The 56,936-nt window shown below is 68.5% G+C and carries 51 protein-coding genes and 2 tRNA genes (2 of these 53 running past the window's edge); 37 read left to right on the plus strand and 16 right to left on the minus strand.

Annotated elements, in window-relative coordinates; all coding sequences use genetic code 11:
- The 6 genes from otsB to CQ045_RS02180 all read left to right on the plus strand — a co-directional run.
- Nucleotides 1-532, plus strand: partial view of a trehalose-phosphatase gene (otsB, locus tag CQ045_RS02155; RefSeq protein WP_105721036.1) — the 3' portion only. The gene continues 266 nt to the left of window position 1, outside the view; only the last 532 of its 798 coding nucleotides appear in the window; its start codon lies off the left edge, out of view; its stop codon occupies nt 530-532.
- 9 nt (nt 533-541) lie between these two features.
- The gene (gene ilvD / locus CQ045_RS02160) at nt 542-2,260 is read left to right on the plus strand and encodes a dihydroxy-acid dehydratase (RefSeq protein ID WP_105721037.1); all 1,719 of its coding nucleotides are present in this window, start codon (nt 542-544) and stop codon (nt 2,258-2,260) included.
- Between the two features lie 51 nt (nt 2,261-2,311).
- A complete protein-coding gene (locus tag CQ045_RS02165) occupies nt 2,312-4,114 on the plus strand; it encodes an acetolactate synthase large subunit (protein ID WP_105721038.1) in 1,803 nt (600 codons plus the stop codon).
- Between the two features lie 3 nt (nt 4,115-4,117).
- A complete protein-coding gene (gene ilvN / locus CQ045_RS02170) occupies nt 4,118-4,627 on the plus strand; it encodes an acetolactate synthase small subunit (protein WP_017830816.1) in 510 nt (169 codons plus the stop codon).
- A 43-nt stretch (nt 4,628-4,670) separates the two neighbouring features.
- Complete coding sequence (ilvC, locus tag CQ045_RS02175) at nt 4,671-5,741, plus strand: ketol-acid reductoisomerase (protein WP_105721347.1); 1,071 nt, start codon at nt 4,671-4,673, stop codon at nt 5,739-5,741.
- Nucleotides 5,742-5,881: 140 nt separating this feature from the next.
- Complete coding sequence (locus CQ045_RS02180; RefSeq protein WP_374955011.1) at nt 5,882-7,111, plus strand: alpha-L-fucosidase; 1,230 nt, start codon at nt 5,882-5,884, stop codon at nt 7,109-7,111.
- Between the two features lie 19 nt (nt 7,112-7,130).
- On the opposite strand, the gene CQ045_RS02185 is transcribed toward CQ045_RS02180, so the two are convergent.
- Nucleotides 7,131-8,282, minus strand: coding sequence for an ROK family transcriptional regulator (locus CQ045_RS02185; protein ID WP_105721040.1), 1,152 nt, complete (start codon nt 8,280-8,282; stop codon nt 7,131-7,133).
- A gap of 201 nt (nt 8,283-8,483) precedes the next feature.
- Between CQ045_RS02185 and CQ045_RS02190 the strand changes: the two genes are divergently transcribed.
- From CQ045_RS02190 to CQ045_RS02215, 6 genes are all read left to right on the plus strand, one after another.
- Nucleotides 8,484-9,743, plus strand: coding sequence for an ABC transporter substrate-binding protein (locus CQ045_RS02190; RefSeq protein WP_258130925.1), 1,260 nt, complete (start codon nt 8,484-8,486; stop codon nt 9,741-9,743).
- Nucleotides 9,744-9,786: 43 nt separating this feature from the next.
- Nucleotides 9,787-10,692: a carbohydrate ABC transporter permease gene (locus tag CQ045_RS02195; protein WP_105721042.1), complete on the plus strand. Its 906-nt coding sequence runs from the start codon at nt 9,787-9,789 to the stop codon at nt 10,690-10,692.
- Nucleotides 10,682-11,596 carry a carbohydrate ABC transporter permease gene (locus CQ045_RS02200; RefSeq protein ID WP_105721043.1) on the plus strand — a complete coding sequence of 305 codons (915 nt, stop codon included), beginning with the start codon at nt 10,682-10,684 and terminating at the stop codon, nt 11,594-11,596. The genes CQ045_RS02195 and CQ045_RS02200 overlap by 11 nt, the downstream gene beginning before the upstream one ends.
- 29 nt (nt 11,597-11,625) lie before the next feature.
- Nucleotides 11,626-12,573, plus strand: coding sequence for an ROK family protein (locus CQ045_RS02205; RefSeq protein ID WP_258130926.1), 948 nt, complete (start codon nt 11,626-11,628; stop codon nt 12,571-12,573).
- A gap of 64 nt (nt 12,574-12,637) precedes the next feature.
- Nucleotides 12,638-14,182 (plus strand): M81 family metallopeptidase, encoded by a 1,545-nt coding sequence (locus CQ045_RS02210; RefSeq protein WP_308737002.1) that lies wholly within the window; start codon nt 12,638-12,640, stop codon nt 14,180-14,182.
- Nucleotides 14,179-15,519, plus strand: a complete 1,341-nt coding sequence (locus CQ045_RS02215) for an alpha-L-fucosidase (protein ID WP_105721046.1) — start codon at nt 14,179-14,181, stop codon at nt 15,517-15,519. The genes CQ045_RS02210 and CQ045_RS02215 overlap by 4 nt, the downstream gene beginning before the upstream one ends.
- Nucleotides 15,520-15,585: 66 nt before the next feature.
- Here the strand turns inward: CQ045_RS02215 and CQ045_RS02220 are convergent, their stop codons facing one another.
- Nucleotides 15,586-18,420: an FAD-binding and (Fe-S)-binding domain-containing protein gene (locus CQ045_RS02220; protein WP_105721047.1), complete on the minus strand. Its 2,835-nt coding sequence runs from the start codon at nt 18,418-18,420 to the stop codon at nt 15,586-15,588.
- A gap of 73 nt (nt 18,421-18,493) precedes the next feature.
- Between CQ045_RS02220 and CQ045_RS02225 the strand changes: the two genes are divergently transcribed.
- Nucleotides 18,494-19,156: a GntR family transcriptional regulator gene (locus tag CQ045_RS02225; RefSeq protein WP_105721048.1), complete on the plus strand. Its 663-nt coding sequence runs from the start codon at nt 18,494-18,496 to the stop codon at nt 19,154-19,156.
- A gap of 14 nt (nt 19,157-19,170) precedes the next feature.
- Here the strand turns inward: CQ045_RS02225 and CQ045_RS02230 are convergent, their stop codons facing one another.
- Entirely contained in the window at nt 19,171-20,112 is a 942-nt protein-coding gene (locus CQ045_RS02230; protein WP_105721049.1) for a hypothetical protein, read from the minus strand.
- A gap of 84 nt (nt 20,113-20,196) precedes the next feature.
- On the opposite strand from CQ045_RS02230, the gene CQ045_RS02235 reads away from it, so the two are divergent.
- The 3 genes from CQ045_RS02235 to serA all read left to right on the plus strand — a co-directional run bounded on the left by CQ045_RS02235 (nt 20,197) and on the right by serA (nt 22,727).
- Nucleotides 20,197-20,661 carry a hypothetical protein gene (locus tag CQ045_RS02235; RefSeq protein WP_181156410.1) on the plus strand — a complete coding sequence of 155 codons (465 nt, stop codon included), beginning with the start codon at nt 20,197-20,199 and terminating at the stop codon, nt 20,659-20,661.
- Nucleotides 20,658-20,993: a hypothetical protein gene (locus CQ045_RS02240; protein ID WP_105721051.1), complete on the plus strand. Its 336-nt coding sequence runs from the start codon at nt 20,658-20,660 to the stop codon at nt 20,991-20,993. Before CQ045_RS02235 ends, CQ045_RS02240 begins: the two co-directional genes overlap by 4 nt.
- Nucleotides 20,994-21,122: 129 nt before the next feature.
- Entirely contained in the window at nt 21,123-22,727 is a 1,605-nt protein-coding gene (serA, locus tag CQ045_RS02245; protein WP_105721052.1) for a phosphoglycerate dehydrogenase, read from the plus strand.
- A gap of 76 nt (nt 22,728-22,803) precedes the next feature.
- On the opposite strand, the gene CQ045_RS02250 is transcribed toward serA, so the two are convergent.
- A complete protein-coding gene (locus CQ045_RS02250) occupies nt 22,804-23,346 on the minus strand; it encodes a TetR/AcrR family transcriptional regulator (RefSeq protein WP_105721053.1) in 543 nt (180 codons plus the stop codon).
- Nucleotides 23,347-23,443: 97 nt separating this feature from the next.
- Between CQ045_RS02250 and CQ045_RS02255 the strand changes: the two genes are divergently transcribed.
- The 8 genes from CQ045_RS02255 (at nt 23,444) to CQ045_RS02290 (ending at nt 31,815) form a co-directional block, all read left to right on the plus strand.
- A complete protein-coding gene (locus CQ045_RS02255) occupies nt 23,444-24,979 on the plus strand; it encodes an MFS transporter (protein ID WP_105721054.1) in 1,536 nt (511 codons plus the stop codon).
- Nucleotides 24,980-25,060: 81 nt separating this feature from the next.
- On the plus strand, nt 25,061-26,104 hold the full coding sequence (locus CQ045_RS02260) for a 3-isopropylmalate dehydrogenase (protein ID WP_105721055.1): 1,044 nt from the start codon (nt 25,061-25,063) through the stop codon (nt 26,102-26,104).
- Nucleotides 26,105-26,164: 60 nt separating this feature from the next.
- Nucleotides 26,165-27,265 carry a branched-chain amino acid aminotransferase gene (locus tag CQ045_RS02265; RefSeq protein WP_105721348.1) on the plus strand — a complete coding sequence of 367 codons (1,101 nt, stop codon included), beginning with the start codon at nt 26,165-26,167 and terminating at the stop codon, nt 27,263-27,265.
- Nucleotides 27,266-27,294: 29 nt separating this feature from the next.
- A complete protein-coding gene (locus tag CQ045_RS02270) occupies nt 27,295-28,071 on the plus strand; it encodes a fumarylacetoacetate hydrolase family protein (protein WP_105721056.1) in 777 nt (258 codons plus the stop codon).
- Complete coding sequence (locus CQ045_RS02275; RefSeq protein WP_105721057.1) at nt 28,068-29,324, plus strand: MFS transporter; 1,257 nt, start codon at nt 28,068-28,070, stop codon at nt 29,322-29,324. The genes CQ045_RS02270 and CQ045_RS02275 overlap by 4 nt, the downstream gene beginning before the upstream one ends.
- Nucleotides 29,321-30,085, plus strand: coding sequence for a class I SAM-dependent methyltransferase (locus CQ045_RS02280; RefSeq protein WP_105721058.1), 765 nt, complete (start codon nt 29,321-29,323; stop codon nt 30,083-30,085). Before CQ045_RS02275 ends, CQ045_RS02280 begins: the two co-directional genes overlap by 4 nt.
- 53 nt (nt 30,086-30,138) lie before the next feature.
- Nucleotides 30,139-31,644, plus strand: coding sequence for a glutamate--tRNA ligase (gltX, locus tag CQ045_RS02285; protein WP_105721059.1), 1,506 nt, complete (start codon nt 30,139-30,141; stop codon nt 31,642-31,644).
- A gap of 99 nt (nt 31,645-31,743) precedes the next feature.
- Nucleotides 31,744-31,815: transfer RNA gene (locus tag CQ045_RS02290), tRNA-Gln, on the plus strand.
- Nucleotides 31,816-31,882: 67 nt separating this feature from the next.
- Here the strand turns inward: CQ045_RS02290 and CQ045_RS02295 are convergent.
- Nucleotides 31,883-32,707, minus strand: a complete 825-nt coding sequence (locus tag CQ045_RS02295) for a hypothetical protein (RefSeq protein WP_146115169.1) — start codon at nt 32,705-32,707, stop codon at nt 31,883-31,885.
- 10 nt (nt 32,708-32,717) lie between these two features.
- On the opposite strand from CQ045_RS02295, the gene CQ045_RS02300 reads away from it, so the two are divergent.
- The 3 genes from CQ045_RS02300 to CQ045_RS02310 all read left to right on the plus strand — a co-directional run bounded on the left by CQ045_RS02300 (nt 32,718) and on the right by CQ045_RS02310 (nt 35,124).
- Complete coding sequence (locus CQ045_RS02300; RefSeq protein WP_258130927.1) at nt 32,718-33,512, plus strand: MFS transporter; 795 nt, start codon at nt 32,718-32,720, stop codon at nt 33,510-33,512.
- Between the two features lie 9 nt (nt 33,513-33,521).
- Nucleotides 33,522-34,022, plus strand: coding sequence for a hypothetical protein (locus CQ045_RS02305; RefSeq protein ID WP_105721061.1), 501 nt, complete (start codon nt 33,522-33,524; stop codon nt 34,020-34,022).
- A gap of 88 nt (nt 34,023-34,110) precedes the next feature.
- Nucleotides 34,111-35,124: a DNA topoisomerase IB gene (locus CQ045_RS02310; RefSeq protein WP_105721062.1), complete on the plus strand. Its 1,014-nt coding sequence runs from the start codon at nt 34,111-34,113 to the stop codon at nt 35,122-35,124.
- Here the strand turns inward: CQ045_RS02310 and CQ045_RS02315 are convergent.
- Nucleotides 35,090-36,097, minus strand: a complete 1,008-nt coding sequence (locus CQ045_RS02315; protein WP_105721063.1) for a hypothetical protein — start codon at nt 36,095-36,097, stop codon at nt 35,090-35,092. The two genes, CQ045_RS02310 and CQ045_RS02315, sit on opposite strands and share 35 nt — an antisense overlap.
- A 2-nt stretch (nt 36,098-36,099) precedes the next feature.
- Entirely contained in the window at nt 36,100-36,597 is a 498-nt protein-coding gene (locus CQ045_RS02320) for a hypothetical protein (RefSeq protein ID WP_105721064.1), read from the minus strand.
- Nucleotides 36,598-36,738: 141 nt separating this feature from the next.
- On the opposite strand from CQ045_RS02320, the gene CQ045_RS02325 reads away from it, so the two are divergent.
- Both CQ045_RS02325 and pepN read left to right on the plus strand, forming a co-directional pair.
- A complete protein-coding gene (locus CQ045_RS02325; protein WP_105721065.1) occupies nt 36,739-39,192 on the plus strand; it encodes a tetratricopeptide repeat protein in 2,454 nt (817 codons plus the stop codon).
- 50 nt (nt 39,193-39,242) lie between these two features.
- Nucleotides 39,243-41,726: an aminopeptidase N gene (gene pepN / locus CQ045_RS02330; protein WP_105721066.1), complete on the plus strand. Its 2,484-nt coding sequence runs from the start codon at nt 39,243-39,245 to the stop codon at nt 41,724-41,726.
- On the opposite strand, the gene CQ045_RS02335 is transcribed toward pepN, so the two are convergent.
- Nucleotides 41,723-42,253, minus strand: coding sequence for a GNAT family N-acetyltransferase (locus CQ045_RS02335; protein ID WP_258130928.1), 531 nt, complete (start codon nt 42,251-42,253; stop codon nt 41,723-41,725). The two genes, pepN and CQ045_RS02335, sit on opposite strands and share 4 nt — an antisense overlap.
- Nucleotides 42,250-42,888 carry an MBL fold metallo-hydrolase gene (locus CQ045_RS02340; RefSeq protein WP_105721067.1) on the minus strand — a complete coding sequence of 213 codons (639 nt, stop codon included), beginning with the start codon at nt 42,886-42,888 and terminating at the stop codon, nt 42,250-42,252. The genes CQ045_RS02335 and CQ045_RS02340 overlap by 4 nt, the downstream gene beginning before the upstream one ends.
- A gap of 151 nt (nt 42,889-43,039) precedes the next feature.
- Between CQ045_RS02340 and CQ045_RS02345 the strand changes: the two genes are divergently transcribed.
- Nucleotides 43,040-43,112: transfer RNA gene (locus tag CQ045_RS02345), tRNA-Glu, on the plus strand.
- 50 nt (nt 43,113-43,162) lie between these two features.
- Here CQ045_RS02345 and CQ045_RS02350 read toward each other — a convergent pair.
- The 4 genes from CQ045_RS02350 to CQ045_RS02365 form a co-directional block, all read right to left on the minus strand.
- Entirely contained in the window at nt 43,163-44,404 is a 1,242-nt protein-coding gene (locus tag CQ045_RS02350) for an MFS transporter (RefSeq protein ID WP_105721068.1), read from the minus strand.
- Nucleotides 44,404-44,952: a helix-turn-helix domain-containing protein gene (locus CQ045_RS02355; RefSeq protein WP_105721069.1), complete on the minus strand. Its 549-nt coding sequence runs from the start codon at nt 44,950-44,952 to the stop codon at nt 44,404-44,406. Before CQ045_RS02355 ends, CQ045_RS02350 begins: the two co-directional genes overlap by 1 nt.
- A gap of 119 nt (nt 44,953-45,071) precedes the next feature.
- Nucleotides 45,072-46,208: a DUF4349 domain-containing protein gene (locus CQ045_RS02360; RefSeq protein WP_105721070.1), complete on the minus strand. Its 1,137-nt coding sequence runs from the start codon at nt 46,206-46,208 to the stop codon at nt 45,072-45,074.
- Nucleotides 46,205-46,762: an RNA polymerase sigma factor gene (locus CQ045_RS02365; protein WP_105721071.1), complete on the minus strand. Its 558-nt coding sequence runs from the start codon at nt 46,760-46,762 to the stop codon at nt 46,205-46,207. Before CQ045_RS02365 ends, CQ045_RS02360 begins: the two co-directional genes overlap by 4 nt.
- Before the next feature lie 286 nt (nt 46,763-47,048).
- On the opposite strand from CQ045_RS02365, the gene CQ045_RS02370 reads away from it, so the two are divergent.
- Nucleotides 47,049-48,053 (plus strand): TerC/Alx family metal homeostasis membrane protein, encoded by a 1,005-nt coding sequence (locus tag CQ045_RS02370; protein ID WP_105721072.1) that lies wholly within the window; start codon nt 47,049-47,051, stop codon nt 48,051-48,053.
- A 21-nt stretch (nt 48,054-48,074) separates the two neighbouring features.
- Here CQ045_RS02370 and CQ045_RS02375 read toward each other — a convergent pair whose 3' ends face one another.
- A complete protein-coding gene (locus tag CQ045_RS02375) occupies nt 48,075-48,671 on the minus strand; it encodes an LON peptidase substrate-binding domain-containing protein (protein WP_105721073.1) in 597 nt (198 codons plus the stop codon).
- Between the two features lie 36 nt (nt 48,672-48,707).
- On the opposite strand from CQ045_RS02375, the gene CQ045_RS02380 reads away from it, so the two are divergent.
- Nucleotides 48,708-49,205: a DUF427 domain-containing protein gene (locus tag CQ045_RS02380; protein ID WP_105721074.1), complete on the plus strand. Its 498-nt coding sequence runs from the start codon at nt 48,708-48,710 to the stop codon at nt 49,203-49,205.
- A gap of 19 nt (nt 49,206-49,224) precedes the next feature.
- On the opposite strand, the gene CQ045_RS02385 is transcribed toward CQ045_RS02380, so the two are convergent.
- Both CQ045_RS02385 and CQ045_RS02390 read right to left on the minus strand, forming a co-directional pair.
- The gene (locus CQ045_RS02385) at nt 49,225-50,538 is read right to left on the minus strand and encodes an LLM class flavin-dependent oxidoreductase (RefSeq protein WP_105721075.1); all 1,314 of its coding nucleotides are present in this window, start codon (nt 50,536-50,538) and stop codon (nt 49,225-49,227) included.
- Entirely contained in the window at nt 50,535-51,830 is a 1,296-nt protein-coding gene (locus CQ045_RS02390) for an O-acetylhomoserine aminocarboxypropyltransferase/cysteine synthase family protein (protein WP_105721076.1), read from the minus strand. The genes CQ045_RS02385 and CQ045_RS02390 overlap by 4 nt, the downstream gene beginning before the upstream one ends.
- Before the next feature lie 191 nt (nt 51,831-52,021).
- On the opposite strand from CQ045_RS02390, the gene leuC reads away from it, so the two are divergent.
- The 5 genes from leuC to CQ045_RS02415 all read left to right on the plus strand — a co-directional run.
- Nucleotides 52,022-53,467 (plus strand): 3-isopropylmalate dehydratase large subunit, encoded by a 1,446-nt coding sequence (leuC, locus tag CQ045_RS02395; protein WP_105721077.1) that lies wholly within the window; start codon nt 52,022-52,024, stop codon nt 53,465-53,467.
- A gap of 3 nt (nt 53,468-53,470) precedes the next feature.
- Entirely contained in the window at nt 53,471-54,067 is a 597-nt protein-coding gene (gene leuD / locus CQ045_RS02400) for a 3-isopropylmalate dehydratase small subunit (protein ID WP_105721078.1), read from the plus strand.
- Nucleotides 54,068-54,133: 66 nt separating this feature from the next.
- Nucleotides 54,134-55,501, plus strand: a complete 1,368-nt coding sequence (gene murA, locus CQ045_RS02405; protein ID WP_105721079.1) for a UDP-N-acetylglucosamine 1-carboxyvinyltransferase — start codon at nt 54,134-54,136, stop codon at nt 55,499-55,501.
- A gap of 5 nt (nt 55,502-55,506) precedes the next feature.
- Nucleotides 55,507-56,262: a 1-acyl-sn-glycerol-3-phosphate acyltransferase gene (locus CQ045_RS02410; RefSeq protein ID WP_105721080.1), complete on the plus strand. Its 756-nt coding sequence runs from the start codon at nt 55,507-55,509 to the stop codon at nt 56,260-56,262.
- A protein-coding gene (locus tag CQ045_RS02415) for an NAD(P)H-dependent glycerol-3-phosphate dehydrogenase (protein ID WP_374955004.1) crosses the window boundary here: on the plus strand, nt 56,228-56,936 show its 5' portion. 449 nt of this gene lie beyond the right edge of the window; the window shows 709 of its 1,158 coding nt (coding positions 1-709); it begins with the start codon at nt 56,228-56,230; its stop codon lies beyond the right edge, outside the window. Before CQ045_RS02410 ends, CQ045_RS02415 begins: the two co-directional genes overlap by 35 nt.

The following is a 56,936-nucleotide window of genomic DNA, read 5'->3' on the forward strand; positions in this document are numbered from 1 at the left end:
GGCCGGGTCGCACGGCGCCCAGTACTGGTTCCCGGGCGAAGGAGACGCCGACGCCCCCGGCGATGTCGCCGAGTCGGGTGCGCGCGAAGAGCTCTGGGCGGCGGCGAAGCCGATCATCGAGCGCTACGAGGGTGCCGAGTTCGAGCCGAAGACGTTCGGCATGGGCGTGCACACCCGACGTGCCGATCGTGAGACCGAGGAACGGGTCTTCGCCGAGATCGACGCTCTCGTCGCCGAACGCTTCCCGCACTGGCGGCGTCGGGCCGGACACCGCGTGCTGGAGTTCTCCTCCCGCACCGAGGGCAAGGATGCGGCCATGGCGGCGCTTCGAGAGCGCTTCGACGCCACCGGCATCCTGTTCGCGGGCGATGACGTCACGGACGAGGACGCCATGCGCGTGCTGCAGTCCGGCGACCTCGGTGTGCGCGTCGGGCCGGGGGAGAGCGCCGCGACTCTGCGTGTGGACACTCCACAACAGATCGCCGCGCTTCTGGAGGCGCTGGCGGACGAACGCACCTCCGCACGGCAATAGACTTCCGTCATGTCCTCGCATGATCCCTCTCACAGCGCGCCCATCGACATCAAGCCCCGCAGCCGCGTCGTCACCGACGGCATCGAGGCGACGACCTCCCGAGGCATGCTCCGTGCCGTCGGCATGGGCGACGCCGACTGGGACAAGCCGCAGATCGGCATCGCCTCCAGCTGGAACGAGATCACTCCCTGCAACCTGAGCCTGGACCGTCTCGCGCAGGGCGCGAAGGAGGGCGTGCACTCGGGCGGCGGCTACCCGCTCCAGTTCGGCACGATCTCCGTCTCGGACGGCATCTCCATGGGCCACGAGGGCATGCACTTCTCGCTGGTGTCGCGCGAGGTCATCGCCGACTCCGTCGAGACCGTCATGATGGCCGAGCGCCTCGACGGCTCCGTGCTCCTCGCCGGCTGCGACAAGTCGATCCCCGGCATGCTCATGGCCAGCGCCCGTCTCGACCTGTCGAGCGTGTTCCTCTACGCCGGCTCGATCGCGCCGGGCTGGGTCAAGCTCTCCGACGGCACCGAGAAGGACGTCACGATCATCGACTCGTTCGAGGCCGTCGGCGCCTGCCGCGCCGGGCTCATGAGCGAAGAGGACCTCAAGCGCATCGAGTGCGCCATCGCGCCGGGTGAAGGCGCGTGCGGCGGCATGTACACCGCCAACACGATGGCCTCGGTCGCCGAGGCGCTCGGGCTCAGCCTCCCCGGCTCGGCCGCCCCGCCCGCGGCTGACCGTCGCCGTGACTACTTCGCCCACCGCTCGGGCGAGGCCGTCGTCAACCTGCTCCGTCAGGGGATCACGACTCGCGACATCCTCACTCCGGAGGCCTTCGAGAACGCGATCGCGCTGGCCATGGCCCTCGGTGGCTCGACCAACGTCGTGCTGCACCTGCTCGCGATCGCCCGCGAGGCCGAGGTCGAGCTGAACCTGCACGACTTCAACCGCATCGGCGACAAGGTGCCCCACGTCGCGGACATGAAGCCGTTCGGAAAGTACGTCATGAACGACGTCGACCGCCACGGCGGCATCCCCGTGATCATGAAGGCGATGCTGGACGAGGGCCTGCTTCACGGCGACGCGCTCACCGTCACGGGCAAGACGCTCGCCGAGAACCTCGCAGACCTCGACCCGCAGCCGATCGACGGCGAGGTCATCCACACCTTCGACAACCCGATCCACGCGACCGGCGGGCTCACGATCCTGCACGGCTCCCTCGCACCCGAGGGCGCCGTCGTCAAGACTGCCGGCTTCGACGCCGCCGTCTTCGAGGGGCCTGCGCGCGTGTTCGAGCGCGAGCGCGCGGCGATGGACGCCGTCGCCGAGGGCACCATCGACCCGGGAACCGTCATCGTCATCCGCTACGAAGGCCCCAAGGGCGGACCGGGTATGCGCGAGATGCTCGCCATCACCGCGGCCATCAAGGGCGCGGGCCTCGGAAAAGATGTACTACTCTTGACTGACGGACGATTCTCAGGCGGCACAACCGGCCTGTGCATCGGCCACATAGCACCCGAAGCGGTGGACGCAGGTCCTATCGCCTTCGTGCGCGATGGTGATCTGATACGGGTCGATATCGCAGCTCGCTCTCTCGATCTACTCGTCGATGAGGCAGAGCTCGCCTCCCGCCGCTCTGGCTGGGAGCCGCTTCCCCCGCGCTACACCCGAGGCGTTCTTGCCAAGTACTCGCGCCTCGTGCGGTCCGCCGCCGAGGGAGCGACGACCGGCTGACCCGGATGCACAGGCATCCGGCGTCCTCCACAGTTCACCAGAAGGAGTGTCATGACTGCTGACACCGTCCCGGCCGTGCCGAGGCCGCCCGCCCGCCCATCCACCGCACCGGAGATCACCGGTGCGGAGGCCGTCGTCCGCTCTCTGGAGCTTCTCGGCGTCACCGATGTCTTCGGGCTTCCGGGCGGAGCGATCCTCCCGGTCTACGACCCGCTGATGGATGCTTCGGAGCTGCGCCACATCCTGGTTCGCCACGAGCAGGGTGCAGGCCACGCGGCGGAGGGGTACGCCTCGGCGTCCGGCAAGGTCGGCGTCTGCATCGCGACCTCCGGTCCCGGTGCGACCAACCTCGTCACCGCGATCGCCGACGCCTACATGGACTCGGTGCCGATGCTGGCCATCACCGGTCAGGTGTTCTCGACGCTGATGGGAACCGATGCGTTCCAGGAAGCCGACATCGTCGGCATCACGATGCCCATCACGAAGCACTCGTTCCTCGTGAAGGACGCTGCAGACATTCCGGGCGCCCTCGCCGCGGCCTACGAGATCGCCGGCACCGGCCGTCCCGGACCCGTGCTCGTCGACATCACGAAGGACGCGCAGCAGGCGATGGCGCCGTTCGTCTGGCCGCCCAAGATCGACCTGCCCGGGTACCGTCCGGTGACGAAGGCGCACGGCAAGCAGATCCAGGCCGCTGCGACGCTCCTCGCCGAGGCCAAGAAGCCCGTGCTGTACGTCGGCGGCGGAGTGATCCGCGGCAAGGCGTCGGCCGAGCTCCTCGAACTCGCCGAGTCGACGGGTGCCCCGGTGGTGACCACTCTGATGGCCCGCGGGGCCTTCCCCGACTCGCACCCGCAGCACCTCGGCATGCCCGGTATGCACGGTACGGTTCCGGCCGTGCTCGCGCTGCAGGAGGCGGACCTCCTCATCTCGCTCGGCGCACGGTTCGACGACCGCGTGACCGGCAAGGCCGCACTGTTCGCCCCCAACGCCAAGGTCGTCCACGTCGACATCGATCCTGCCGAGATCTCCAAGATCCGGACGGCCGATGTCCCGATCGTCGGCGACGTGCGCGATGTCCTCACCGATCTCGACGCGGCCTTCCGCGGGGCCACGGTCGACTCGAAGCCGGACACCGAGGAGTGGTGGTCGTACCTCGACGGTCTGCGCACCGAGTTCCCGCTCGGCTACGCGCCGACGACCGACGGACTTCTCGCGCCGCAGTATGTGATCCAGCGCATCGGCGAGCTCACCGGCCCGGAGGGCATCTTCGCCTCCGGTGTCGGTCAGCACCAGATGTGGGCGGCGCAGTTCATCAAGTACGAGCGTCCGAATGCGTGGCTGAACTCCGGCGGCGCCGGCACGATGGGGTACTCCGTTCCCGCGGCGATGGGCGCGAAGGTCGCCCAGCCCGAGCGCCCGGTCTGGGCGATCGACGGCGACGGCTGCTTCCAGATGACGAATCAGGAGCTCGCCACCTGCACGATCAACAACATCCCGATCAAGGTGGCGATCATCAACAACTCGTCGCTGGGGATGGTGCGCCAGTGGCAGACGCTCTTCTACGACGGACGCCACTCGAACACCGACCTCAACACCGGGCACGGCACGATCCGCATCCCCGACTTCGTCAAGCTCGCAGAAGCCTACGGCTGCCTCGCGATCCGCGTGGAGAAGGAGGAGGAGGTCGACGCCGCCATCAAGCTCGCGCTCGAGACGAACGACCGCCCCGTGGTGATCGACTTCGTCGTGAGTGCCGACTCCATGGTGTGGCCGATGGTCCCGCAGGGAGTCAGCAACAGCTATGTCCAGTACGCCCGCGAGCACGCGCCCGCCTTCGACGAGGAGGACTGATCCATGTCGACTCATGTGCTGAGCCTGCTGGTGGAGAACACCCCCGGTCTCCTCACCCGCGTCGCGGGGCTGTTCGCCCGCCGCGGTTTCAACATCGACTCCCTCGCCGTCGGCGTGACGGAGGTGCCCGGGATCTCCCGCATCACCGTCGTCGTGGACGTCGACGAGCTCCCGCTCGAGCAGGTCACCAAGCAGCTCAACAAGCTGATCAACGTGATCAAGATCGTCGAGCTCGACTTCGCCACGTCGGTGCAGCGCGAGCACATGCTCGTGAAAGTGCGCACCGACAACGCCACGCGCTCGAACGTGATCGAGGTGGTGAACCTCTTCCGCGCATCCGTGGTCGACTACGCCTCCGACGCGCTCGTGATCGAGGTGACCGGCGACAAGGGCAAGGTCGACGCGATGCTTCGTGCGCTCGAGCCCTTCGGCATCAAGGAGATCGCGCAGTCGGGTCTCCTCGCCATCGGGCGCGGCGGCAAGAGCATCACCGAGCGCGTCCTGCGCGGCTGACAACCCGACCACCACACACCGACCAGCTCTGGCGTCTTCCGGCATCCAGAGCGAGAACCACCGTCACGAACAAGGAGAAACACAAGTGAGCACCGAGATCTTCTACGACGCCGACGCGGACCTGTCCCTGATCCAGGGCAAGAAGGTCGCGATCGTCGGATACGGCTCGCAGGGCCACGCCCACGCGCAGAACCTGCGTGATTCGGGTGTCGAGGTCGCGATCGCCCTCAAGGAGGGCTCCAAGTCCGCGGCCAAGGCCGAGGACGCCGGCTTCCCGGTCAAGACCGTCGCCGAGGCCACCGAGTGGGCCGACGTCATCATGATCCTCGCGCCGGACCAGCACCAGCGCATCATCTACAGCGAGTCCATCGCACCGAACCTCACCGCCGGCAAGACCCTCGCGTTCGCGCACGGCTTCAACATCCGCTTCGGCTACATCGATGCCCCCGAGGGCGTCGACGTCATCCTCGTCGCGCCGAAGGCGCCCGGTCACACGGTCCGTCGCGAGTTCGTCGCGGGCCGCGGCATCCCGGACATCATCGCCGTCGAGCGCGACGCCTCGGGCCACGCCTGGGACCTCGCGCTCTCGTACGCGAAGGCCATCGGCGGAACCCGCGCCGGCGTCATCAAGACGACCTTCACCGAAGAGACCGAGACCGACCTGTTCGGCGAGCAGGCCGTGCTCTGCGGCGGCGTGAGCCACCTCGTGCAGGCCGGCTTCGAGACTCTGACCGAGGCGGGGTACCAGCCGCAGATCGCATACTTCGAGGTTCTGCACGAGCTGAAGCTCATCGTCGACCTGATGTGGGAGGGCGGCATCGCCAAGCAGCGGTGGTCGATCTCCGACACCGCCGAGTTCGGTGACTACGTCTCCGGCCCGCGCGTCATCGACGAGCGTGTCAAGGAGAGCATGCAGGGCGTGCTCGCCGACATCCAGTCGGGGGCCTTCGCGAAGCGCTTCATCGACGACCAGGACAACGGGGCCGAGGAGTTCCTGGCGCTGCGCGCCAAGGAGGAGAAGCACCCGATCGAGGTCACCGGCAAGGAGCTGCGTTCGCTCTTCGCCTGGAAGCAGCAGGACGAGGACTACGTCGACGGCAGCGCCGCGCGCTGATTCGACCTCTTCAGAAGAACGGGCGTCCCCTCGGGGGCGCCCGTTCTTCGCTTTACCGCGCCGATTCTCTCGAGACATCGGATGTCTGTGCCAGGATGGGAGGCATGCGACAGGAATGGTTTGATCGGGCCCGGTTCGGCATGTTCGTCCACTTCGGCCTCTACAGCGGGGCCGCACGGCACGAATGGGTGCAGAATTACGAGCGCCTCACCGATGAGGACTACTGGCAGTACTTCGAGCACTTCGATCCCGATCTCTTCGACGCGGCAGCGCTGGCGCGCACGGCGAAGGAGACGGGCATGGGGTACGTGGTGCTCACGACGAAGCACCATGACGGCTTCTGCCTGTGGGACTCGAAGCTCACCGATTTCACCTCCGTCGCGAACATCGGGCGCGACCTCGTACGCGAGTATGTCGACGCGCTGCGGGCGGAGGGGATCAAGGTCGGGTTCTATCACTCGGTGATCGACTGGCATCACCCCGATTTCACGATCGACTGGAATCACCCGCGCCGTGACGACGAGCGCGCGCATGAGCTCAACGTCGGGCGTGACATGGACACGTACCGCGCCTATCTCCACGGCCAGGTGCGGGAGCTCCTCACCGAATACGGCGACATCGACTACCTGTTCTTCGACTTCACCTACCCCGAGGCGAAGGACGGCTGGGCGGGGAAGGGGCCGCAGGATTGGGATGCAGAGGCGCTGCTCGAGCTCTGCCGTGAGCTGCAGCCGAACATGCTGGTGAACGACCGCCTCGGGATCCCCGCCGACTTCGTCACTCCCGAGCAGTATCAGCCGACCGCACCGATCGTGCGCGACGGCGTGCCGCTGACGTGGGAGGCCTGCCAGACACTCAACGGCTCCTGGGGATACCACCGCGACAACATGGACCAGAAGTCCCCGACGATGCTGGTGCAGATGCTGGTCGACTCGGTGTCGATGGGCGGCAACATGCTGTTGAACATCGGCCCGGACGGGCGTGGGGCGATCGCGCCCCGCGACGCGGACACGCTCGCGGAGATCGGGGAGTGGATGCGTCTGCACCGCGGCGCCGTGATCGGGGCCGGCCACGCGCCGTTCGCACCGCCCCGTGAAGGCGTGTACACGCGCCGCGGGAACCGGCTCTACCTGAGTCTGTTCAGCTGGCCGATGGGCTTCGTGCACCTTCCCGAGCTCGCCGGCAAGATCTCGTACGCACGTCTGCTCAACGACGGATCCTGGCTCGAGACGAGCGTGTCCGACCCGGAGCGGGAAGCCGATCTGATGACCCCCGCCGGTGAAGCAGAGGGGACGCTGACCGTCCACCTGCCGGTGCGACGGCCCGATGTGCTGGTCCCCGTGATCGAGCTGACGCTGACCGGGGAGTGAATCGAGCGGTGGCGGCGGTTCAGGCCGTCGCCACCGGGATGTCCATGCCCTCGAGGGCGAGTCGCGCGGCACCGTGGAGGATCGCATCCGCGCCGGTCGTCGCAGCCTCGATCCGGAGACGCTGGGTCGCCAGCGGGTGGCATGCCTCGTACACGCGGCTGCGGACGGCGGCGATGAACGGCTCCGAGGCGCTCATGCTTCCGGTGAGGAAGACGGCGTGCGGGTTGAAGAAGTTCACCACGCCCGAGAGCGCCTGCCCGAGGTGGGTCCCCGCCGTGCGGACCAGTGTCGTCGCGAGCGGATCCGCGTCGCGGGCGAGGCTGAGCACATCGGTCGTGGTGCGCACGGAGTCGTTGCCGCGTGCGAGCATCTGCCGCACGAGGCTCGCGCCGCTCGCCACGGTCTCGAGACAGCCGGTGTTGCCGCACGAGCAGGGGATGTCGCCGCTGCCGTCGATGCGGGTGTGGGTGATGTCGCCGGCCGCAGATGTCGCTCCGCGGTGCACGTGGCCGTCGACGATGATGCCGCTGCCGATCGCCGTCCCGGCCTTGACGGTGATGCTGTGCCCTGTGTGGCCGAACCGCTCGCGGTGCTCGCCGAGGGCGGCGAGGTTCGCGTCGTTGTCCACCGCCACCGGCACGCCGTAGCGGGCCGCGAGATGCTCGCCGACACGGAATCCCGGCCACCCGGGCATCCGCGACGGCTGGTCGACGGAACCCGACGTGATGTCCACAGGGCCCGGCAGGCTGACGCCGATCGCGTGGACTCGGCCATCGGTCGCGAGGCGGTCGAAAACGACGGCGATCCGGTCGAGCGTCGCCACCGGTCCCTCCGTCACATCCACGGCGATCGTCTCGCTGTCCAGGAGTGCGCCGCTCAGGGAATGGGTGCCGATCCTGGCGTGGCCCCCGCCGAGATCGGCGGTGAGGACGAAGCCGTCCGCGGCGATCTGCAGCACACGAGGGCGCCGGCCGCCGCGCGAGGTGCCGTCGCCGGCTTCGCGGAGCACACCGGCATCGAGCAGGGCCTGCACGCGGAGGCCGACGGTCGACGCGGCCACGCCGAGGAGGGCGGCCAGCTCCGAGCGGGAGCGCGCCTCGCCGCGCGCGACGAGGTCGAGGATCCTTCGGGTGTGCGGGTCGTCGACGGTGGTGTCAGCGGCGTTGGTCATGGGTGCACTTTCGTGGTCGGAGCATCGTCAGCGTAGCGGGGGTTCGTCATGTTTCCCGGGAGTTACGAATTATCAAGCTCCGATAAACATCGGATGTTCAGCTTGCGGCCCCTTGCGAAGTATGAAAGCGTAACTTCATACGAAATCCTACTAGGTTAATTCGAACATCGAAATAACCTGTTCCCTTCCAGGAGGCATTCAATGAAGAAGTTGCGTGTAGGGGCTGTGGTCGCCGTCGCCGGCGTCGCAGTCGCGATGACGGGCTGCGCGAGCAGCAGCGGCAACGGCGGTTCCGCCGACGGCGACACCATCGTCGTCGACATGTGGGCGGGCAGCGAGTCCGACGTCGACGCCCTCGAGGCTCAGGTCGCCTTCGCCCAGGAGCAGAACCCCGACATCAAGATCAAGCTGCAGACGTCGCCGTGGAGCGACTTCTTCACCAAGCTCACCACCAATATGGCCAGCGGGAACATGGCCTGCGTCACCGGCATGAGCGGTGCACAGCTGGGCGGCTACACCGGCGGTTTCCGCGAGCTGAGCGCCGACGACCTCAAGACGGCCGGCATCGACTGGGCCGAGTTCAACCCGAGCGCTGACGGCATCCTCAGCTTCGAGGGCAAGGTCTACGGCGTGCCCTTCGACGTCGCCACCATGCTCGTCTACTACAACCAGGACATGCTCACCGCAGCGGGCGCCGCCACCCCCGAGATCGGCTGGACGTTCGACGACTTCGACACCATCGCCGCCGACGCGACGAAGGACGGCAAGTACGGCTTCGGCATGGGCATGGGTGGCTACCAGTGGATGTCGATGCCGATCGCGTACTCCGCGACGCAGCCGGCCTCCGAGGACGGCACCCTGCACATCGACGAGAAGGCCTTCGTCGACGCGTCGACGTGGTACGCCGAGCTCGTCACCGAGAAGAAGGTCGCGGCCCCCGTGGCCTCGGCGTCCGACACCGGATGGGGCGAGAACCAGTACACGGGTGCGAACGCCGCCATGGCGGTCGACGGCACGTGGAACGCCGTCACCTACCTGAACAACGAATCCGGCTTCGCCGCCGGCATGGTTCCGCTGCCCGCCGGAGTCGACGGCAACCCGGGCCCGATCCTCGGCTCCGGCTACGGCATCTCCGCGAACTGCGAGAACCCCGAGGCCGCGCTGAAGGTCATGGGGTCGCTGCTGGGCGAGGACGCACAGGACTACATCGCGTCCTCCGGCCGTTCGTACCCCGCGCGCACGTCGTCGCAGCCGCTGTACTTCGAGTCGATCGACGAGCAGTACCGCGACCAGGTGCAGTCCGTCTTCGAGGCCGCGTTCGGCGACACCGTGCCGCTGTACATGACGAAGAACTGGCAGAAGCTCGACAGCTACATCCAGCCCAACCTCGTCAGCGTCTACAACGGCCAGATGACGATGGAGGAGCTGCTGTCGAACGCGCAGGCGCAGTTCGGCGAGTGATCCGGCTCCGGCCACCACAGCAGTAACAGAGAAAGAAACTGAGATGACGATCACGACGAGACGTCGAGGATCGCTCGCCAAGGTGGAGGCCCGTCAGGCGCTGGGATTCGCAAGCCCAGCCCTGATCGGCCTCGCCGTGTTCACGATCGTGCCCGTCGGGCTCTCGATCGTGATGAGCGTCTTCGACTGGCCGACCTTCGGCGAGCGAAGCTTCAACGGGGTGGACAACTACGTCAAGCTGTTCACCAGCAGTCCGGACTTCTGGCCGGCGCTGCGCAACTCGGCGGTGTACACACTGCTCTACGTCCCGTTGAGCGTCGCTCTCTCGCTCGTGCTCGCCCTCGGTCTCGGTTCACGGATCCGCGGGCGCGGCGCGCTGCGCGTGCTCTTCTTCATCCCCGTCGTGACCCCCATGGTCGCGAACGTGCTGGTGTGGAAGATGATGCTGCAGCCCCAGGGACTGTTCAACGGCCTGTCGCAGACCTGGTTCGGCATCGAGCTGCCCAACTTCCTCGCCGACCCCTCGTGGGCCATGATCATGGTCGTCGTCATGAGCGTCTGGCAAGGACTCGGCTACAACATGCTGATCTTCTCCGCGGCTCTCGAGCAGCTTCCCGAGAGCGTGCTGGAGGCCGCCAGTATCGACGGCGCCAAGGGGCTCCGGCGGGTCTGGAGCATCATCATCCCGATGATCTCGCCGTCGATCTTCTTCGCGACGATCATGACGATGATCACCTCCCTGCAGGTCTTCGTGCAGCCGCAGATGCTCACCGGCGGTGGCCCGGGCAACGCCACGAAGCCCCTCGTCATGTACATCTGGGAGCAGGGTTTCACCTTCGGCGACCTCGGCCTCGCCGCCGCCGCCGCCTGGATCCTCTTCGCGATCATCATCGCGATCACGGGTCTGCAGTTCGCCGCGCAGAAGAAGTGGGTGCACTATGAGCACTGAGACACTCGTCCGACCCGCCGGCCCCAAGGCCCGTTCCGATCGCGAGCGCGAACGCGCGCGCGGTGCGGCCACGACTCCCGGCGCACGCGTTCGGCTGATCCTGGCGCACGTCGCGATCTACGTCGCGGCGCTGATCTTCATCTCGCCACTGATCTACGCCTTCTTCTCGGCCCTCAAGCCGAACTCCGAGATGTTCTCGATGCCGCCGACGCTCGTCGGGTCAGAGCTGCGCTGGAGCAACTTCGTCGACGTATTCGCCTACGGCCCGTTCCTGACGTACATCATGAACTCCTTCATCGTCGCGATCCTCGGCACGCTCGTCGTGCTGATCGTGTCGACCACGGCCGGATACGCGTTCGGCCGGCTGCGCTGGAAGGGCCGCGACGCCGTCTTCGTGCTCTTCCTCGCGACTCTCATGGTGCCGGCCGAGGTGCTCGTCATCCCGATGTTCCAGGTGATGCAGTGGTTCGACTGGGTCGACACCTACCAGGCGCTGGTCCTGCCGTTCGCGTTCGGGGCGTTCGGCACCTTCCTGATGCGGCAGTTCTTCCGCGGCATCCCGTACGAGCTCGAGGAGGCCGCGCGCGTCGACGGCGCAGGCCCGGTGCGCTCGTTCCTCCAGATCATCCTGCCCCTGTCGAAGTCCGCGGTCGCCGTGCTGGCCGTGTTCACCTTCCTGTCGTTCTGGAACAGCTACCTGTGGCCGCTCATCGTGACGGTCGACTACAACGCGCACGGTACGCTCCCCGTCGGGCTCGCGAGCTTCGCGGGACTCACCGGCACGCGCTGGGACCTCCAGATGGCAGCGGCGATCATCTCGATGATCCCGACGACCCTGCTCGTGATCGTGCTGCAGAAGCACCTGGTCAAGGGCATCGCGATGGCAGGACTGGGCGGGCGCTGAGCATGATCGGTCAGGAACACGGGACCACCATGTCCATCGAGCACCACTCGCCACCCGGCGCAGGGCTGATCGGGATCGACATCGGCGGCACCAAGATCGCCGCCCTGCTCGTCAGCGGTGACGGGGCGGTGCTCGCCAGAGGAAGCGTTCCGGCGCCGGCCGCTCTCGGAGGCGCGGCGATGGCCGATGCAGCCGCCGGTCTCGCTCGCACTCTCGCCATCGAGGCCGATGTGCCGCTCGCCGCTGCAGGAGTGGGTGCCGCCGGCGTCATCGATCACGAGACCGGCACCATCCGCGCCGCCTCCGCGACATTCGTCGGATGGGCGGGCTTCCCGCTGGCCGACGAGCTGGAGGCGCGACTCGGAGTCCCCGTTCGCGTGGAGAACGATGTGAACGCCTTCCTCCTGGGCGAGGCCGCGGCCGTGGGGCGGACCGAACGGGATGTGCTCGGCGTCATGCTCGGCACCGGCGTCGGCGGCGCGCTCCTCATCGATGGGGAGCTCCACCACGGACCACACGGCGCTGCAGGGGAGATCGGGCACACGCCGGGCTACAGCCAGCTGGTGTGCACGTGCGGTCAGGTCGGACACCTCGAGACGCTGGCGTCCGGAACCTCGATCGCGCTGCGCTATCAGGAGCGCACGGCCGGCCCCGCACTCGACGCCAGAGACGTCGCGGATCGAGCGCGCGATGGCGACGCGGACGCGATCGCTGTGTTCCATGCCGCCGGTCGCGCGGTCGCACTCGCGTGCGCCAGCGCCGCGACGATCCTCGACCTGCCCTGTGCGATCGTCGGGGGAGGGGTGGCCGCCGCCTGGGACCTCCTCGAGCCCGCGATCGCGCGAACGCTGCGCACGGACTCGCCGGTCTCGGGTATCCCTCTGCGCATCATCCCCGCCGTCCTCGGTTCCGACGCCGTCGCGCTCGGCGCCATCGAGACCGCCCGTCGTGCCCTCGTGCCGGCGGCCCCGCACTGAGATCGACTCGCACCGACAAGGAGCACATCACGTGACCGCACGTCCCGAAGCCCACGAGATCTGGATGGGGCCCCTTCCGCCTGTCGAGACCGGCGGACTGCCGAGGCCACGGATCGGCATCGGCGGGATCTCGATCGAATCGAGCACCTTCTCGCCCCACATCTCGGGAGACGAGGCCTTCACCGTCCGGTCCGGGGAGACCCTGCGGTCGTACTACCCGTTCCTCGACGACGGGCGCGAGCTCGCCTCCGCGGCGGAGTGGGTGCCTCTCACGCACGGCCGCTCTCTGCCCGGCGGGGCCGTGGCGGCGGAGACCTACCGCCGGATGAAGGATGCGATCGTCACCGGCATCCGGGAACAGGGCCCGTTCGACGGCTTCTTCTTCGACATCCACGGCGCGATGAGCGTCGTCGGCATGGACGATGCCGAGGGCGACCTCGCTCTCGCGGTGCGCGCGGCGCTCGGCCCCGACACGCTCGTGTCGACGTCGATGGACCTGCACGGCAACGTCTCGGAGGTCTTGCGTGACGCCGTCGATCTCCTGACCTGCTATCGGATGGCGCCGCACGAGGACTGGATGAACACCAAGGAGCGCGCGGTGTGGAACCTGCTCGCCCGGCTGCGGGGACCTCACGGCGCAGACCCCCTGCGCCGTCGTCCGTACTCGGCGTGGGTGCCGGTCCCGGTGCTGCTCCCCGGAGAGAAGACGAGTACCCGGTTGGAGCCCGCGCGCAGCATCTACGCGCAGCTCCCCGAGATCGAGGCGCTCCCGGGTGTCGTCGACGCGTCGGTGTGGATCGGCTACGCGTGGGCGGATGAGCGGCGCTGCCAGGCGTACGTCGTGGTCACTGGTGACGATGAGGACCTGATCGCCCGCGAGGCCGAGCGGGTCGCCCGGATGTTCTGGGACGCGCGCGAGGACTTCGTCTTCGTGGCCGAGACCGGCACGCTCGACGAGGCGCTGGAGAGGGCGCTCGTGCCTGGCGCGGCGCACCCGTACCTGATCTCCGATTCGGGAGACAACCCGACCGCGGGTGGGGCGGGCGATGTGACCTGGACGCTGGCGCACCTCCTCGAGCGCGCCGAGCTCACCGACGGCAGCCGCACCACTCTGGTCGCCTCGATCTTCGACCGGGACGCCGTCGCTCGGGCGGTCGACGCCGGTGTCGGCGCCACGGTCACGCTCGACGCGGGCGCCCGGATCGATGCCGGACCCCACGGCCCCGTGGCGATCACCGGCAGCGTGTTCTCGATCACGGAGGGCGACCCGGACGCGGGCACTCAGGTCGTGATCGCCGTGGGAGGCCTGCACGCCATCATCACGGAGCGCCGCAAGCCGTTCCACCATCTGTCGGACTTCCGGATGCTGGGCCTCGAGCCCACGACCGCCGACATCGTCGTGGTGAAGATCGGCTACCTCGAGCCCGAGCTGTACGAGCTCGCGCAGGGGTGGACTCTCGCTCTCACGCCCGGTGGCGTGGACCAGGACCTCCTGCGTCTCGGCCACGACCGTCTGCAGCCCGGCGTCTACCCGTTCGACCCGGACGGGACCCCCGACCTGACGGCTGTGGTCGTCCGCCGCGATTCCTCCGAGGAGCAGAACGCATGATGAACTTCGAGAAGCGCACCGGCCCGGACTTCGGGGCCGACGCTCCCGTGTATCCGACGCAGGGTGTGCCCGACTGGTACCGCGACGCCAAGCTCGGCTTCTTCGTCCACTGGGGCCTCTACTCGGTGCCGGCATGGGCCGTGCAGCACGGCGAGGGCGTGAACATCCCGACGGAGGACGCCTATGCCTGGCACCAGTACGCCGAGTGGTACGGCAACACGGTCCGGATCGCGGGCAGCCCGACGTGGGAGCGGCACCAGCAGCTGTTCGGGCCGGGCACGTCCTACGAGGACCTGGCCGACCGGTGGGACGCCTCGGTGTTCGACGCGGATGCCTTCGTCGGTGAGCTCGTCGGCGCAGGCGCGAAGTACATCGTGCCGACGACCAAGCACCACGAGGGCTTCTGCCTGTGGGACACCGCGACGACCGGATTCAACGCGGCCGCACGCGGTCCGCGCCGCGACCTGATCGCCGAGTTCCACGCCGCCACGCGGCGCGCCGGCGCGAAGTTCGGTGTCTACTACTCGGGCGCCCTCGACTGGCATGTGAGCGACTTCCCGGCCATCGAGTCCGACACCGACCTCTTCCGATTCCGTCGCAACGATGCCCACTTCGCGCGCTACTCGGCTGCGCAACTCGACGAGCTCGTGTCGCGGTTCTCCCCGGACCTGCTCTGGAACGACATCGACTGGCCGGACGGCGGCAAGGGGCAGGACGAGTACGCGGTCGCCGCCCTCCTGGGGCGGTACTTCGACGCCGTGCCGGAAGGAGTGGTCAACGACCGCTGGGGTGTGCCGTACCACGGCTTCCTCACGCGCGAGTACACGGACATCCCCGAGATCATCCCCGAGCCGTGGGAGTCGACCCGCGGCCTCGGGTACTCGTTCGGGTTCAACCAGGCCGAGGACGAGCGGCACTCGCTCTCCGGCGCTGAGCTGATCAGGCTGCTCGTCGACGTCGTGGCGAAGAACGGCAACCTGCTGATCAACGTCGGCCCCGCCGCGGACGGCTCGATCCCGGAGCTGCAGCGTCGTGCGATGCGCGAGCTGGGCGTGTGGCTCGAGGCGAACGGCGACGCGATCTACGGCACGCGGCCGTGGATCCGGATGGGGGAGCGTACCGGCGCCCCGCGGCGCTACACGACTACGGGATCGACCGTGCATGTGCACGCGCTCGACCCGAGCACGGGTGAGGTCGAGCTGCCCGACGAGCTCCGGGCATCAGACCTGCGCTGGGCTGACGGCAGCGTCGTCGAGCGGTCTGCCGATGACAGGGCGATCGCGGTGATCCCCGCCGGTCTGCGCAGCGAGCCGGTCGCGGTCCTGTCCGCAGGCTGAGACGGATCGGATCGCGTGGGCGAGGGCCTTCCCGAAGTCGGGAGGGCCCTCGCCGTGTCGTGGTGATCAGGGGCGACTGAGCTCCTCGAGCACTTCGATCACGTGGCGGTACGGCCGGCCGGTGGCGCGCGTCATGCCGATCTCGCAGGTGCGGTTCGCCGAGACGAACGCGTCGAATCCGCCGCGCGCGCTCTCGGCGTCGGCGATCTCGGCGGACTCCTGGGCGGTCGCGCTGGCGGTCAACTCCGGATGCAGCATCCCGCGGTCGCCGGCGAAGGCGCAGCATCCCCAGCCTTCCGGGATGAAGACGTCCTCGGCGACGGCTTCGGCGATCGCCGTCAGCGCTCCGGTCGCTCCGAGAGCGGTCGTGGAGCAGGTCGGATGCACGGCGACCGTGGGGAGCTTCGCCGACACGCTCAACCGCGGCAGCACCTCGCGGGCGACGTAGGTCGTGGCGTCTTCGATCCGCAGCCCTTCGTAGCGGGGATTCTTCGCCACGGACTGCGCGAGCATCACATCGAGCCCCTCGGTGCAGGAGGCGGCGTCGCAGACGACGGGGAGCTCCCCGTGGCGGCTCGCCTCCCAGAGCGAGTCCAGCACCCGGTCCGACATGAGCGCGTAGCCGTCGAGATGTCCCTTCGACTTCCAAGGGGTGCCGCAGCACAGCCCGCCGTTCTCTTCGGGGATCACGACCGGGATGCCCGCACGGTCGAGCAACGCGCGCAACGCATCCCGAGACCCCTGACCCTCGCCTTCTGCCCCGAACATCGTGCCGATGCAGGCTCCGAAGAAGACGGCCTTCGCGTCGCCCGGCGACTCGGGGCGGGGCGGTTTCGAGCCACCGTGGGGGAGACCGCCGTCGTAGAGCGGCACGGTGTCGGCGCCCAGGACGGCACGGCCGAGGTGCGTCACGCCGCGCACGAGCGGCGCAGGGAGGGCGTCGGCGACGGTGAGCGCGACCCCTCCGGCGCGGGTGACGATGCCCCAGTGCTTGGCCGCGGTGCCCCAGACGGCTCCCTCGACCGCATTCGACTGCTCGGCCCGAAGGCGCCGCACGAGATCGCCGGTGTTGATGTCGACCGGACACGCCACGCCGCACATGCCGTCGACCGCGCAGGTCTGCACGCCGTCGTAGTCGTAGTCCTTCTGCAGGTCGTGCAGCAGCTCGGTGTCGCCCTGCTCCTCCGCCCAGGCCATGTCACGGCGGATCACGATGCGCTGGCGAGGGGTGAGCGTGATGCTCTTGCTCGGACAGGTGGGCTCGCAATAGCCGCACTCGACGCAGCGGTCGACCTCCTTCTCCACCGTCGGCACCCGCTTGAGGTCGTGCAGATACGAGTCGGGGTCGTCGGAGAGGACCACCCCGGGATTCAGGATGCCGTCTGGATCGAGGAGGCTCTTGATCTCCCACATCATGTCGGTGAGCTCGTCCCCGTACTGGCGACGCACGAACGGCGCCATGATGCGCCCCGTGCCGTGCTCCGCCTTCAGGGAGCCCTGCTGCGAGAGCACCAGGTCGACGAGGTCATCCGTGAATCGCCGGTAGCGCGCGACGCTGGTGGCGTCGTCGAAACGTTCGTTCAGCAGGAAGTGCACGTTTCCGTCCTTGGCGTGTCCGAAGATGACCGAGCCCTCGTAGCCGTGTTCCGCGAACAGCTCGATGAGTCGTTCGCAGGTGTGGAGCAGGCGCGGAACGGGCACCACGATGTCCTCGAGCAAGGCGGTGGTGCCGGAGGGCCGGGCGCCGGCCACGGCGGTGTAGAGCCCCTTGCGCACGTGCCACAGGGCAGCGCGTTCCGCAGCGTCGGTGGTGAGCCGCGGGGCCACCGCGAGCGGCAGCGCCTCGAAGTGCGCCTGGGCCGCGGAGCTCGCTGCGGCGAGGCTCTCCGCGTCGGCGGCGTGCACCTCCACGAGCAGCGCGGCGTGACCTCGGACGTCGATCTCGGCGATGGCCGCCGGAACGTCGCTCAGCCCCTGCGCGACACGCAGGGAGGCGGCATCCAGCAGCTCGATCGTGGCGAGTCCGAGCCGGGTCAGATCGGGGAGTGCGGTCATCGCGGACGAGAGGGTCTCGAACACGAGGAGCCCGGTGGCGATCGACGGCCGCACCTCGATCGTGCGGAAGCGCGCCTCGGCCACGAACGCGAGGGTGCCCTCCGAGCCGATGATGAGGTGCTCGAGGATGCGCACCGGATCCTCGAAGTCGAGCAGGGCGTTGAGGCCGTACCCCATGGTGTTCTTCATCGAGAACTGCTGACGGAGGAATGAGACGTGCTCCGGCGAGTCCAGCAGCCGCGCGCGCAGGGAGAGCAGGCCGTCGACGATCTCGGGCTCGGCCTCGCGCAGCACCTCGTCGGCGTCGGAGCGGCCGGTGTCGAGGATCGTGCCGCTGGGCAGCACGATCGTCATGGATTCGATGGTCTGATACGAGTTCTCCACGATCCCGCAGGCCATGCCGCTGGAGTTGTTGGCGACGACGCCGCCGATCGTGCAGGCGATCTCGCTGGCCGGATCGGGACCGAGCTTGCGGCGGTATCGGGCGAGTCGGGTGTTGACCTGGCGGACGGTCGCTCCGGGCCCCACTCGGACGGCACCTCCGTCCTCCTCCACGCGGATGTCGCGGAAGTTGCTGCGCGTGTCGACGAGGATGTCGCCGCTCACACCCTGTCCGGACAGGCTCGTGCCTCCGGAGCGGAAGGTGAGCGTGCGACCGGCAGCGCGGACGGCGCCGAACGCGCGTGCGACGCCCTCGGCATCCGCGGGGGAGAGCACGGCGTCCGGGATCAGCAGGTAGTGGGAGGCATCGTGCGCACGGGCGAAGCGGTCGATGGAGCGGGAATGCACCTGCGTCGTCGACCCCAGCAGTGCGGGGTCCAGCGGTTCGGCGAGTGTGGTCGGCACGGTGCTCCTCTGCTCCGTCGAAAGATTGTCAGACAAGTGTACCGACTCGATGGTGCTTCGATAGGCTGATCGCATGACCGTGACCTCGGAGGCCCCGCTCGGGATCGTCGGCGTGGTGGATGCCGTGACCGCCCAGCTGCGTGGACGCATCCTCAGCGGGGAGATCCGATCCGGCGCCCCCCTCACCGAAGCGGCTGTCTCGCAGACCTTCGGCGTGGCACGGCCGAGCGCGAAGGCGGCGATCGAGCAGCTCGTCGCCGCAGGCCTCCTGGTGCGGACCGCTCACCGGAGCGCCCGTGTCGTCGGCATCGATCCCGGCACCGTTCGCGACGTCTACCGAACGCGAGCGCGACTGGAGAGCGCGGCTCTCCGCGACCTCGCGGCCGACAGGACCGTGCCGCAGGCTGCACTCGATGCCAACGCCGAGATCCTCGCGATGCCCCCGGGCCCGGACCCTGCGACGGTCGACCCGGACCTGCGGTTCCACACCGCGCTCATCGACGCGCTCGAGAGCGATCGCACGGGCCGCATGTATCGGAGCCTCCTCGACGAGGTGCGGCTGTGCATGGCCCAGGTGCAGGGGCGGCGGCTGCTCGATGCGGCGGCGATCGCCGCGCAGCACGCGGATATCCTCGACGCGGTCGCGTCAGGCGACGGGCAGCGTGCAGCTGCTCTTCTCGACGCTCACCTCTCGTCGGCCGAGGAGAGGCTCGTGGAGGCGCTCGGCGCGGATTGACGCCGAGCCGTTCGTCACTCGGCCGGTGCTTCCTCGACCTCGATCGGGGCCTCGGCAGGGTCGGCCCACTCCGGTGCCGGAAGCACGGTGTCGACCTGTCCGGCCTGGATGGCCCGAAGAGCGTCGGCGATCTCCTCGTCGTTCTCGGGTACGGGCAGGTCGCAGGCGCGCAGCTCCGACGCGAACTGGAGAGTGAGTCGGTTCTTGCCGGCCTCCACCGCCTCCGCCGTCGTGCCGGTGCGGATCTCGCTCCCGGTCTGGATCGCCGGGACCTCGTCGCACACGTGGTACACCTTGCCGCCGTCGACCCAGACGACCTCGTCCTTGCCGAGGAGCTGGATCACCGCGGACTGATCGGCGGTGTACTGCTCGACGGACGGCGGGTTGAAGTCGACGCCGACGAAGACGGCGAGAGCCGCGAGCAGGACGCCGACGATGCCGGCCGTCGTCTTCTGCCCCTTGTCCATGTCCTTGTTCAGGAAGATAAGGATGACGAGCGGGAGGAATGCGACGATCGCGATGATCGCTCCGAGCTGGTTCTGCACGAAGAACCGCACCTTGTCGGATCTGCGAGCAGGGTCGAGGCGGTTCGCCTTCTTCCAGAGCACCGATCCGGTGATCGAGAGGGCGGCGATCACGACGAGCAGCACGAGAAGGGCGATGAATGCCCACTGCGGGAACTGCGCGGTGACGCCGTGCTCCTCCAGGAGGCCGGTGTCGGGATCGCGCACGAGGGTGCCGTCCTCGCCGACGAACACGCGCTGGCGCAGGAGCCAGAAGATGCCGACGGCCTCGCCGACGATAGCGAGCGCCCAGAGGGTTCCTGCGATCCAGCGGAAGCGCGTGGCCTTGGTCTTGGCCTCAGGCGTCGGCACCCAGCCGACGGGGGGCTCCGCGTTGATGCCGCCCTTCGCGGACGGTTTGACGTCGGCGTTCGTCTTGTCGCTGTCGGCCACGGTGCTCCCTTTCCCCTCCGATGCCCGCCGTTCCGGCTCAAGGCAACCCCGAGCCTAGTGGACGGGGTGTCCTACGCTGGGGGCATGACCTCCGATTCCGACGACTCCCTGAGCTGGGACGGCGACGAGCCCGAGACAGCGAGGGAACGCGCTCTCCCCGAAGGCTGGAATGCCGTGGGCAAGGGCAGCGACGACGTGGGGACGATAGAGGAGGACGGCACCGTCACTCCCGCACACCCGGAGCAGCCGGTGGGCCTGAGCACGCCGATGCTGCTTCTGATCGGCGTGGTCGGCGGCGTCTACCTCCTCTACACGATCGGGTGGATCGTCGGTGGGCTGCGTCTCAAGCCGCTGGCATCGTTCCTCGTGTCCGACGTGATGTTCCTGCCCTGGTTCGTGCTGGCGATCGCGGCACCCGCCCTGTGGTTCCTCGCGAGCTGGGTGCTCACGCGGGGGAGGGCGGCGTGGATCCGCGTCGCCGTCCTGCTCGCCGGCATGGTCCTGCTCGTTCCCTGGCCCTTCGTCACCGTGGGGGTGATCGGATCATGACCGTGTCGCAGAATGCTCAGCCGGTATCTGCCGGCTCTCCGCGCTGGATCGTCGGACTCGTCATCGGACTCGCAGGACTCTTCTACGCCTACGCGGTCTGGAACGCCGTCGCGCATCTGATCACGATGGCGCAGACCGGCCTGACCGGCGGAGGCTGGGCGACGCTGCTGTTCGGCGTGGTCTTCCCCGCCATCGTCTTCGCGTTCGCCTTCGCGATCGGCCGGCGCCGCAGGGTGGGCGAACTCGCCCTCGTCTTCCTCGCCGGCCTCGGCATCGTCGCGGTGTTCTGGATGAGTCTGATCGCACTGAGTCTGACGCTGCCCAGCGCCTGACGCGGTCCCGCTCGGCGTCACACGGCACGGAGCGCTGCGGGCGCTCGGGTAGAGTTGTCGCGATCGCGCCCCCATGGTGTGCGGCGCATCGGCCCCTCCCGCCTGCCGCGCTGCCCCGAAGGATCCACTGTGCCGAAGCCCGTCGTGCTCATCGCCGAAGTACTCTCTCCCGCCACGATCGAGGCCCTGGGCCCCGACTTCGACGTCCGTGACGTCGACGGCACCGATCGCGAGGCGCTCTTCGCGGCTCTTTCGGACGCGGACGCCGTCCTGGTCCGTTCGGCGACCCGCATCGACGAGGAGGCGCTGACCCACGCGCCGAAGCTGAAGGTCGTGGCCCGCGCGGGAGTCGGGCTCGACAACGTCGACATCAAGGCGGCCACGGCTGCCGGTGTCATGGTCGTGAACGCGCCGACCTCGAACATCGTCTCGGCCGCCGAGCTCACGGTCGGGCACATCCTGAGCCTCGCCCGTCGCATCCCGGCCGCGCACGCGTCGCTCTCCGCCGGTGCGTGGAAGCGCAGCTCCTTCACCGGCGCCGAACTCTTCGAGAAGACCGTCGGCATCATCGGCCTCGGGCGCATCGGCGCCCTCGTCGCGGCACGCCTCGCGGCGTTCGACATGCGTGTCGTCGCGTACGACCCCTACGTCACGTCGGCGCGTGCGCAGCAGCTCGGCGTGCAGCTCCTCTCTCTCGACGAACTCGTCGCCGAGTCCGACTTCCTCACGATCCACATGCCGAAGACGCCCGAGACGACGGGCATGATCGGCGCCGAGCAGTTCAAGGCCATGAAGCCGACCGCCTTCGTGGTGAACGTCGCCCGCGGCGGGCTGATCGACGAAGAGGCTTTGCACGCGGCCCTCGTCGCCGGGGAGATCGCAGGTGCCGGCCTCGACGTCTTCACGTCCGAGCCCCCCGCGGAAGGCGGCACCGCGCGGCCGCTCCTCGAGCTCCCGAACGTCGTCGTCACGCCGCACCTCGGCGCGAGCACCGAGGAGGCGCAGGAGAAGGCCGGCGTCTCCGTCGCCCGCTCCGTGCGTTTGGCGCTCGGCGGAGACCTGGTTCCGGATGCCGTGAACGTCGCCGGCGGCGTGATCGACCCGTACGTGCGTCCCGGCATCTCGCTGGTCGAGAAGCTCGGTCAGATCTTCGCCTCGCTGGCCACATCGCCGCTCACGAGCCTCGACGTCGAGGTGCACGGCGAGCTCAACGACTACGACGTGAGCGTGCTCAAGCTCGCCGCGCTCAAGGGCGTCTTCACGAACATCGTCAGCGAGACCGTCTCGTACGTCAACGCGCCGCTCCTCGCCGACCAGCGCGGCATCGCGGTGCGCCTGCTCAAGGACGACGTGAGCGATGAGTACCGCAACGTCATCACGCTCACGGGTGCGCTGTCCGACGGCTCGCAGCTGTCGGTGTCCGGCACCCTGACCGGTCCGAAGCAGGCCGAGAAGCTGATCGGCATCAACGACCACGCGCTCGAGCTGCCGATCGAGAAGCACCACGTCGTGATGCTGTACACCGACCGCCCCGGGATCGTGGCCGTGTACGGCCAGAAGTTCGGCGAGGCCGGCATCAACATCGCAGGCATGCAGATCGCGCGGCAGGCGGCCGGGGCTCAGGCGCTCAGTGTGCTGACGCTGGATTCGCCCGTCTCCGACGAGCTGCTCGACGACGTGCGCGACGCGATCGACGCCGACCTGTTCCGTCAGATCGAGATCACCGAGGTCTGATCGGCAGCGACACGAGAGAGGGCGGGAGCGCGATGCTCCCGCCCTCTTCGTCTTCGTCTTCGTCTGCGTGTGCGACTCAGGCGGTGACCCTCAGGACCAGGGCGATCAGCGCTTCGAGCTCGTCGCTGCGCGGGACCAGTCGTTCCGGACCATGGACATCGAGTGAGTTGTTGAAGTAGAGACCGTCGCTGACGAGCATCACGAGGTCGAGGCTCGCCGTGTCGCGCACGTGGGGTCGGATCGTGTCCGCCCAGCGACGTCGGGTGTCTCGGAGCATGTCGGCCGCGGGGACCGACCCGCCCTGGGCGAGCCGCGTAGCGGCGATCAGCACCCGGTCGAGGGCGTCGTCCTCCATCACCGAGGTTCGCACGTAGTACGCGACCGGTCCCTCTTCCGCCGTCGTCATCCGCTCGAGGTCCAGCGTCGTGAGGTGGTCCAGGCGCTCGACCAGCCCCGCTTCGAGCTCCTCCTTCGATCCGAAGTGGTAGAGCAGGCCACCCTTCGACACCCCTGCGGCTTTGGCGGTCGCATCGAGCGTCGCGGCCCGCTCGCCGTCTTCGATGAGGATCGATTCGAAGGCGTCGAGCACCTTCTCGCGGGCGAGGGGAGGTCGGGGCATCGTGGATCCTCTGCACAGGTACGGGGCGGGACATCTGTTACTATACCATCCGGACGGTTCACTAACCGTGCCATCAGGATTCTGAGAGGTGTGCTTCATGACCCGTACTGCGTCGATCCCGACGACAGACACGGATGCTCCCCGCGTCGGGGCCCGCGGCTGGGCGGCGCTCGTCGTCCTCATGCTGCCGGTGCTGCTGGTGTCGGTGGACAACACGGTGCTGAGCTTCGCGCTCCCTGAGATCTCCATCGCGCTCGCGCCCACAGGGGCCGAGCAGCTGTGGATCATCGACGTGTATCCTCTCGTGCTCGCCGGACTCCTCGTCACGATGGGCACGCTGGGCGACCGGTTCGGCCGCCGCAAGATGCTGCTGATCGGCGCGACGGGCTTCGCCGCCGTGTCGGCCCTGGCCGCATTCGCGCCCACTGCCGGGCTGCTCATCGCCGCCCGCGCGCTCCTCGGCTTCTTCGGCGCCATGCTGATGCCGTCGACCCTCTCGCTCCTGCGCTCGATCTTCCAGAACCGCGACCAGCGCCGGATGGCCATCGCCGTCTGGGCATCGGCGTTCTCCGCCGGCTCCGCGCTCGGTCCGATCGTGGGAGGCTTCCTCCTCGAGCACTTCGCGTGGGGATCCGTCTTCCTCATCGCGGTCCCCGTCCTGATCCCGCTGCTCGTCGCCGCCCCGCTGCTGGTTCCCGAGAGCCGTGACCCGAACCCGGGGCGGATCGATCTGATCAGCATCGCGTTGTCGATGGCCACCATGATCCCCGTGGTCTACGCGATCAAGTCGCTGGCCGTGGACGGCCCCAGCCTGGTCGCCGGCGCGTGGGCGCTGCTCGGCTTCGGAATGGGCTACCTGTTCGTCCGTCGCCAGCTGCGGTCCCGCACGCCGATGCTGGACATGGCCCTGTTCAAGCGAGGCTCGTTCTCGGGAGCGATCCTGGTGAACCTGCTCAGCGTCGTGGCGCTCGTCGGCTTCCTGTACTTCGTGTCGCAGCATCTTCAGCTCGTGCTCGGACTCTCGCCGATGATGGCAGGACTCGCACTCGTGCCCGGCATGCTCGCGATGATCGTCGCGGGCCTGTCGGTCGTGCCGGTTTCGCGCCGGGTTCCGCCGCACATCGTGATCCCGGTCGGACTCGCGTTCTCGGTGGCCGGATACCTGATCGTGGCCTTCACGACACACGAGCACGGCGTCCTGCCGCTCGTGGTGGCGTTCGTGGTGCTCGGCATCGGCATCGGAGCAGCGGAGACGATCTCCAACGAACTGATCCTCTCGAGCGCTCCCGCCGCGAAGGCGGGGGCTGCGAGCGCCGTGTCCGAAACCGCCTACGAACTCGGAGCCGTGCTCGGCACCGCAGTGCTCGGTGGCATCATCACCGCGTTCTATCGTGGTGCGCTCGTGCTTCCGGAGGGCCTGCCCGCCGATGTCGCGCATGCCGCGGGGGAGACCCTCGCCGGTGCGTACACCGCCGCCCAGCAGCTTCCGGGCCAGCTCGGGACGGCCCTGTGGGATGCGGCGACCGCCGCGTTCGGCTCCGGCGTCATGGTGACCTCGCTGATCGGTGCAGGACTCGTCGTCGCCGCAGGCGTCATCGCCGCTGTCACACTGCGCAAAGCCCCCTCGCACTGACCAGTACGCTGGGAGGACCGGCCCGCGCGACTGTCGTCGGGCCTGGGCCGGTCCATCCCCGTGCAGTGCGCAAGGAGTGTCATGTCGCGTGTCGTGAAGCTGGCCGTCATCCCCGGAGACGGCATCGGTCCCGAGGTCATCGCCGAAGCGGAGAAGGTGCTCGACGCGGTCACCGCTCAGAGCGACGTCGAGTTCGACAAGACCCGCTTCTCTCTCGGCGCCGGCCGCTTCCTGGAGACCGGCGACACCCTCACGGATGAGGACCTCGCCGCGATCGCCGCCCAGGACGCGATCCTGCTGGGCGCTGTCGGCGGCACACCGGGAGATGTACGCCTCAAGGACGCGAACATCGAGCGCGGGCTGCTGCTCAAACTGCGTTTCACACTCGATCACTACGTGAATCTGCGCCCGTCCAAGCTGTTCGCCGGCGCCCCCGGGCCGTTGGCCGCTCCGGGTGAAGTCGACTTCGTCGTGGTCCGCGAGGGCACCGAGGGACCGTATGTCGGCAACGGCGGCACGATCCGCAAGGGCACCGCGCAGGAGATCGCGAACGAGACGTCGGTGAACACCGCCTTCGGCGTCGAGCGCGTCGTGCGCTATGCCTTCGAACTCGCCGGACGTCGTCGTAAGAAGCTCACGCTCGTGCACAAGACCAACGTGCTCGTGCACGCCGGCGCCATCTGGCAGCGGGTCGTGAACGAGGTCTCCGCGGAGCACCCCGAGGTCGCGGTCGACTACCTGCACGTCGATGCGGCCACCATCTTCCTGGTCACCGACCCCTCGCGCTTCGACGTCATCGTCACCGACAACCTCTTCGGCGACATCCTCACCGATCTCGCAGGCGCGGTCACCGGTGGCATCGGTCTCGCGGCTTCAGGGAACATCAACCCCGACGGGGCATTCCCCTCGATGTTCGAGCCGGTGCACGGCTCGGCACCCGACATCGCCGGACAGCAGAAGGCCGATCCGACCGCGGCGATCCTGTCGATCGCGCTGCTTCTCGACCACCTCGGCCTCACGACCGAATCCGCGCGGGTCAGCGCAGCGGTCGAGGCCGATATCGCCGATCGCAGCGCCGCGCGGACCACGGCGGAGATCGGCTCCGCGATCACTGCACGCCTCTGACTGCAGGCGTAGGCTGAACGGGCGCGATGATGCGCCCACCCACGAGGAATGGATGATGAGATGACGACCATCGATGCAGAGGCGACCGTGGCTCCACTGGAGTTCCTCGTCATGAAGAACCTGAACGCCGTTTCGCCCGACCGTCTCGCCGAGGCGCTGGAGAATCCGGGATTCGGCGTGGTCTTCACCGACCACATGGTCGACATCTGCTGGTCCGCAAAGGGCGGCTGGCACCGTCCGCGTGTGCAGCCGTACGGTCCGATCCCGCTCGACCCGGCGGCATCCGTCCTGCACTATGCGCAGGAGATCTTCGAGGGGATCAAGGCCTACCGTCACGCCGACGGCTCCATCCACACCTTCCGGCCCGACCGCAACGCCGCGCGCCTGCAGGCCAGCGCCCGCCGTCTCGCGCTGCCTGAACTGCCGACCGAGTACTTCATCCAGTCGCTGCGCGAGCTCATCGCGGTCGACGGTCGCTGGGTGCCGTCCGGCGCCGACCAGAGCCTGTACCTGCGACCCTTCATGTTCGCCAAGGAGGCGTTCCTCGGCGTGCGCGCCGCGCAGAAGGTCGCCTACTACGTGATCGCCAGCCCCGCGGGCGCCTACTTCTCCGGCGGCGTGAAGCCGGTGCGGATCTGGCTCTCCGAGGAGTACGCGCGCGCAGGCAAGGGCGGCACGGGCAAGGCGAAGACCGGCGGCAACTACGCATCGAGCCTGCTCGCTCAGAGCGAGGCCAGCGCAAAGGGCTGCGATCAGGTCGTGTTCCTGAACGAGCAGCGCAACGTCGAGGAGCTCGGCGGCATGAACGTCGTCTTCGTGTTCAAGGACGGCCGCGTCGTCACACCGGAGTCGGACAGCATCCTCGAGGGGATCACGCGAGACTCGCTCCTCCAGCTCGCCGAGGACCGCGGGTACACGGTCGAGAAGCGTCCGATCTCGATCGACGAGTGGCGCGACGGCGTGGCCTCCGGCGACATCGTCGAGGTGTTCGCCTGCGGCACCGCGGCTGTGGTCACCCCGATCGGCGCGCTGGTCGGCGACGGCTTCGATGAGCCGCAGCCCCTGGGTGAACTGGCCCTCTCGCTGCGCGAAGAGCTGACGGACATCCAGTACGGTCGCCGCGACGACAAGCACGGCTGGCTCCTGCGCCTCGACGCCTGACAGCAGGCCTGCTCGGTAGGCTGGATCCCATGAAGATCGCCCGGTTCAGCCACGACGAAGCCATCATGTTCGGGATCATCGACGAGCGCGAGCTCGTGGTCCTCGCCGGAGACCCGATGTTCACCGGGTACGAGACCACGGGCGCGCGCGTTCCCCTCGCGGACGCGGCGCTGCTCGCTCCGGTCATCCCGCGGTCCAAGGTCGTCTGCGTCGGCAAGAACTACCACGATCACGCAGCAGAGATGGGGGGAGTGGCTCCGGAGGAGCCGCTGCTGTTCCTCAAGCCCAACACCTCGGTGATCGGGCCCGACGACACGATCGTGCGTCCGACGCTGTCCGAGCGGACCGAGTACGAAGGCGAGCTCGTCGTCGTGATCGGGAAGATCGCGAAGAACGTGAAAGCGGAGAACGCGCTCGATTACGTACTCGGGTACACGATCGGGAACGACGTCACCGCGCGTGACCTCCAGCGCAAGGACGGACAGTGGTCGCGGGCGAAGGGCTTCGACACTTTCTGCCCGCTCGGCCCGGTGATCGAGACCGACTTCGACCCCGCAGACGCCACGATCGAGACCCGCGTCAACGGCGAGGTCCGCCAGCATGCTCCGCTCACCGACATGATCCACTCGGTGCCGGCGATCATCGAGTACGCCTCGGCGGTGTTCACCCTCCTCCCCGGCGATGTCATCATGACGGGCACCCCGGCAGGCGTCGGCACGTTCGTGGCCGGAGACGTGGTGGAGGTCGAGATCTCGGGGCTGGGCATCCTGCGCAACACCGTGCGCGACGCCGTACCCTCGTCATGACCGCCGTCGCCCTCACGGCGGCACAGCAGACGGCCGTCCAGCGGCGCACCGTGCTGGTGCTGTCGCTCGGGCAGGTGCTGGGCGGCATCGCCTTCGGTGCGACGGTCTCGCTCGGAGCGCTCCTGGCGGCCGACATCTCGGGAAGCGACGCGCTGTCCGGACTCGCGACGGCATCCGTCACGCTGGGCGCGGCCGTGTGTGCGATCCCGCTCGCCCGACTGGCCGCCCGTGTCGGTCGCCGTCGTGCTCTCACCCTGGGGAACCTGTTCGCGCTCGTCGGCATCGCCGTCGTCATCCTCGCCGCGTCGCTTCGCGTCTTCCCGCTGCTGCTCGCCGGGATCCTGATGATCGGCGCGGGCAACGCCGGAAACCTCCAGTCGCGCTTCGCCGCCACAGATCTGGCCGCTCCTCGACATCGGGGTCGTGACCTCTCGATCGTCGTCTGGTCCACGACCATCGGAGGTGTCGCCGGCCCGCTGCTCCTCGGTCCGGGGGAGATCGTCGGGCACGCGGTCGGGATGCCTCCGCAGACCGGCTCGTACCTGTTCTCGTTCGTCGCGCAGTGTGCTGCTCTCGTGCTCTACATCGTGGCGCTGCGCCCGGATCCGCTGCTGGCTGCCCAGCGGCTGGCGAAGGCCGCTGCCGCCGCGACCGGCCACAGTGCCGCGGACCGACCGCGCGTGGCGCGTTATGCGATCTTCGCGGTCGCCGGCTCGCACGTGGTGATGGCGTCGGTCATGGCGATGACGCCGGTGCATCTTTCGCACATGGCGCACGGCGCCCACGGGATGGAGGCGACGCCGGCCGACGTCTCCGCGCTCGTCGGGATCACGATCGCCCTGCATGTCGGTGGCATGTACGCGCTGTCGCCTGTCTTCGGTGTGCTTGCCGACCGCTGGGGCCGACTCCGCGTCGTCCTGCTCGGGCAGGTGCTCCTTGCGGGCGCGCTGGCGTTCGCGGTCTTCACGGGCATCGAGGCATGGGGAGTCATGGTCGCACTCATCCTGCTCGGCCTGGGGTGGAGCGCCGCCACCGTGGCCGGAGCCGCCCTCCTCACCGAGGCATCCGCGCCCGAGTTGCGCACGCGGCGGCAGGGGCGCAGCGACTCGCTGATGAGTCTGTCGGCCGCAGCAGGCGCGGTTCTGGCGGGTGTCGTGCTGTCGAACTTCCAGTACGCGGGACTCGGCATCGCGGCGTTCATCCTCGTAGCGCTGATCGTCGCGCTGTCGCCGCTGGCGCGCGGCGCTCGATGAAGGACTGGACGGGCGTCGGTGAGGCGTACTCCCTCTCCTACGCCGCCCTCTGCGCCGGAACCTTCCCACTCATGAGCGAGGCGCTGGGCGCCGGTCGAGGACGAACTCTGCTCGACGTCGGGTCGGGCGACGGCACTCTCGCCGCCGCGTGGTCGGAGTCGGGGTGGGCGGTCACGGCCTGTGAGCCGGAGGAGAGCATGCGGACGGTGTCGGCGGCGAGGCACCCGGCGATCCATGTCGTCGACGAGGCGCTCCCTGACCTCTCCTTCGCCGACGGCTCGTTCGACGCGGTCACCGCGAACTTCGTGCTGAACCATGTACCCTCGCCCCGCGCCTCTGCTGCCGAGTTGCGTCGGGTCGCCAGGGAGACCGTCGTCGCGACGACCTGGACCCGCTCGCCCTCGTGGCTGTGGGCCGAGGTCACCCGTCGCGCCCTGGTCGAGCCGCTCACCGGTCGGCTGCTCCCGGAGAGCGAGGACTTCGAGCGGACTGCCGACGGCTTCGAGCGGATGCTGCGCGACGCCGGCTTCGCGCGGGTCGCGGTGGTTGAGCACACCTGGATCTGGGAGGCGGATCCGGTGGTCCTGTGGATGTCCGTCGAAGGTGGGGTCGCGGGCGCCGGAGCGCTCTACGCGGCGCTCGGGCCGGACGAACGGCGGAGCTTCCGTCGGGCGTTCGACGAGGTCGTGAACGATCGACTCGTCGATCGGATGCTCCCCTTGGAGCACCGTGCCGTCGTCGCCGTCTGCGCGCCGGTCTGAGCGGACCCGGTCGGCGGCGCCGGCGAACGCGCTCCCCGTAGAATCAAAGGGCTATGGCTACTCCTCACCCCCTCACCACGACTGTCAGTGGTGCCGACGTCCGCGTCCGCTTCTGTCCCTCACCGACCGGGCTGCCGCATGTCGGCATGGTCCGCACCGCGCTCTACAACTGGGCGTATGCGCGTCACAACGGCGGCAAGATGGTGTTCCGCATCGAGGACACCGACGCCGCCCGTGACAGCGAGGAGAGCTTCCGGCAGCTCGTCGACGCGCTCACCTGGCTCAAGATCGACTGGGATGAGGGCGTCGAGGTCGGCGGCCCGCACGCGCCCTACCGTCAGTCCGAGCGTCATGACATCTATCGAGGAGTCATCGACAAGCTCGTCGCCTCAGGCGCACTCTACGAGAGCTACTCGACGGCCGAGGAGATCGACGCCCGCAACGAGGCCAACGGCCGTGCGAAGCAGCTCGGGTACGACAACTTCGACCGCGACCTGACCGATGAGCAGAAGGCCGCTTTCCGCGCCGAGGGCCGTCAGCCCGCCCTGCGTCTGCGGGTCCCGGACGAGGACGTCACTTACGTCGACCTCATCCGCGGCGAGGTGACGTTCCCGGCCGGCTCGTTCCCGGACTTCGTGGTCGTGCGACCGAACGGCGTGCCGCTCTACACGTTCGTCAACCCGGTCGACGATGCACTCATGGGCATCACCCACGTGCTGCGCGGGGAAGACCTCATGCCGTCGACGGCGCGCCAGCTGGCGCTGTACGCCGCGCTCATCGATGCGGGCGTCACGACGTTCGTGCCGCGCTTCGCGCACATGCCGCTCGTGCTGGGGGAGACCGGGAACAAGAAGCTCTCGAAGCGCGACCCGCAGGCGGATCTGTTCCTGCACCGCGATCGCGGCTTCATCCCGGAAGGACTGCTGAACTATCTGGCACTCCTCGGCTGGTCGATCGGACCCGACCGCGACGTCTTCTCGCTCGACGAGTTCACCGCCGCGTTCGACATCGAGAACGTCAACCCGAATCCCGCCCGCTTCGACCAGAAGAAGGCGGAATCGATCAACGGCGACCACATCCGGATGCTGGGGGAGAGGGACTTCGCCGAGCGGACGATCCCGTACCTCGCCGCAGCCGGGCTCTTCGACGAGCCGACGCATGAGCAGCTGGTGATGGCGTTCCGCGTGGCACCACTCGTTCAGGAGCGCGTCCAGCTGCTGGGCGAGGTCCCGGGCATGGTCGGCTTCCTGTTCACCGACGAGGTCTCCTACGCGGAGGATGCGCTCAAGGGCCTGCCGGCGAACGCCGCTGCGGTGCTCGACGCGTGCATCGTCGCTCTCGAGCCGGTGTCCGACTTCACGCCGGAGAAGATCCAGGAGGCTCTGGCGGCAGAACTGGTCGAGAAGCTCGAGCTCAAGCCGCGCATCGCCTACGGGCCGCCGCGTGTCGCCATCACGGGACGCCGGATCTCGCCGCCGCTGTTCGAGTCGATGGAACTGCTGGGCAAGGAGGAGTCGCTGCGCCGTCTGCGCTCCCTCTCCGCATTCCTCGCGAACTGAGCGGCGACGCGCCCGAGCGGCGGCACACGCCGGTGGTTTTGGCGTTCGGCCGCCGCTCGGGTAAGCTTGACTCTCGGTGCGAGGCTCCGGTTTCGCCCTTGGGGTATGGTGTAATTGGCAACACGGCGGTTTCTGGTTCCGTTGTTCTTGGTTCGAGTCCAGGTACCCCAGCAAGACGAAAACCCCCGCTCAGGCGGGGGTTTCGTCGTTTCCAGGGGGAAGAGCCCGCTCTCCCGACTTACTCGCACTCGCCGAGGAAGCCGAGGTAGCAGACCGCCTCGTGCGTCACTGCGGGTTCGTAGTCTTCATTCGAGACCTCGCGGGTCGCCATCTCGGGAGTCCTGGTCAGATGACCGAAATCACCGAGCGACGCGACGACCGAGCCCTCGCTGTCCGCCGCGATCATGCGATCGATCTCGGTCCGATGCTGGGCGCACAGCGTCACCGCGGCGGGCACGAGCTCGACGTCCGCGCAGCCGGCCGCGTACTGGGCCTCCATCGCGGCGATGCAGTCGGTCCAGTCCTGGTCGACGTAGCAGGGGCTCACGCCGTCGTCCGCCACGAGATACAGTCCTGTCTCGTACTCCTCGCTGTGGAACGTCTCCGGCTTCTCGGGCACGTCCACCTTCGTCCAGTGCCGGGCGGTGCTGAAAGCGAAGACCACGACGATGATCGCGATCAGCAGGAGTGCTCCGACGATCGACAACGCCACCCAGAGCCCGACCCGGCTCTTCTTCCCGTCGCCGTCAGTGGCGCCGGACGCAGAGGCCGTCGGCATTCCACCGTATGCGGGGGAAGCGCCGACGAAGGTGCCCGTCTGTGCGAAGTCGTGCCCTCCGAAGGCGACGGTCTCGGCGGTCACTCCCGCAGCGGTTGCGGCGGTGGCGGCGGCGCCCGGCGTGGCCTGCTGGCTGATCGTGACCCAGTAGTCGTACCAGGTCCGACTCGCCTGCGGGTCGGCGTGCACCTGCTGCGCCTCGGCATCCGAAAGCTGGATGCCCAGCTCCTGCCGGGAATCGGCGTGCAGCAGCGACGAACGGAACTCTTCGAATGACAGGGCCATGCTCGCGATGATGGCAGACATCCGGGTCGTCCGACAATCCGCCCCGCGGACGGCGCTGCTGCTCGGCCCGCTCCGACGGGTGCGCACCCAGCACGCCGCCGAGGCGGATGCGCCGCCCGTCGGGGGCTACCGCGAGATCGTGCGTCGCCCCGCCGTCCTGTGGCTCACCCTCCTCACGTTCCTGTCCGTGTTCATCGGCTACGGACAGATGGAAGCAGGCTTCCCCGCCTTCGCCCGACAGATCTCCGAGGTCTCGACACAGGTCGTCGGCCTCTCCTTCGCCGGGAACACCGCGGTCATCGTCCTGCTGCAGTTCGCCGTGCCCAGACTCATCTCGGGCAGGAGACGCACCAGGGTGATGCAGATCATGGCATTGATCTGGGCAGTGTCCTGGGTCGTGCTCGGCGCCACGGGATTCCTTCCCGGCACTCTGACCGCAGCGATCGGCGTGATCGCGTACTTGGGTGTCTTCGCCTTCGGAGAGACGATGCTGCAGCCGACGGTCCCGGCCATCTACAACGATCTCGCCTCGGACCGCACCAGGGGGAGATACAACGCGATCAACTCCGCGGCCTTCCAGGGCGGTGCCATCGCCGGGCCGCTGGTGGCAGGTGCGATGCGGGGCACGGGATGGGGCGCCGGATTCATCGTCGTCATGGTCGCGGGGAGCCTCGCGGTCGGACTTCTGGCGCTCGTGCTCGAAAGCGTCGTGAGTCCCGCGGCGAACGGCGTGCCGATGACGGACGGCGAAGGCGCATCCGGCATCCATCGAACGGACGAGGACGGCGGCGTGCGCACGCAATAGGCTCCGAGCATGGCTCTGGAGTCTCTGTTCCTCCGACTCGACCGCATCGCGGGAGGGCGGCAGTCCGGCGTCGCGATCAGCGAGGCCGACCGCACCCACCCCAAGACCGTACGCGCGTTCACCTGGATCCTCTGGCTTCTGGTGGTCGAGCTCGTGCTCGGCATCGGTGCCGTCATCGTCGCGCTCGTGCTGGCTGTGGACGGGGAGTCCGTCTCGTTCGCGGTGTGGATGCGAACGCTGGTCGTGCTCGCCATGACCGCCACGCTGTTCTACTTCGCCTGGCGTGCGCGGCGGGGCTGGCGATGGGCCTATCGGCGCCTGCGTCTGTTCGCGCAGATCTTTCCGATCATCACGCTCGTCATGGCCGCGATCCCCGGCCTGTATCCGCTCTGGATGGTGTCCGAGCAGATCGTGTTCAGCCTGATCATGATCGGCATCGCCGACTTCCTCACCAGTGACCACATGCGCAGCACGTTCGCCGCGCCGCGTGCCGGGGGCGGAACCGGATAGCACGGCGGCGCGCACGACGCCACTCCCTTCCGAAGACCCCGGCGCATGGCCATCCTCGATCCCAGAGGACGAGAGGGAGGCCGCACGGATGGCACGACTGATTCGCGTCGTACCCGGGGAGGACCCGGGCTTTCGGCGTATGCGCTCCGGGTCGGGGTTCCGCTACGTCGATCAGGCCGGTGAGAGCGCACCGGAGGCGGACCGGGAACGGATCCACGACCTGGTGATCCCGCCCGCGTGGCAGGACGTCTGGATCGCCGCCGACCCGTTGGCGCACATCCAGGCGGTGGGAATCGACGGCGCAGGACGCAAGCAGTATCTGTACCATCCGCTGTGGCGGGTCACCCGTGACCGCCGCAAGTTCGTCCGTGCTCTCGATCTGGCCGCAGCCTTGCCCAGCGCCAGGGCGCAGGTCACCAGGGCGCTCAAGGAAGAAGGGCAGACGAAGGAGCGCGCCCTCGCGATCGCCTTTCGTCTTCTCGATGACGCGGCGCTCCGGATCGGATCGGAGCGGTACCTGGTACGACACGGCAGTCGCGGCCTCACCACACTGCGACGGCGCGACGTGCGCGTCGCGGGAAGCGACGTGGCGTTGTCCTTTCCCGCCAAGAGCGGTCGCACCGCCTCGATCGAGATCACGGACGAGTCGCTCGCTGATGCACTCACGGACTTCGCCGCCGGGAAGTCCGGGGCGTTCCTGCTGGCCTACCGCCGAGGCCGCAGTCGCGTGCGCATCTCGCCGGCTGAGGTGAACGCGTATCTGCGCGAGGTCACCGGGGCGTCGTTCTCGGCGAAGGACTTCCGCACGCTCCACGGGACCATCATCGCCGCCGATGCCCTGGCTCGGATCGGCGAGCTCGATCGGCGCAAGGAGCGCAGTCAGGCGGAGCGCCTCGCTGTGCAGGCGGCGGCGACAGCACTCGGGAACACGACCGCCGTCGCGCGCGGCAGCTACATCGATCCCCGCGTGTTCAGCCAGTACGCGCGCGGGCGGACGCTCGATCTCTCCGTGACGCCGGAGACGGCCATCCGGCGTCTGCTGGGCGGCCCGGAGATCTCGAGGAAGGTCACCCGAAGATCGGGAGCCAGACGACGGCGATGAGCATGGGGATGAGCGGCGTGGCGACTGCCGCAACGACAGGCCACCACCGCACACGGGTGTCGACGGTTCGGGCACGCTCGCTGAGCAGGTCGCCGTCGCGACGGTACGTCTCCGGGTCGAGCGGTTCGGCGGCCTCGTCGCGATAGAGCAGCGTGCGGCGTCCGAATCGGTCATGCAGGGCCGCGATGACCGTGACGAACCCGCGCAGCTCGGCCTCATCGGTGAGGTCGACTGCGGGGAAGTAGACGTGCAGCGTGCTGTCGATTATCTCCAGGTCGAGTTCGGCGCTCTCGTCGAGGAGGATCGCCATCAGATCCGGCGTGAGGACATAGAGGGCGTCGGTCTCGTAGCCGCGGGGCACCGAGACTTCGAACACGTCGCTGAAGTCGCCTTCCAGCCGCAGTTGCGACGTCCCGGTCGGGCGGCGGGGGAGGACGCTGAGCGCCCCACCACCGCGCCTCGAGCGGAGCGTGATCCGCGGAGCCTCGGATGGGAGCGGGATGCGCACGGCGCGTATCGTGTGCATCGTCGCACCCTCGCGATCGCCCACCACGAAGGTGCGTTCGATGCTGTCGAAGGGAATCTCGGTGTGCCGCGCGTCGAGGTGGTCCTGCGCCGTGCGGCTTCCCCGATCGATCTGCTCGTCGACGGACCCACCCCAGACGCGATCGCCGACGTCCGCGCGAAACGTCCATCCCAGGGCTTCCGCGATGCCGGCCAGCACGGCTCGCCGCCGACGGTGACGGCGGATCGCGACGGTGGACGCGGCGACGATCGCCGCGCCCGCGAGCACCGTTCCCAGCTGCCCGAGCAGGAGGGGGGTGTCGCGCAGCTCGAACCCGACGGGAAGCAGATGGAACGCGACGACCGCGGCTATCAGGAGATAGGCGGCGGATGCGGCGACCAGCGGGACCCCGCCCCGCCCGCGGTGGTCTGCGTGCGGGGCGGGGTCGTCGGCGGAGTCGGTCAGCACTTTCAGGGCTTGTAGACGATCGCGATGTTCAGCTGGCCGCTCTCGCGTGCCCACGCGAGCCAGTGCGGCTCGTTCGTACCCGTGAGTCGCTGGATCGGAACGACGTAGATCCCCTGCTCGGGCCGGCTCAGCGCGCGGAACTCGGGCTTCTTCGAGATCCAGATCGAGTTCCCGCCATCCCAGGGCTCGAGGCACGTGTAGACATAGCCGTGTTCCCGGAGGTTGATGCGGTCGGTGAGGCTTTCCGCCTGCTGCCGGAGCTCCGCGACGATCTCAGAGGGGACTGTGCCGTCGAGAGTGAACGCGGCGACGTCGTAGACGTTGCCCTCGCCGAAGTCGCGGGTGGCGAGGATCGTCAGCTCGGTGACGCCCTTGTCGGCGGTTCGGGTCCACAGCGCGTGCGAGTTCTTGGCTCGCTTGTTCATCAGGAAGCCGCCGAAGTTCACCTTCTGGAAAGCGAAGTCATCGAGCTTCGACGCGATCGCTGCACGTGTCGTCATGGGGTCTTCTCCTTGTCCGGGGAGGTCGGGCCGCCTCTCCGTCGAGCGAGCCTAGGCGCGGACGACCGGGCGCCGTCGGAGCCCGAACGAGCCCGAACGCGCGTCCTCCGCGACGGCCACGGCCTGCCATAGGCTCGACTCATGCCCGCCCCGCGCACACTCGACGAGCTCTGCATCGGGCTGGGACGGATGCGTGCGGAGGCCGGCTCCCCGTCCTATGCGGAGATCGCCCGCCGGATCGGTCGCGTGCGCCTCGGGGCGGAGCCGCCCAAGGTGACCGTCTACGACTGCTTCCGTCCGGGGCGTCGTCGGGTGGACGATCGTCTGGTGGGCGACATCGTCCGTGTCCTCGGCGGCGGCGACGCTGCGGCGGACGAGTGGCGCGAGACTGCCCGCATCCTCAACGGTGAACGATCGGGCGTGCACATCGAATTGTCGCTCGCTCGTCGGAACGCACCCGGCGCCGAGATCGGTCGTGAGGAGCTGATCGCCGCCGTGCCGGAGGCCGATGTGCTCATCCTCACAGGGCTTCCCGGAGCGGGGAAGAGCACTCTGGCATCGGCGCTGACGGGCCCTGCTCCCGTTCTCACCGTGGAGCTGCGCGAGTCCGAGCCCGACCGACCGCACGCAGACCCCATCGACATCCTCCGACGCATGCTGGGAGCTCTGGGCGTCCGCTCCCTGCCGTACGAGTTGGGGGGCCTTCGTGAGCGATTGCGCTCCGCTGCCCGCGACACGACGGTGATCATCGAGGATGTGAGCGACCCCAGGCGTCTCGCCGCGCTGATCGTTCCCGGCGTGCGCTTCATCGTCACCGCGCGCGTCGACCTCGCCGACCTGGAGAACAGCGTGCGAGGCGTGGGCGTGCGTGTCGCGCGGATCACCGTGCCGCCGATGTCGGATGCCGACGCACGACGACTCCTCGCGAGCCTGCTGTCCGTCGAGAGGACCGCTCTTCCCGCCGGAGCGGACCGCGCTGTGCGCGCGGACGCGCTGGGGAGGATCGTCGCCGTCGGCGGAGGGATCCCCCTCGATCTGGTCATGCTGGCCGGAATCGTCCGGGAGAACGAAGGCTGGTCGTTCCAGGATCTGGCGTCGCGATTCGAGCACGAGCCTCGTGACGCCCGCATCCGTCCGGTGCTCGAAGCCGCCACTCGCTCCCTCTCCCACGGCGAAGCCGACCTGCTCGCGGATGCCGCGCTGCTCGACCGGGACATCGACGAAGAGGTGCTCATCGCCGCGGCAGGACCGGACTCCGCAGAGGATCTGCACCGTCTCCACGCGCGGCACCTGGTCGAGCGGCGCGACGGACACGTGCAGATGCACGCGACGGTGTTCTCCTTCGCCGCTGAGCGATCACGTTCCCTGCGTCCTTCCTCGGCCCGACGGGGGTTCGTGGAGAGGTCGGCGACCGCGGTCCTGACGCGCATCGACGAAGATCCCGACTACGCGGCGCGCGAGGTCGGGACGGTGCTGGCCGTCGCGACCGCTGCGCGGGAGCACGGGCTCGACTCGGCGACGGAGCGGCTCGCGATCGGGGCGCACGCCGCTCTCTCGAGATGGTCGCTGTGGAACGAGTCGCTGCGACTGCACGATCTGGCCGCGCGTGGGGACGGGCTCGATCTCGTGCCGGAGATCGCCCTCGGCGTCGCGCACTGCGCGGAGAAGCTCGGGCGTCTCGACGAGGCGCTGATAACACTGCATCGCGTGCGGAGGATCGCGACGGGGGCATCCCTCGCCCGGACGTGGAATCAGATCGGCAACGTGCAGCGTTGGATGAGCCACCTCGACGAAGCGCTCGAGTCCTATCAGCGTGCGATCCGGCAGGCGCGCGTCGCGGGGGACAGGATCATCGAGGGGCGCGCCACCGGCAACCACGCCGACACTCTCCGCATCCTCGCTCGTTACCCGGATGCGCTGGAGCAGTACGCCCTCGCCTTGCAGATGGCGCAGGAGGAGGGCGACGACCTCAATGTGGCCGTCGTGCGCGGCAACCGCCCGTTGCTCCTGCTCGCGATCGGGCGGCTCGATGAAGCGGAGGCGGAGTTGCAGGGGTTGCTGGACGAATCGAGCGTCGATTCGCTGCCGTTCGTGCGCAGGACGCTGGCGCTCGTGGCGGAAGCGCGGGGCGACGACGTCCGCGCCCGGCAGCTGTTCGAGGATGCGATGCGGACCCTTCAGACCGCCGGCGAGTTCGCCACCTCGGCCGATCTCGAGCTTCTGGACGCCCGGATCGCCGGCCGTGCCGGCGACTTCGTCCGCGCCATGGCCGGCGCCGCGAACGCCTTGCGCGAGGCCGAGCGTGCGGGCTCGCCGCTGATCGCGACCGAGGCCGCGAACTCGCTCGCGGAGATCCTGGCGCGTGCGGCAGCGGACGGCTCCGCCGACGACGGCCTCCTCGACGACGCGGAACGGCATGCTCGGGAGGCGCGGAGCATCGCGGAGGCGACCGGAGATCGAGCCGAAGTCGCCCGGAGCGATGCGATCCTCTCCACGATCGCTGCGGCCCGTGGTGATGGGGGAGCGTCCACGGCCCTCGCGCTGGCGTCCGCGCAGGTCTACGCGGCGATCGGGCACCGTCTGAAGACGTCGTGACGGCCCGAGGGGCGGCGGTTCGCCGGTCGCCCGGGTGACAGGATGGATGCATGGACACCGCCAACCTCACCCGCGAGGAGACAGCCGCGCGATCCGCAGCGCTCACCGTTCACCGTATCCGTGTCGAACTCGATCTGACGGGTGCGCCGGAGCGCGCGCGCAGCGGATTCCCGACAGTGACGATCCTCGAGTTCGATGCCACCGTCGAGACGACCTGGCTCGACTTCATCGGCGAGGAGGTCCGACGCGTCGTCGTGAACGGCGTCGATCAGGAGGTCGTCTACGACGGTGCGCGGATCCCGGTGTCGGGGCTCGCTCCGTCCAACGTCGTCCGCGTCGAGGCCGTCGGCGCGTACAGCCGCTCCGGCGAGGGGCTGCACCGCTTCCACGACCCGGTCGACGACCACACGTACCTCTACACGCAGTATGAGCCCGCGGATTCTCGTCGGGTCATGGCCTGCTTCGAACAGCCCGACATGAAGGCCGCCTTCACCTTCGTCGTGGATGCGCCGTCCGGCTGGGAGGTGCTCTCCAACCAGTCTCCCGCTCACACCGATCTCGGAGTCGGGGTGCAGCGGGTCGAGTTCGCCCCGACGCTGCCGATCTCGAGCTACATCACGGCGATCGCCGCCGGGCCGTACGCCCGTGTGGACGGCGAGTGGGAGCGCGAGGAGCAGCGCATCGCACTCGGAGTGTTCGTGCGGCGGTCTCTGGCTCCGCATCTGGAGGCGGACGAGATCCTCGAGGTCACCCGGCAGGGACTCGACTTCTTCACCGACGCGTTCGCATACCCCTACCCCTGGGGCAAGTACGACCAGATCTTCGTGCCCGAGTACAACCTCGGCGCCATGGAGAACCCGGGCCTGGTGACCTTCACGGAGGCGTACCTGTCGCGTGGCGCGGCGACGGACGCGCAGCGAGCGGCGCGGGCGAACACGATCCTGCATGAGATGGCGCACATGTGGTTCGGCGATCTGGTCACGATGACCTGGTGGGACGACCTCTGGCTCAAGGAGTCGTTCGCGGACTACATGGGCTCGCACGCCTCGGCGGTGGCGACTCGCTTCCATGACGCCTGGGTCAAGTTCGCGGCCAACCGCAAGGCCTGGGCCTATCAACAGGATCAGCTGCCGACGACGCACCCGATCGTGGCGGACATCACCGATCTCGAGGCCGCGAAGCTGAACTTCGACGGCATCACCTACGCCAAGGGCGCGGCAGTGCTGAAGCAGCTGGTCGCCTTCGTCGGAGATGATGCCTTCTTCGAGGGAGCCCGGCGATACTTCGCCGCCAACGCCTTCGGGAACACGACGCTCGACGACTTCCTCGTGCAGCTGAGCGCGGTGTCCGGGCGCGACATGAGCGGGTGGTCCGCGGCGTGGCTGCAGACGTCCGGCGTGTCGACTCTCTCGTTGGAGACGGATGGCGAGGGGAACCGGTTCCTGCACCAGACGGATCCCCGTCCCCACCGCCTCCGCATCGGGCTGTACGACCGGGTCGACGGTCGCATCATGCGGCGCGAGCAGCGTGAGCTCGACGTGGAGGGCGAGCGCACGAAGGTGGATCTGCCGGAAGCGGACCTGGTGCTCCTCAACGACGACGACCTCACCTATGCGAAGGCGCGACTCGATGAGCGCTCACTGCACGTGGTCGAGGAGTCGCTGTCGGCGATCGACGACCCCCTCGCGCGGGCGCTCGTGTGGTCATCTCTGTGGAATGCGACTCGCGATGGGGAGCTGGATGCCCCGCGATACCTCGCCATCGTCCGCACGCATGCGCCTGCGGAAGGGAACATCGGCCTGCTCGCGGGCATCCTCGCCAACGCGATGTACGCCCTCCGGCATTTCGTCCGAGATGAGAACCGGGGAAACGAGCACCGGAACTGGGCAAACGCGGTGCGGAGCGCGCTGCACGATGCAGAGGCGGGCAGCGATGCTCAGCTCTCCTGGGCACGGGCGCTCGCGACGGCATCCGGCTACGACGACGTGCACCACGACGAGGTGCGCGGCATGTTGGACGGGCGCGTCCCCGAGGGGCTCGTGGTCGACCCGGATCTGCGCTGGCAGCTTCTCACGGCGCTGGTCACCACGGGGCACGCCGACCTCGCGGACATCTCGGCCGAACAGGAGCGCGACGACACCGGCAGCGGGCATACCGCGGCGCGCCGGGCACGTGCGTCGTTCCCCGAGGGGGGAGTGCGACGGGCAGCGTGGGAGTCCGCGTGGGATGACCTGTCGCTCAGCAACGATCACATCGACGCCGAGATCGCCGGCTTCCGCGCGGGGGGACGGCGGGACCTGGTCTCCGCCTTCGACGACGAGTACTTCGCGCGGATCGGACGCGTGTGGCAGGAGCGCAGCATCGAGATCGCGAGACGGCTCGTGCTCGGATTCTTCCCTGCCGCTGAGTCCCTGCAGCCGGTGGACAGCTGGCTCACGGCGAACACGACGGCGCCGGCGGCGCTGCGGCGGCTCGTTATCGAGCAGCGCGATCACCTGGAGCGCGACCTCCGCGTGCGCGAGGCGCAGGGCTAGGCCGGAGGGACCTGCATCCCCATGACTGTGCGCACGATCCACGGGTGGGCGTGGTCGTCGCCGACATGGGACATGCCGAGGTTCTCGGCGACACCTCGGGAGGCGTCGTTGGCGGGGTGGATGATCGCGGTCAGCAGTGTCGGCGCGAACTCACGGGCGGCCAGTTCGACACAGGCGCGGGCAGCTTCGGTCGCGTAGCCGCGGCGCTGCATCTCGCGGCGCACGTGGTACCCGACCTCCAGCACCGGGACCCCGTTCGCGGACTGCCAGGTCAGGCCGCAGTCCCCGACGAAGTCGGCGTCGTGCGTCTCGATGATCCACAGGCCGTGGCCGTGCTCGCGGTAGCTCTCCTGCATGCGGGCGATCCACTCGGCGCTCTCCGCACGCGTCTTCGGGGCCGGGTAGAAGGCCATGACCTCCGGATCGCCGAGCAGTGCGGCCATTCGATCCAGGTCGTCCTCCGTCATCTCACGGAAGACCAGCCGTTCGGTCGGCGACGGGAGGAGGCGGCGAGGCTCGCCGCTCACAGGTCGAGGGATTCGCCGGGCTCCAGCACGAAGAACTCGCCGCCGCTCTGTTCGGTGGCCCACTGCAGGCGCTGACGGTGCATGTTCTTGCCGATCACCGACAGCGTCATGTCGTGGGTGCCGAACGCGCGCCGCGGCGCGACCGCGAGCACGTAGTCCATCGCCTCGCCGATCTTCAGCCACGGGGCACCGAGCGGAGCCGCGAGGGTCTTGACCTCGACACCTTCCGGCACGGCATAGGAGTCACCCGGGTAATACAGTTCTTCGTTCACCAGCACACCCACGTTCTCGACGATCGGGAGGGAGGAGTGGATGATCTCGTGTGTTCCGCCGAAGAACCGCAGGCTGAAGCCGCCCACCTCGACGGTGTCGCCGGGGGCGACGACGGTGATCTCATAGTCCTCTGCGGCGCGCGCCACCCCGGAGGGCGCGTAGATCGGCGTTCCGGGGGCCGCGCGCAGGAGCCGGTCCAGGTGATCCGTGGTCCAGTGATCGGGGTGCTCGTGGGTGATCACTATCGCGACGAGGTCGTTGAGGTCGTTCAGGGGAGCGGTGAAGGACCCCGGATCGACGAGCAGGGTCTTCTCGTTGGCATCGATGCGGAGGGCGGCATGTTCGAACTTGGTGACGCGCATGAGGAGAGTCAACTCCCTCCCACGGCCTCACGGCAAACGGATTCCGCGCGCCACGCCCGGGAGTCAGGGCGAGGTGGCGTCGATTTGGCGGAGCGAGAATGGCCATGGCATACTTGAACGGTTGTCGCGCGACGGAAACGTTTCGCCAGACGGCCCCATCGTATAGCGGCCTAGTACGCTGCCCTCTCACGGCGGTAACGCGGGTTCGAATCCCGCTGGGGTCACACAACACAGAAAGCCCCCGGTTCTCCGGGGGCTTTCGTCGTCTCCGGGGTCAGTCGCCCGCCCGCAGCGACAGGGTGCGGAAAGCCGCGTTGCTCAGCGGCAGGATCATCAGCGCCATCATCCCGCCCCCGAACAGAGTGAACGGCACCCAGAGCGCTGTGGCCGAGGCGAGCGCGCCGAAACCCGCCATGGCGAGGGGCATCAGGCAGTCGTCCCCCAGCCGGGTGATCGCACCCATCCGGCCGAGATAGGCCGTGTCGACGGTCGCCGAGAAGGTCGCGCTCAACAGCACCGAGGCGTATCCGGCCGTGGCGCCGATCGCGAACGCAGCCGCGGCGACGGTCCAGGCGGGACCGAAACCGAGAGCCGCGATTGCGGCCCCTTGGACGACCAGCGCCCAGAATCCGCCGCGAGCCTCGTGTCGTGGCCGCCACTTGACGACGGAGAGGGCTCCGAGGGCCGCGCCCAGTCCGAGCAGTGCTTCGAAGAGGCCGACCGCCTGTGCGCCCCATCCTTCCGCGTGTGCACGGAGCGCGAGTCCGATGCCGACGGCGGGGCCGACGGCGAGGTTGAGTCCGGAGAGGGCCAGGACGAGCGTGCGGGTCGGCGGATTCTCCGCGAGGTGAGCGAAGCCGCGGGCTATCCCGCGGAGCGCGGGCTCCCGGCCGGCGCGGGCGAGTCGGAAACGCGGACGCAGCCAGATCGCGATGAAGGCCACCACCAGGGTGAACGTGAGTGCATTCGCGGACGCGCTCCCGGCGAGCCCGGCGTGCGCCACGAGGACGCCGCCGATGGCGGCACCTCCCATCGTGCCCAGTCGCGACGCCGTCTGCGCCGCCGCGCCATAGGACGGCAGATCGGATGGTCTGACCAGCTGGCGTGCGATCGTCCCCGCCGATGGCTCGTAGAACGCGTCGCAGACCCCGAACGCGATCGCGGCGCAGAGCAGCACGACGACGGTCGGGGGTGATGCCAGCACCCAGAACGCGACGGCGACGAGCACCCCGACCCGCAGTGCGTTGAAGAGGAGCATGACGCGCCGGGCGTCTGCGCGGTCGGCGATCACGCCCCCGAAGAGCAGGATCCCGGCGCGCGGCACTGTCCCGGCCGCGACGATCAGCCCGGCGACGGCCGGCGAGGCGATCTGCACCGCAGTCCATGCGAGAGCGATCATCCACAGCGCGTCGCCGGCGTCGGAGAGCGCCTTGATGCCGATCCAGGCGTGCACGCGGTGATCGCGGCGGAACGGCGGAGGTGCGACCAGCTCCGTCGGCTCCGCGATCGCACTCATCACGGCTCCGTGGGGAACGCGTGTGCGAACACGAAGACGGGAACGCGCTCCTGGCCGTCCTCGAGGTCGATCGATCCCTGCCACTCGCGCATCGTCTGGAGGATCCGCGCGGAGAGATCACGCAGCTCCTCCGGAGAGGCCCAGGCTGTCGTCTCGGAGTTCGAACCGTCGTAGTCCGCGTACGCCGGATCAGTGCTCCGTCGATGCCACCGCTGCAGCCGTGCGATCTGCATGCGGATCCCCTGACGCTGGGCTTCCCGTGCGAGCAGCGCATCCGCGGAGGAGTCCGCGAAGTCGTCGACCGACCAGGTGAGGCGGCGTCTCTTCGCTGCCCACCAACTGGTCCGTCTGTCGCCGGAAGGGTCGCGCGCACGTTCCACGAGGCCGGCACGTTCCAGCATCCGCAGGTGATGGCTGATGCTCCCTACCTGGCTGTCGAGTGCGCGCGCCAGGACGGTCACCTGCGTGCTGCCGTAGAGCAGCAGGTAGTCGTAGATGCGACGGCGCAGCGGGTGGTTCACAGCGGTGATCACGGCTATCTCTTCCACGGGAGTCGACGCTAATCGCGGATCCCCGGGTACACAAGAGATCTTGTATACCGCGGAAAATCAATGAATCGGCCCGCTCCTGAGAGGATCTGGAGCGGGCCGATGAGGTGCTTCGAGCCTCAGCTCTCGTCCATCGTCCCCGCTGCCGAGTCGCTGCGCGCGGTACGACGATCGCGACGCGTCCGGCGGACGAGCCAGATGATCAGCACCACGACGCCGGCGATCGCGGCCCAGGGGAGGATGAAGCCGAGCGCGATCACGAGGGCGTTGAGAGAGACCACGAGTCCGTTCCATCCCGCCAGCAGTCCGTCCGTGAATCCCGCAGGGTCGGCGGTGGTCGGTGCTGCGGTCCGCGTCAGCTGCACCTGCAGCGACGACATCGCGACCTGGTCGTCGAGGGCCGCGAGCTGCTGCTCGTAGGACTCGAGCTGAGCCTGACGGTCGGTGAGCGCGACCTCTGCTTCGATGAGCTCGGAGACGCTGCCGGACTGCGCCATCAGCTCGGTGAGACGCGCCACGGACTCCCTCGTCGAGTCCACGCGGGCCTGAAGATCGATCGAGGCCGCGGTCACGTCCTGCTTCGAAGTCGATGAGGACAGCACTTCGCCGGTGTCGCCGAGTGCGGCGATGACGTCCGTCAGGTCGGCGGACGGCACACGGATGCTGATCCAGCCGTATCCGGAGTCCGCAGGCGCAGGCGCCGGCTCCGAAGCGCCGTCGATCGCCTGGGCCTTCCCGACTTCCGTGCTCTCGACATAGCCGCCGCGCTCTTCGGCGAGGGCGGCGATCGACGCTGCGGCGTCGGGGATGCTCGTCACCTGCACGGTGGCCTGTGCGGTCGCGATGATCTCGCGCCCGTCACCCGTCGCCACCGTTCCCGGCAGCACCGCTCCGCTCACGTCGGAGCTCAGGGCGCCGCCCGGGAGCGACTCCGGAGCCATTTCCACGAGCCGCTCGGGCGAATCGGCGGCGGAGTCGGCGACCGAGCCGCCCGGCATGCTCAACCCCTCGGCGGTCACCGATGACGAACCCCCCACGGCTCCGAGGATCGGCGGGGTCACGAGCACACCGATCACGAACGCGGCGGCGATCCCGCCACCGGTGAGCCAGCGACGACGGCGAACCCGAGACTTCGCCTCGGCTGGGCGTGCGGGTGCTCGATCGCCGGCGATCTCGGCGAACACGGCGTCCTCGATGCGGGCGATGGTCTCGTCGGTCAGGGCGGGGAGGTCGCCGCTGGTGGTCTGGTGGTTCATGCGTCTCTCACTTCCTTCACGGCGCCTCGCAACTGCGTGCGCACTCGCGAGAGACGGTTCCGCACGACGGCGTGACTCACGCCGAGCTCTTCGGCTGCGGCCTGATAGGCGAATCCCTCGGACGCGCAGAGCCGGAAGATCTCGCGGTCGAGGTCGCTCAGGGTGCCGACCTCGGCCGCGATCCGTGCTGCCAGCTCCGCCGTGATGACCTGCTCTTCGACGCTGACGGTGTCCGGCAGCGTCTCGTCGGCCGCCTCGGTCGTGTGGGCCTGATCGCGGCGACGCTGGCGAAGCCGATTGGCCGCCTGGAAACGGCAGATCGTCGCCAGCCAGGGCAGGATCGACTCGCCCTGGAGCTCCAGATCGGGGAGTTTCCGCCAGGCGACGACGAACGTCTCCTGCGTCACGTCCTCCGCGTCGGCGGGGGAGGCGAGAATCCCCTGCGCGATCCAGTAGACGGGTCGCACATGAGCGCGGTACAGCTGGCGGAAGGCGCTCTCGTCGCCTGCCGCGGCCTGCGCCGCCCATTTCTGATCACTCGTCTGCACGGGCATCCTGATTCCGTTCGGTGTCTCTCACTCGGAAAGTGTCGGCGGGTGCCTCATCGTCTCAGATTCCCCGCCCGGCGTCCTGTCGCCGTGCGTGCCGACGTATTTCGTCGGGGCGCTTCTTCGTCCTCCGCGGCTCCGGTAGCATTGCCCCGGCGAGAGGGAGTATCCCGGATCCGCGCGTAACGTCATCACGAGCACCGTCATCGCTGCTCCGGGCGCGCGACGCACTCTGTGCGGGGGAGAGACTTTCGACTCATTCCCGACCCCTCGCGAAAGGTGCAGTGCGCCCTTGGAAATCCCCCTCTGGTTCGAGATCACCTCGATGGTCGTCCTGTCGATCATCCTGATCGCCGACCTTCTGCTGATCCGGCTGCGGCCGCACATCCCCTCGACCAAGGAGTCCACCCTCTGGGTCGTCTTCTACGTGGGGCTCGCGCTGCTGTTCGCGGTGCTCCTGGGCAATGTCGGAGGCTGGCAGAACGCGGGTGACTTCATCACCGGCTGGGCGCTGGAATACAGCCTGTCGATCGACAACCTGTTCGTCTTCGTCCTGATCATGGCCCAGTTCGCCGTGCCGCGACGCCTGCAGCAGCAGGTGCTCATGGTGGGAATCATCATCGCGCTCATCCTGCGCGGACTGTTCATCCTCGCCGGCGTCGCGATCGTCGAGAACTTCTCGCCGATCTTCTACATCTTCGGCGCGTTCCTGATCTGGACCGCGATCCGCCAGGCGATGCCCGACGGCGATCACGACGGCGAGGTGCAGCGCGAGAACTTCATCGTCCGACAGCTGCGCCGTCGCGTCGACATCAGCGAGACGTACGACGGATCGAAGATCCGCACCACCGTCGACGGCAAGCGGATGTGGACTCCGATGGTGATCGTGTTCATCACCATCGGCGTGACCGACCTGATCTTCGCGATCGATTCGATCCCCGCGATCTTCGAGATCACCACCAACGGCTTCCTGGTGTTCTCGGCCAACATCTTCGCGCTGATGGGACTGCGCCAGCTGTACTTCCTGCTCGGCGACCTGCTCGATCGCCTGCGCTACCTGCACTACGGCATCGCCGTCATCCTCGGCTTCATCGGCATCAAGCTGATCCTGCACGCGCTGCACGTCAACGAGCTGCCTTTCATCAACGGCGGAGAGCATGTCGAGTGGGTGCCCGACATCAGCAACATGGTCTCGCTCGGCGTGATCCTGGCGTCGATGACCATCGCGACGGTCGCGAGCCTGATCGCCTCCTCGCGGGAGAAGCGTGCGGCGAGGTCCACGACGAACGTGGAGTGACAGCGTGGCGTCAGCGGCATCTCATTCGTCTGACCACAGAAGCTCGGCGTCGAGCGTGAGGTCGATGATCTGACGAAGCAGCGCCCCCACCGTGGTGGACTGCAGGAGCGCGTATCTGTCGTACTCGCCGAGGGGAGCGATGGCGGCGAGCTGCCATGCCGCGGCGACCGGATCATCCGAGAGCTCGGTCTCGGCATCCCACTGGGCCTCGGGCGCGTGCGCGAGAGTGCGGCGCACGATCGCCTCGGCTTCCGCGCGCAGCGGGATGAGTTCGTCGCTCCAGTCGAGCTCGGGCAGCGATGTGACCTCGGCGCGGGGGAACGGCTCGTCGTCCAGCCACTCATCGACGGTGAACCGATCCGTACCGACGGCGATGGCGAGCAGAGCGTCCGCACCGGCGGAGACGCTGACCAGCCGGGCGATCGTCCCGACGCGACTGCGCCGATCGCCACCGCCGACCTCGTGTCCGCGTTCGATGAGGACGACGCCGAACCGAGGGGCCTCCTCATCCAGGAGCTTCCCGATCATCCTGAGGTACCGCGGCTCGAACACGCGCAGGGGAAGCGGGGTGTGCGGGAAATGCACCGAGCGGAGCGGGAACATCGGTATGACGGTCACAGCACCAGTCAACACCGAGAGACGTAAAGTGAACAGATGCGCCGCCCTCGCCCCATCGCCCCCGCCCTCGGGCAGGAATCCGTCTGGGACTACCCGGGGCCGCCACGCGTCGAACCGGTCGCGGAGCGCATCACGATCCGCCTCGGCGGAGATCTGATCGCCGATACCCGTGGTGCGATGCGCGTGCTGGAAACGAGTCACCCTCCCGTGTACTACCTTCCGATCGCCGACTTCGTCCCCGGTGCGCTCGTCGATGCCCCCGGCGGGTCATTCTGCGAGTTCAAGGGCGCTGCCCGCTACTTCGATGTGCGAGGCGGAGACACATTGCGTCGGGGCGCGGCCTGGAACTACCCGCACCCGGCACGCGGCTACGAGGTCCTGACCGACCGCGTCGCCGTGTATGCGGCGCAGATGGACGAGTGCACCGTCGGGGACGAGATCGCCGTTCCGCAACCGGGTGGGTTCTACGGCGGGTGGGTCACCTCTTCCGTCGTCGGTCCTTTCAAGGGCATCCCCGGTTCACAGGGCTGGTGACGGCCGGCCGGCCCGCCGATCAGAACGCGCGCAGGTTCGCCTGCAGACCGCCGTCCGTGTACTCGCGTCGAAGGATGCCGCGGCGACGCAGGATCGGGACGAGCTCGTCGAGAGTGCGGTGCAGCGTGACCGGATGGAAGTCGCCCCACAGCAGGATGCCGTCGTTGCCCCACGTCCCGAGCTCCTCGATGAGATCGGCGAACTCCTCAGCCGTGCCCACGAAGCCGGTGCGGTCGGAGATCCGGCCGGCGCGCACGAGCGCCGTCAGGTGCGCCCGCAGTGGCGCGTCCTCGCCTCGGTCCCCGACCAGGCGCTGGATACTGCCACGCGAGACGTGCGCGCCGAAGATCGAAAGGTCGAGCGGGCGATCGAGGTCGAGCGACGTCAGATCGGTCTCGAGGTCGCTCGACTGCTTGCGGGCGATCTGTACGAGAGCCGCCTCATCGGGGTGCGCAGAGGCTGCGACGATACGATCGGCTTCTTCCGCGGACGACGCGATGACCGGCTGAATGGCGAAGAGGATCTTGATGTCCTCCGGCCGCCGCCCCTTCGCTATCGCCGCCTCGTGGACCTTGGCGCGGTAGGCGCGCACGGACGCCTCGTGCAGAGGAGCGAGCGCGAGCTGGACGTCGGAGTTCGCGCCGGCGAAGCCGAGGCCGCGGCCGGAGCCGCCGGGCGACACGATGGCCGGCTCACCATCGGTGAAGGGGAGTGCGTTGAGCGGTCCGTCGAAGGCGAAGTGCTCTCCGCGGTGGCGGACGGCGCGCAGCCTGGCGCCGTCCGCATAGACATCGGTCGCCCGGTCCGCGACCAGCGCGCCGTCGTCCCAGCTGTGCCAGAGCGCGCGGATGCCGTCGAGCCACTCCTCGGCGCGGTCGTAGGCCTCGTCGTGTCCGAGCTGCGGTGCGTCGGAGAAGTGACGGGCGCTTCCGGTGTCGGTGACGACGTTGAGCCCGAGTCGATGCCCGCTCAGATGCTGCAGCGTCGCGAACTGACGCGCCGAGGTGAACGGCAGGGAGGCCGCCGGATTCACGGTCGGCACGACTCCGAGGTGTCTCGTCGCCTGGAAGAGGTAGGGGGCGAGCAGCAGTGGATCGTGCTTCGGGCCCCCGAACGCGTGACGGACGCGGATGTCGATGGTCTCGGGGGAACCGAGCGAGGGGCCGTCCTCGATGATGACGAGGTCGAATCCCGCCTGCTCCAGCGTTCGGGCGGCCTCCTGGTAGATCTCCGGCCGGGTCCAGTCGTAGTCCCAGTCCAGGGAGGGGTAGCCCCAGCCCTGGGGGCCGAAGCCGCGGGCGAGGAACCAGCCGAAGTGCTGCGGACGGGTCATGCCACAGCCTCCCTCGCACCGGCGAGGACCTGGGTGAGGTCGGAGATGAGGTCTTCCACGTCTTCGATCCCGATCGACAGCCGCAGCGTGCCGGGTCGCACGCCGAGTGTCTCCCGCTCGGATTCCGTGCGCTGGGCGTGGCTGGTCGTCCCCGGGTGCAGCACCAGGGAGCGCACGTCGCCGATGTGGGTCATGTGGGTGAACACCTGCACATGCTCCACGAAGCGGCGGGCGGCGGGCAGGCCTCCGCGCAGCGTGAAGGTGAAGATCGATCCGAAGCCGCCGTCCAGGTAGCGAAGTGCGGTCTCGTGGTCGGGATGCGAGGGGAGACCGACGTAGTCGACGCTCTCGACCTCGTCGTGCGCTTCCAGCCACCGCGCGATCTCGAGCGCGTTCCGGGACTGCCGCTCCACGCGCAGTCCGAGCGTCTCGGCCCCCTGGCCGATCAGGAATGCGTTCAGCGGCGACGGCGAGGCGCCGAATCGCGGCGCGACGGACTCTCGGGCGTAGGCGATGCGGGCGCGGCCTCCGTGACGGGCGAAGACACTGGGCGTGTCCCCTCGTCCCGGGAGAACGAGATGCGGGGCGTTGTGACCGGCGAGCTCGGCGTCGAAGCGTCCGTCGTCCACGATCACCCCGCCGAGGACCGAGCCGTGCCCTGCGAGGAACTTCGAGGCGGAGTGGACGACGATCGCCGCACCGTGCTCCAGCGGGCGCAGCAGTGCAGGAGTGGCCAGCGTGTTGTCGATGATCAGGGGGATCGCGGATTCGTCGGCGATCGCGCTGATGGCGGCGATGTCCAGGACATCGTTGCGGGCGTTGGCGACCGACTCGGCGAACAGGGCGCGCGTATTGGGGCGGATCGCCGAGCGCCAGGCATCCGGATCGGAGATGTCATCGACGAAGGTCGTCTCGATGTCGAGCCGAGCCAGGTTGTCGAGGAAGAGCCCCCGGCTGCCCTCGTAGATATGCGTGGAGGAGACGATGTGATCGCCGGCGCCTGCGACCGTGAGCAGCGCCGTGGCGACCGCCGCCTGGCCGCTGGCGACGAGGACGGCATCCGCGCCGGCCTCGAGCGCGGCGAGCTGTCGCTCGACCGCACGGACCGTCGGATTCCCCGTGCGGGTGTAACCGAACCCGGCTCCCGTGCTGAAGTGGTCGGCGGCGTGGTCGAAGTCGTCGAACTCGAACCCGGCCGTGAGGTAGATCGGGGTGGCCCTGGATGCCGCCGTCTCGCGGCTTCTCGCCGCATGGACCGCACGGGTGGCGAAGCGGGCGGTGTCGACGGTCATACGGAAGCCTCTCGGTCGTTCGGGTGCTCAACAGAGTGTCATGACGGGTCGGAGCACGTCCGAGCGGTGGTAATCTGACGTCATGCGGACCGTGCTCCTTCTTCTTAGCGGCCGCGACGAGACCTCGATCTGAGCCCCTCCTCGTCGCGGAGTCCATCGTGGGCCGAACCGCCAGCCACAGGAGACACGCAATGACCACCCCCGCAAACGGTGCCGATTCCGCACGCCGCCGGACCCTCGCCGAGAAGGTCTGGGACGACCACCTGGTCGTCAAGGGCGAGAACGGCGAACCGGACCTCATCTACATCGATCTGCACCTCGTGCACGAGGTCACCAGCCCGCAGGCATTCGATGGTCTGCGCAGCGAGGGACGGCCGCTGCGCCGACTCGACCTCACGATCGCGACGGAGGACCACAACACCCCGACGCTGGAGATCCACAAGCCGATCGCCGACCTGACGAGCCGCACGCAGATCGAGACCCTGCGTCGCAACGCCGCGGAGTTCGGGGTGCGTCTGCACTCGCTCGGTGACGCGGAGCAGGGCATCGTGCACGTCGTGGGGCCGCAGCTCGGGCTCACGATGCCGGGCATCACGGTGGTCTGCGGTGATTCGCACACCTCGACGCACGGCGCTTTCGGAGCGATGGCCTTCGGCATCGGCACCAGCGAGGTCGAGCACGTCATGGCCACGCAGACACTGCCGCTGAAGCCGTTCAAGACGATGGCGATCAATGTCGAGGGCACGCTGCGCGACGGCGTCACGGCCAAGGACATCATCCTCGCCGTGATCGCGAAGATCGGCACCGGAGGCGGCCAGGGCTACGTGCTCGAGTACCGCGGGAGCGCCATCCGCGCCCTCTCCATGGAGGGCCGCATGACGATCTGCAACATGTCGATCGAGGCGGGGGCGCGTGCCGGCATGGTCGCCCCTGACGAGACCACCTTCGCGTACCTCGAGGGCCGTCCGCACGCGCCCAAGGGCGAGGACTGGGAAGACGCCGTCGCGTACTGGCGCACACTGCCGACCGACGAAGGAGCGACCTTCGATGCCGAGGTGTTCATCGATGCCGACGACCTCGAGCCGTTCGTGACGTGGGGGACCAACCCCGGTCAGGGCAGCTCGCTGTCGGCCTCCGTGCCGAACCCGGCCGAGATCGTCGACCCGAACGAGCGGGCGGCAGCCGAGCGGGCGCTGGAGTACATGGATCTGACGCCGGGCACGCCCCTCAAGGAGGTGCCGGTCGACGCGGTGTTCATGGGATCGTGCACGAACAGCCGCATCGAGGATCTGCGCGCCTTCGCGTCGATCATCCAGGGCAAGAAGAAGGCCGATGGCGTGCGCGTCATGGTCGTACCCGGCTCCGCCAGGGTGCGCCTGGAAGCGGAGGCCGAGGGGCTCGACCAGGTCATCAAGGACTTCGGTGCGGAGTGGCGCTTCGCCGGGTGCTCGATGTGCCTGGGTATGAATCCGGACCAGCTCGCGCCGGGGGAGCGCTGCGCCTCCACCTCGAACCGCAACTTCGAGGGTCGCCAGGGCAAGGGAGGACGTACGCACCTCGTCTCGCCTCTCGTCGCAGCGGCGACCGCGATCCGTGGCACGCTGTCCAGCCCCAGCGACCTGACGGAAGAGGTCTGAATCATGGAGAAGTTCACCACTCACACCGGCATCGCGGCTCCGCTGAAGCGCTCGAACGTCGACACCGACCAGATCATCCCGGCCGTCTTCCTCAAGCGCGTCACCAAGACCGGTTTCGAGGACGCGCTGTTCCACGGCTGGCGCCAGGACCCGGAGTTCGTGCTGAATCAGGCACCGTTCCAGGGTGCCTCCATCCTGCTCGCAGGCCCCGACTTCGGGACCGGATCGAGCCGCGAGCACGCCGTCTGGGCCCTGCGCGACTTCGGCTTCGCCGTCGTCCTCAGCCCGCGCTTCGCGGACATCTTCCGGGGCAACTCGGGCAAGCAGGGACTCCTCGCGGCGACGATCTCGGAAGAGGATCTCGAGCGGTTCTGGGCTGAGATCGACCGGAATCCCGGGGTTCAGATGACCGTCGACCTGGAGGCGCGCACGGCGTCCATCGGCGACGTCCAGGCCGAGATCGGGATCGACGATTACACTAGATGGCGGCTCCTCGAAGGGCTCGATGACATCGGGCTCACGCTGCGCAATGAAGACAAGATCGCGCAGTTCGAGGCCCGTCGCGAGTCGTGGCGGCCCCGAACCCTTCCCGTCCAGTAGACGGTGGGGGCGGGGGAGCCCAGGGGCAACCCGCCCCCGAAATCCGTAGATGAAGTGAGGCTCCGAATGACGACACCTGTGCGCGACGCTCTTCCGGACGGAGTCCCTGCACTCACCGGAGACGTCCTCGCCATTCGAGGCGGACGCCCGCTCCGCGGACGTGTCGACGTCAAGGGTGCGAAGAACCTGGCGACGAAGGCCATGGTCGCCTCGCTCCTCGGCGAGACGGTCAGCACGCTCCGCGACGTGCCGGCGATCAGCGACGTCGCCGTCGTCCGCTCGCTCCTCGAGGTCCACGGTGTCCGCGTCTCCGACGGCGACGAGCCCGGCGCGCTGGTCTTCGACCCGAGTGACGTCGAGTCCGCGCACTTCGAGGAGATCGACGCCCACGCCGGCGCGTCTCGCATCCCGATCCTGTTCTGCGGCCCACTGCTGCACCGGCTCGGTCAGGCGTTCATCCCCGACCTCGGCGGATGCCGGATCGGCGACCGCCCCATCGACTTCCACCTGGACGCGCTGCGCAAGTTCGGCGCGATCGTCGAGAAGCTCCCCAGCGGCATCCGCCTCTCGACGGGTGGGAACCGCCTCCACGGGGCGAACATCCACCTTCCGTACCCGAGCGTCGGTGCGACGGAGCAGGTGCTGCTCACCGCCGTCCGCGCAGAGGGCGTGACGGAGCTGCGCAACGCGGCCATCGAGCCCGAGATCATGGATCTGATCGCGGTCCTGCAGAAGATGGGCGCGATCATCTCCTACGAGCCCAACCGGGTCATCGTCATCGAGGGCGTCGAGAAGCTCCGCGGCTACGACCACCGGTCGATCTTCGACCGCAACGAGGCGGCCTCCTGGGCGTCCGCGGCGCTGGCCACCGACGGCGAGATCTTCGTCGGCGGGGCGAAGCAGCAGGAGATGCTGACCTTCCTCAACATCTTCCGCAAGGCGGGCGGCTGGTTCGACATCCAGGAAGACGGCATCCTCTTCCGTCGTGACGGGGAGATCAAGCCGGTCGTCATCGAGACGGACGTGCACCCCGGCTTCATGACCGATTGGCAGCAGCCCCTCGTGGTCGCGCTGACCCAGGCGCACGGTCGCTCGGCCGTCCACGAGACCGTGTACGAGAACCGGATGGGCTTCACGGAGGCGCTGGTCAAGATGGGCGCCGACATCGTCGTGCACCCGCGAGGTCTGCAGGACGGTCCGCGCCGCGTTCCCCGTCGCGACCTCGAGCAGGCCGCCGTCATCACGGGCCCGACGCCGCTGCATGGCGCGGACATCGTGGTGCCCGACCTCCGCGGCGGTTACAGCCACGTCATCGCCGCGCTGACGGCCACCGGCGAGTCGAAGGTGTCGGGCGTCGACATCCTCAGCCGCGGTTACGAGAAGTTCCTCGCCAAGCTCGACGCGCTCGGCGCCGACTTCGACGTCATCCGGTGAGCCCGATGACTTCACGGTCATCGGAGACGACACGACCGAGTGTGTTCTGGCCGCTTGCGGCCTTGGTGATCCCTCCGGTCTCCCTGATCGCGAAGATCCGCGTCTCCGGCGGCGAGAAGCTCCCGAAGGAGGGGTCGTTCATCCTCGCCCCGAATCACTACTCGGAGTTCGATCCGCTCATCGTGGCCGTCGCCGTGTGGCGGATCGGCCGTGCGCCGCGGTTCATGGCCAAGGAGAGCCTGTTCAAGGTTCCGGTCCTCGGATGGTTCCTCCGTCGCACGGGGATGATCCCGGTGGCACGCACGTCGTCTGCGGCGTCTGCACGGCAGACGATGAAGCAGTCGGAGGAGCTGGTCGAGCACGGACGCGGGGTGATCGTGTATCCCGAAGGCACGCTCACCCGGGACCCCGAGCTGTGGCCCATGCGCGGCAAGTCCGGTGCCGTGCGGCTGGCCCTCGCCGACGGCATCCCGCTGATCCCGATGGCGCAGTGGGGCACGCAGGAGATCATGGGTCGGTATCAGAAGGGGCTCAGCCTCTGGCCCCTGCGCAAACCGGTGAGAGTACTCGTCGGCGACCCCGTCGATGTGTCCGACCTGCGCGGTCGTGCGGGTGAGCCCGCTGCGCTCAACGAGGCGACGAGCCGGCTGATGAACGCGATCACCGCGCTCCTCGAGGAGCTGCGCCAGGAGAAGGCCCCTGCGGAGCGATGGAACCCCGCGAGCCATGGCCAGAAGGAGACCGGTCGCCTTGACTCCTAAGAGAACCGTTCCGGTGGGTCCGCGGGCCACGGTCATCGGCTCCGGCAGCTGGGGAACGACCTTCGGAAAGATCCTCGCCGACGGCGGCGCCCAGGTGACGATGTGGGCGCGTCGAGCCGAGCTCGCGCAGGAGATCAACGAGGCGAAGCGCAACTCCCGCTATCTGCCCGGTATCAACCTGCCGCGCACGATGGCAGCGACGCACGAGCTCGCGACATCGCTGGACGGTGTCGAGCAGGTCTACCTGTCGGTTCCCAGCCAGTCGCTCCGCGAGAATCTCAAGGCTCTTCGGCCGCTCCTCGCCGACAGCGACGCGAAGGTCATCAGCCTGATGAAGGGCGTCGAACGCGGCACCGGGCTGCGCATGAGCCAGGTGATCCAGCAGGAACTGCGCTGCGATCCCGATCGTATCGCCGTGGCATCCGGCCCGAACCTGGCCCTCGAGATCGCCCGCGAGCAACCGACAGCCGCGGTGATCTCCTCCCGCAGCCGGGAGACTGCCGAGATCGTCGCACGCGCGGCGCGGAACAGCTACTTCCGCACCTTCGTGAACACGGACGTGATCGGCACCGAGTTCGGCGGGGTGCTCAAGAACCTCATCGCGGTCGCCATCGGCATCGTCGACGGCGTCGGCTACGGCGAGAACACGAAGGCCTCGATCATCACTCGCGGCC

The organism is Microbacterium sp. MYb66, assembly GCF_002979435.1.
GTDB lineage: Bacteria > Actinomycetota > Actinomycetes > Actinomycetales > Microbacteriaceae > Microbacterium.

Coding starts and splice junctions, on each gene's coding strand:
- ilvD (WP_105721037.1), top strand. CDS start 542: ATGTCCTCGCATGATCCCTCTCACAGCGCGCCCATCGACATCAAGCCC.
- CQ045_RS02165 (WP_105721038.1), top strand. CDS start 2,312: ATGACTGCTGACACCGTCCCGGCCGTGCCGAGGCCGCCCGCCCGCCCA.
- ilvN (WP_017830816.1), top strand. CDS start 4,118: ATGTCGACTCATGTGCTGAGCCTGCTGGTGGAGAACACCCCCGGTCTC.
- CQ045_RS02180 (WP_374955011.1), top strand. CDS start 5,882: ATGTTCGTCCACTTCGGCCTCTACAGCGGGGCCGCACGGCACGAATGG.
- CQ045_RS02185 (WP_105721040.1), bottom strand. CDS start 8,282: ATGACCAACGCCGCTGACACCACCGTCGACGACCCGCACACCCGAAGG.
- CQ045_RS02190 (WP_258130925.1), top strand. CDS start 8,484: ATGAAGAAGTTGCGTGTAGGGGCTGTGGTCGCCGTCGCCGGCGTCGCA.
- CQ045_RS02195 (WP_105721042.1), top strand. CDS start 9,787: ATGACGATCACGACGAGACGTCGAGGATCGCTCGCCAAGGTGGAGGCC.
- CQ045_RS02200 (WP_105721043.1), top strand. CDS start 10,682: ATGAGCACTGAGACACTCGTCCGACCCGCCGGCCCCAAGGCCCGTTCC.
- CQ045_RS02205 (WP_258130926.1), top strand. CDS start 11,626: ATGTCCATCGAGCACCACTCGCCACCCGGCGCAGGGCTGATCGGGATC.
- CQ045_RS02210 (WP_308737002.1), top strand. CDS start 12,638: ATGGGGCCCCTTCCGCCTGTCGAGACCGGCGGACTGCCGAGGCCACGG.
- CQ045_RS02215 (WP_105721046.1), top strand. CDS start 14,179: ATGATGAACTTCGAGAAGCGCACCGGCCCGGACTTCGGGGCCGACGCT.
- CQ045_RS02225 (WP_105721048.1), top strand. CDS start 18,494: ATGACCGTGACCTCGGAGGCCCCGCTCGGGATCGTCGGCGTGGTGGAT.
- CQ045_RS02235 (WP_181156410.1), top strand. CDS start 20,197: ATGACCTCCGATTCCGACGACTCCCTGAGCTGGGACGGCGACGAGCCC.
- CQ045_RS02240 (WP_105721051.1), top strand. CDS start 20,658: ATGACCGTGTCGCAGAATGCTCAGCCGGTATCTGCCGGCTCTCCGCGC.
- CQ045_RS02250 (WP_105721053.1), bottom strand. CDS start 23,346: ATGCCCCGACCTCCCCTCGCCCGCGAGAAGGTGCTCGACGCCTTCGAA.
- CQ045_RS02255 (WP_105721054.1), top strand. CDS start 23,444: ATGACCCGTACTGCGTCGATCCCGACGACAGACACGGATGCTCCCCGC.
- CQ045_RS02260 (WP_105721055.1), top strand. CDS start 25,061: ATGTCGCGTGTCGTGAAGCTGGCCGTCATCCCCGGAGACGGCATCGGT.
- CQ045_RS02265 (WP_105721348.1), top strand. CDS start 26,165: ATGACGACCATCGATGCAGAGGCGACCGTGGCTCCACTGGAGTTCCTC.
- CQ045_RS02270 (WP_105721056.1), top strand. CDS start 27,295: ATGAAGATCGCCCGGTTCAGCCACGACGAAGCCATCATGTTCGGGATC.
- CQ045_RS02275 (WP_105721057.1), top strand. CDS start 28,068: ATGACCGCCGTCGCCCTCACGGCGGCACAGCAGACGGCCGTCCAGCGG.
- CQ045_RS02280 (WP_105721058.1), top strand. CDS start 29,321: ATGAAGGACTGGACGGGCGTCGGTGAGGCGTACTCCCTCTCCTACGCC.
- gltX (WP_105721059.1), top strand. CDS start 30,139: ATGGCTACTCCTCACCCCCTCACCACGACTGTCAGTGGTGCCGACGTC.
- CQ045_RS02295 (WP_146115169.1), bottom strand. CDS start 32,707: ATGGCCCTGTCATTCGAAGAGTTCCGTTCGTCGCTGCTGCACGCCGAT.
- CQ045_RS02300 (WP_258130927.1), top strand. CDS start 32,718: ATGGCAGACATCCGGGTCGTCCGACAATCCGCCCCGCGGACGGCGCTG.
- CQ045_RS02305 (WP_105721061.1), top strand. CDS start 33,522: ATGGCTCTGGAGTCTCTGTTCCTCCGACTCGACCGCATCGCGGGAGGG.
- CQ045_RS02310 (WP_105721062.1), top strand. CDS start 34,111: ATGGCACGACTGATTCGCGTCGTACCCGGGGAGGACCCGGGCTTTCGG.
- CQ045_RS02320 (WP_105721064.1), bottom strand. CDS start 36,597: ATGACGACACGTGCAGCGATCGCGTCGAAGCTCGATGACTTCGCTTTC.
- CQ045_RS02325 (WP_105721065.1), top strand. CDS start 36,739: ATGCCCGCCCCGCGCACACTCGACGAGCTCTGCATCGGGCTGGGACGG.
- pepN (WP_105721066.1), top strand. CDS start 39,243: ATGGACACCGCCAACCTCACCCGCGAGGAGACAGCCGCGCGATCCGCA.
- CQ045_RS02340 (WP_105721067.1), bottom strand. CDS start 42,888: ATGCGCGTCACCAAGTTCGAACATGCCGCCCTCCGCATCGATGCCAAC.
- CQ045_RS02350 (WP_105721068.1), bottom strand. CDS start 44,404: ATGAGTGCGATCGCGGAGCCGACGGAGCTGGTCGCACCTCCGCCGTTC.
- CQ045_RS02360 (WP_105721070.1), bottom strand. CDS start 46,208: ATGAACCACCAGACCACCAGCGGCGACCTCCCCGCCCTGACCGACGAG.
- CQ045_RS02365 (WP_105721071.1), bottom strand. CDS start 46,762: ATGCCCGTGCAGACGAGTGATCAGAAATGGGCGGCGCAGGCCGCGGCA.
- CQ045_RS02380 (WP_105721074.1), top strand. CDS start 48,708: ATGCGCCGCCCTCGCCCCATCGCCCCCGCCCTCGGGCAGGAATCCGTC.
- CQ045_RS02385 (WP_105721075.1), bottom strand. CDS start 50,538: ATGACCCGTCCGCAGCACTTCGGCTGGTTCCTCGCCCGCGGCTTCGGC.
- CQ045_RS02390 (WP_105721076.1), bottom strand. CDS start 51,830: ATGACCGTCGACACCGCCCGCTTCGCCACCCGTGCGGTCCATGCGGCG.
- leuC (WP_105721077.1), top strand. CDS start 52,022: ATGACCACCCCCGCAAACGGTGCCGATTCCGCACGCCGCCGGACCCTC.
- leuD (WP_105721078.1), top strand. CDS start 53,471: ATGGAGAAGTTCACCACTCACACCGGCATCGCGGCTCCGCTGAAGCGC.
- murA (WP_105721079.1), top strand. CDS start 54,134: ATGACGACACCTGTGCGCGACGCTCTTCCGGACGGAGTCCCTGCACTC.
- CQ045_RS02410 (WP_105721080.1), top strand. CDS start 55,507: ATGACTTCACGGTCATCGGAGACGACACGACCGAGTGTGTTCTGGCCG.